The organism is Paractinoplanes tereljensis (assembly GCF_016862435.1).
Classification (GTDB): Bacteria; Actinomycetota; Actinomycetes; order Mycobacteriales; family Micromonosporaceae; genus Actinoplanes; species Actinoplanes tereljensis.
Map to the genome: position 1 here is coordinate 55,373 of NZ_BOMY01000007.1, position 54,631 is coordinate 110,003.

A 54,631-nucleotide genomic window follows, 5' to 3' on the forward strand; every position below is an offset into this window, starting at 1 on the left:
GTGGTCGATCGCGACGAGATCATCATTTGGGCCCGCGTGGCCGCGCCGGACCTCGGCGCCGACGCCACCGATGCCGACCGGGCGGCCGCCCAGGCCGGCCGGATCAACCAGTTCCGCGAGGACACCCGGGAGGACCGGATCCGGGTGGCTCGCCAGGTCGAGCACCGCTATCAGCGCAAGGTCGCCTGGGGCGTGCGCTGCGGCGACACCAATGAATTGTTCACCCATCTCTCTGCTCCCGTGATGACGCGGCTGCGCCAGCCCGAGCGGCAGATTCTGGACACGCTGGTCGATGCCGGCGTGGCCCGCTCCCGGTCGGAGGCGCTGGCCTGGTGCGTGAAGCTGGTCGGGCAGCACACCGAGGAGTGGCTGACCGACCTGCGTGAGGCCATGACGAAGGTCGACGAGCTGCGGCGGCAGGGTCCCGCCACCGCCTGATCTAATGAGCGGCGTGCTACGTCAGGTAACCGCCCTCCGCTATGTCACGCCGCTCCGTGAGGGTGGTTCCCTGCCCGGCGTCGTCGAGGCCGACGACCTGGGGACGTATGTCGTGAAGTTTCGCGGCGCCGGGCAGGGACCGAAGGCGCTGGTCGCCGAGGTGATCTCCGGCGAGCTGGCCCGCCGGCTGGGCCTGCCCGTCCCCGAGCTGGCCGTGGTGCATCTGGACCCGATCGTGGCGCGGGCCGAGCCCGACGAGGAGGTCCAGGAGCTGATCAAGGCCAGCGCCGGGGCCAACCTGGGGATGGACTTCCTGCCCGGGTCTCTCGGGTATGACCCGGTCGCACACCCGGTCGACCCGGTACTGGCGTCGAAGGTGATCGCCTTCGACGCCTTCGTGGAGAACGTGGACCGCAGCTGGCGCAACCCGAACCTCCTGATGTGGCACAACGCGCTGTGGCTGATCGACCACGGCGCCACCCTCTATTTCCACCACAACTGGCCTCGTGCCGAGGCCGTGGTGCACCGCCCTTACAAGTGGGACGACCACGTGCTCAAGCCGTACGCCACGGCGCTGGCGACCGAGGGCCCGGCGCTGGCCGCCCGGCTTACCCCAGAGCTGATCGCCGAGGTGCTGGCCCTCGTGCCCGACGAGTGGCTGGACGACGACGGGGACCGCGACGCATACCTCAACCACCTGACCCGGCGGGCCGAGCAGCCGGAGGCGTGGCTGCCGTGAGAGTCCCCTACGAGTACGCCATCATCCAGGCCGTTCCCCGCATCGAGCGCGGCGAACTGATCAACGTGGGCGTCGTGCTTTACAGCCAGCGCCTCGACTTCCTGGCCGCCCGCACCCACCTGCACGAGGAACGCCTGCGCGCCCTCGACCCGAAGGCCGACGTGCCGGCCATCGCGGCCGCCCTGTCCGCGTGGGAGGCCACCTGCACCGGCGCGGGTGCGGCCGCCGCGATGAAGCAGGGCGAACGTTTCCGCTGGCTGGTGGCCCCCCGCAGTACCATCCTGAGGGCCGGCCCGGTGCACATGGGCCTGGCCGTCGACCCGGCCACCGAACTCGACCGCCTCCTGACCCTCCTCGTCCGCTGAGGCCGCCACCGGCGGTGGTCAGGTGGAACGGCGCAGGTCGACCCGCGACGGTGCACGGTCGGGGGTCGCGCACGTGATGTGGTCGCCCGGGCGCAGGCGCGGGTCGGAGGCGTAGAGGTCGGCCAGCTTGCGCTCGGCGCCTCGGTCGCCCGCGTCGGCCGACTGCAGCAGATCGGCTATCTCGTCGATCACCGCGAGGTCGTCGCCCAGCTGGAGGCTCACGCCGCCCCAGACATCCCAGAGCAGCAGCTCGTCGCCGCGGCGGTGGGCCAGCTCGTAGATGACGTAGTTACGCACGAACGCGGCGCCCCTCAGCTCATCGGGCAGCTCGGGACCGACGCCGAACTTGTCCACGTCGATCTCGCCGCGACGATAGGCCGCCCACACCTGGGCGGCCGGGCGCAGACCACCCGTGCTCAGTCGCACGTCGGGCAGGCCGAGCTGGCTGTCGGTGGCGATCCAGCGGGAGCCGTCCCAATACTCCGTGATCACGTGGTCGAGGTGGAACAGCGGGTCGAAGTAGTCGGCGAAGCCGATTCGGCTGCGCGCCGGCACGCCCTTGTGCCGCAGGGCGGCCACCGTCAGCAGCGTGAAATCGCGGCAGCAACCGACGATGCGTTGCGACTGCGGGCGCGGCTCGGCGAGCGGGGCGGCATAGCGGCCGCGGTCGGCGTCGAGCATGCGGTCGACCCAGCGGCTGTCGATCTCGGTGAGCCGATCGGGTGGGAAGTCGATGCCGGAACCGCGATAGTGCACCACGAGGTTGCGCACGACCTCGCCGATGCCGTCGGGGTCGGCAGGCAGCGGATCGAACAGCGCCGCGTGCTGCCGGGGGTTGGAGAACCGGGTCTGCCGGGTGTAGTCCATGTCGTTCACTCCTCGATGGGTATCGCCACGTGCACGAACGGATCGGTGCCGGCGATCCGGTGCCACTCGTCCAGATAGATCTCGCGCTCGGGACCGATGCGTTGCAGCCCCTGCGTGCTCACGTAGTCGTCGACCGCCTGGTAGGCCCGCATGATGCGCGGGTAGAAGCAGTCGTCGCGGGCCACCGTCGCGTAGGCCTCGCGGTGCGCCGCCTCCAGCCGGATCGTGATCTCGCCGAGCGGTTCGACCACCCCGGTGAACGGGATGCAGACCTCGATGGTCGCCTCGCTCTCCGGCGTGACCGGGCCGTGGAAGATCACCCAGTGCTCGGCGAACTCGGTCTCGACCCAGCCGTGCAGGTGGGAGCGGATCGCCCACTCCAGATCGCGAATGGCCTCGACCAGGCCGTTCTGATCGACCGCGGTGCGGATCGAAGCGATCTTGAAGGCCGGGACGTCGCGGACCCGCACCGTGTAGCTCGCCTCGACGGAACTCGCGCTGTTGACGAGCCGGCCACGCAACCAGCTGAAACTCCCCCGCCTGGCCTGCATCGCCGCCTCTTCCGCGGCCCACCAGCGGTCGAGGCGGAGCACCGCTTCCACGTCGGGCGCGTCGAGGATCTCGGCGGCGATCGCGAGAGGCATCTCGAGCCGGCGGAGCACGCTGAGGCGGCGGGCGCGCTCCAGCTGGTCCGGGTGGTAGCGGCGATAGCTGTTGAGCGGATCGACCGAGGCCGGCCGCAGCAGACCCGACTCGTCGTAAGCACGAAGGACTTTCGTCGTGAGGCCGGCCCGGCGGGCGAACTCACCGATGGAGAGCGTCGCGGTGGTCATGGGGACGAGTCTGGGCCTTCCCCTGGGGGGAAGGTAAAGGCCAATAAACCGAGGGGCTTCCGGATCACCCCGGAAGCGGCAGACTGGGTGCCATGCAGCTGCCGATCAACCCGCCGGTCAAGCCGATGCTCGCCAAGCCCGTGGCGGAGATTCCGCCCGGCCAGATCTACGAGCCGAAGTGGGACGGCTTCCGGTCGATCATCTTCCGGGACGGCCCCGAGGTCGAGATCGGCAGCCGCAACGAGAAACCGATGACGCGATATTTCCCCGAGGTCGTCGCGGCCGTGCTGGCCAACTTCCCGGAGCGGGCGGTGATCGACGGCGAGGTGATCGTGGCCGACACCCAGCGCAACACTCTCGACTTCGAGGCACTGCAGCAGCGCATCCACCCGGCCGCCAGCCGGGTCAAGCTGCTGAGTGAGCAGACCCCGGCCAGCTTCGTGGCGTTCGACCTGCTGGCGATCGGCGACGAAGACCTCAGCGAGCGTCCTTTTGGAGAACGCCGGGCACGCCTGGTAGACGTACTGAAGGATGCGCAGCCGCCGGTACACATCACCCCGGCCACCGACGATCTTCCCACCGCGCAGCGGTGGTTCGCGGAATTCGAGGGAGCCGGGCTGGACGGGTTGATAGCCAAGGCGGCCGACCTCACCTATCAGCCCGACAAGCGGGTGATGGCGAAGATCAAGCACAAGCGGACGGCCGACTGCGTGGTGGCCGGTTACCGGGTGCACAAGTCCGCCGAGGACCGGATCGGGTCGCTGCTGCTCGGGCTCTACGACGAGCGCGGCGTGCTGGCCTCGGTCGGAGTGATCGGGGCGTTCCCGATGGCGGTGCGCGAGGAGTTGTTCCGCGAGCTCCAGCCGCTGGTCACCTCGTTCGAGGGGCACCCCTGGGACTGGGCCGCGCAGATGCAGGGCGAGCGCACCCCGCGCAAGAACGAGTACAGCCGGTGGAACAACGGCAAGGACCTCTCGTTCACCCCGCTGCGGCCGGAGCGGGTGGTCGAGGTGCGGTACGACTACATGGAAGGCGTCCGGTTCCGGCACACCGCCCAGTTCGAGCGCTGGCGGCCCGACCGGGAGCCGCAGACCTGCACCTACGAACAGCTGGAGCGGCCGGTGCAGTTCAACCTGGCCGAGGTCCTGACCAGTCGCTGATCGAGGACCGGCTAGCCTCGACTCCAGCAAGTCCAGCCGTCGAAAGGCCGTAACAGTGCCGCGTCGCTCCCGTCTGGTCGTCGGATTCCTCGCCGCGATGGTGCTCACCCTCGCGGGCTGCACCGTGCCCACGTTCGCACCGGACGGCTCGGGCGAGGACGCTCCGTTCGCCAAGAGCACCTCCGCGGCCCCGGGCACGAGCACCGACTGGCGGTCCTGCGACGACGTTCCGCGCGACCTGGTCGGCCGGGGCGCCACCGGCATGCAGTACGACTGCGCCGACGTCTCCGTCCCGCGCGACTGGAACGATCCGCAGGGCGGCGAGACCTACGGAATCTCGGTGATCCGCATCCGGTCCGCGACGCAGAAGAACCGGATCGGCTCGCTGCTGATCAACCCGGGCGGCCCGGGCGGCTCCGGCGTCGACACCGCGGTCTACCTCTCCTACGGCGAGGCGCTCGGCGGTCTGCCCACCGAGATCACCGACAAGTTCGACATCATCGGCTTCGACCCGCGCGGCGTCGGCCGCTCCGACCCGGTCAAGTGCATCGACAGCACCGACCAGGACGCCAGCTTCGCGGCACCGCCTGACCCGGTCAGCCAGGCCGACTTCGACAGCCTGGTCGCGCTGAACAAGAAGATCGCCAACAGCTGCGGCTCCAAGTACGGCGACCAGCTGGTCACCTTCTCCACCGATCAGGCCGCCAAGGACATGGACTCGATCCGGACCGCGGTCGGCGACCCGAAGCTGACCTACCTGGGCTGGTCCTACGGCACGCTGCTCGGCGCCACCTACGCCCAGCAGTTCCCGACAAGCATCCGGGCGATGGTCCTGGACGGCGCGGTCGACCCGAAGCAGACCTACGTGCAGGGCTCCGAGTCGCAGGCCAAGGGCTTCGAGCGGGCGTTCACCAACTTCACCGCCTGGTGCAAGGCGACCCCGGCGAAGTGCCCGATCGCGCCGGACGCGCGCAAGGCGGTGACCGACGCGATGGCCGCCGCCGCGAAGAACCCGGTCGCCTACTCGGACGGTCGCAAGGCGACCTCGGGCTGGGTCTTCGTCGCGGTGATCTCCTCGCTCTACTCCGAGTCGGGCTGGGCCACGCTCGCGCAGGCGGTGGCCGGCCTCAAGGAGGGCAACGCCAAGGGCATCTTCACCCTGGCCGATCAGTACGCGGAACGAAAGCCGGACGGCAGCTACAGCAACCTGTTCGACGCCAACCTCGCGGTCAACTGCGCCGACACCAAGGACGCGCCAAGCGTCGAGGAGGTCCGCAAGCTGCAGGGCGAGTGGCGCACGAAATACCCGCTGTTCGGGGCGGCCCTCGCGGTCGGCATGCTGCCGTGCACGTTCTGGCCCGGCGAGCGCGACCCCTACCCGGCGAGCACGGCCAACGGCGCCCCGCCGATCGTCGTGGTCGGCACCACCGGCGACCCGGCCACGCCCTACGAGAACACCGCCGACCTGGCCAGCATGCTGGGTGTCGGGCACGTGCTCACCTGGGAGGGCGAGGGCCACACGGCCTACCCCAGCACGAAGTGCATCGTGCAGGCGGTCGACGGTTACCTCATCGGTCTGACGGTGCCGCAGGAGGGCTTGCGCTGTCCGGCAAAATGACGCCCTCCCGCTCGGCCAGCGCCTCCAGCAGCACCTTCACCCGGCGCAGGTTGTGCTTGAGCTCCTCCTGCTCCTCGTGCCGGAAAGCGTCGGTGTCCACGATCAGCTTGCTGGCGAAGTGCGCGGTGATCAGCGGGATGACCAGCAGCACCATGACCGAGATGAGGATCGCGGCCAGCAGCCGGCCCTCCCACGTCGCCGGGGAGATGTCGCCGTAACCGACGGTAGAGGCGGTGACGACGGCCCACCACACCGCGTCACCAACCGAGGCGTCCTCCTCGAAGAAGTGGTAGAGGACGGCGCAGACGACGATGAGCATCGCGTAGGAAAGAATCAGGGTGCGTGGCGAGTTGGCCAGCCAGACGATCGCCCGGTAGACCCGCCGAAATGGCATGAGCAGCACGTGCATGGCCAACATCGTGCCCGAGCCGGGCACCCACGGGGAGGAAGCGATCGATGGAGTTCCGCCTGGCCGAACGGGCAGATGTGCCCACCATCCTGGAGCTTCTCGCCGACGACGAGATCAGCCGGGCGCGCGGTTTCGGCACCGTGCCCGAGGAGGTGGACGCCGCGACCTGGGCCGCGTTCGAGGCGATCGACGCCGACCCGGGCAACGAACTGATCGTCGGGGTGGACGGCGGCGAGGTGCTGGCGACCTGCCAGCTCACCTTCACCCCCGGCCTGAGCCGGGGCGGAGCCTGGCGCATGACGATCGAGGCCGTCCGGGTCCGGGTTGATCGGCGCGGCGGCGGCTCCGGCCGCCAAATGATGGCGTACGCCGTGGAGCGCGCCCGCGAGCGCGGCTGCCGGGTCGTCCAGCTCACCACGGACAAGCGCCGCACCGAGGCCCACCGCTTCTACGAGAAGCTCGGCTTCACCGCCTCCCACGAGGGCATGAAACTGGCCATCTAGTCGGCGGAGGTCCAGTTGGCCTTGTTCATCTTGCTCGGCTGCACCCGGGGCGGCTCGCCCGGCATCTTCGGGTGATCGGGCGGATAGGGCATGTCGCCCTGCCCGGCCTTCTCATCCCGCTCGACCCACTCCAGCAGCGGCGTGATGTCGTGCGCCACGTCGTCGATGCCCGCGTGCGGGTCGCCGATCTTGGCGAACCGGGCCGGCACGGTGCGCAGGTCGAAGTCGTCCGGTTCCACCTCGGTCAGCTCGTCCCAGGTCACCGGGGTGGAGACGGTGGCACGCGCGGTCGCCCGCAGTGAATAGGCGCAGGCGATCGTGCGGTCGCGGGCCATCTGGTTGAAGTCGAGGAACACCTTCTCGCCCCGCTCCTCCTTCCACCAGGCGGTGGTGATCCGGTCGGGGCTGCGCCGTTCCACCTCCCGGGCCAGCGCGATCGCGGCCCGCCGCACCTGCACGAACGACCACTGCGGCGCGATCCGCACGTAGACGTGCACGCCCCGGCCGCCGGACGTCTTCGGATAGCCGGTGAAGCCCAGCTCGGCGAGCACCTCGCGGATCACCCCGGCCGTCGCAACCACGTCGCCGAAGCCGGTGCCGGCGTGCGGGTCGAGGTCGATGCGCAGCTCGTCGGGGTTGTCCGCGGCGGCCGCTCGCACCGGCCACGGGTGGAAGACGATCGTGCCCATCTGCGCGGCCCAGGCCACGTGGGCCAGGTCGGCAGGGCAGAGTTCGTCCGCCGTACGCCCGCTTGGGAAATTGATCTTTGCCGTTTGCACCCAGGGCGGCACCCCGCGGGTGGGGATGCGTTTCTGGAAGAACATCTCCCCGTCGATGCCGTCGGGGAAGCGCTGCAGCGTGGTGGGCCGGTCGCGCAGGGCGCGCAGGATGCCGTCGCCGACGGCCAAGTAGTAATCGAAGACGTCGCGCTTCGTGTAGCCCCGGCTCGGGAAGCAGATCTTGTCGGGACTGCTCAGCCGGACGGTGTGGCCGGCGATCTCGTGCTCTTCCGCTGCGGCTTTCGGCATGCACCTGACCCTATGCCGGAGGTGCGACAAAAACCGGAGGCCGTCCGGCTTCGAGCCGGACGGCCTCCTGAATACTGCGTCCGCTATAGGCGGATAAATCGGACCGGAGCACCGTCAGGCGCTACGGCGCCGCCGGGTGTAGAAGACGGAGGCGACGCCGCCGGCGACCAGCAGGGCGCCGAGCGAGACGATCGCGCCCATCGGCGCACCGGTCACCGGAAGTTCGCCGGCGCTGACGCCACCGCCGGTGCTGGTCGTGGGCGTGGGGGTGCCGGTGTCCTGCACGCCGGGCGGCGTGGTCGGCGGCACGGTGTCGACGTTGCCGGACGGCGTGGTCGCGCTCGGGGTCGGCGTAGCGGTCGGGCTGGTGCTGCCGTAGCCGGCGTGGCCACGGGTGGGCCCACCGGTCGCGGGAGCCTCCCCGGCCGGGGTGTTGTAGTCACACTTGGTGCGGTCATCTTCGGCACACGGCGTAGCGGTGACGGCCGGGCGGGCCGCCAGATCCGCGATGGCCAGGGCCGGCGAGGCGGAAAAGGCCAGAGCCGCAGCGACGGCCACTGAGGGCAGTCCGGCGGCGAAAATTCGACGAGTTGCACTCATGAGGAGTTTTCCGTTCTGTTGCGGTATTTCCAGGTCCGGACGTGAGCTTACGGCATTTGCCCGATTTACCCGTAAACGCCCCCCGGAGGGTCATCATCCCGGAAGACCACCGAAACGGTGACTACGCCATATATGGGACAAAGCGAACATTTTTGCCTCGAAACGAGGGTCGGCGGCGAACAGGCCGCCGCTGTACGGCGCTTGCAGCTGCACGCTCGCGCCGGAATCCAGATAGACCGAAACCACCGTCCGACCGCCCCGGCGCTCGGCCCGCATGTCCACCACCCGGCTCCACGGCGCCAGCCCGCCGGCGAACACCGACCGCGTCCGGATGCCACCCGCGCCCAGCTCAGTGCCGGTGAACCGGCGGCTCAGGATCGCCACCACCGCGCCCACGCCGGGCGGGCCGAAAGCCAGCGCCGGCCAGATCCACGGCGGCAGTCCCACCCAGGCGAACGCCAGAGCAATGGTGATTCCCACCACGCCGATGAGGGCGCCGAGATACAGACCACGGCCAAGGGCCTGGTGCCAAGTGGGACGGAACGATGCATCTTCCATGCTGGTCCAACGGATGCGGTTACGGCGTCGGCCGCACTTGCGGTGCGTCGGACGTACCGTTGGCACATGGCACCGAACGAGACCACCCTGCCCACCACCGAGGACGAGTGGCGGGTCCGGCTCAGCCCGGATGAGTTCCGGGTCCTGCGCCAGGCCGGCACCGAAGCCCCCTGGTCCGGGGAGTATGTAGAGACCAAGACCGAGGGTACGTACGACTGCCGCGCCTGCGGCGCCGAGCTGTACCCCAGTGACTACAAGTTCGACTCGCACTGCGGCTGGCCGTCGTTCGACGACGCCATCCCCGGCGCGGTCAAGGAGATCGAGGACCGCAGCCTCGGCATGCTGCGGGTCGAGATCCGGTGCGCCCGGTGCGACTCGCACCTGGGCCACGTCTTCCGCGGCGAGCACTTCACCGACAAGAACACCCGGCACTGCGTGAACAGCCTTTCGATCCGCCTGGACCCGAAGGCCTGACGAAACGATGCAGCCCGGCGACAATTGCGCCGGGCTGCTGGCGTACGCGCATCAAACCGCCCGTTCCAGCTCCTCCACGACGTAGCGCAGCCCGTTGGACGCCGTCTGCCACCCCGAGTCGGACTTCAGCACCCAGCTGTCGCCCAGGGCCGGCGCCCGGGTGTCCCCGGCCACCTCGAGATCGATGCGGGTGCGCACCACGTGCGTGGCGATCGGCAGAAAAGCCTCGTAGACCGCCGCGCCCCCCATCACCCAGACGTCCCCGCTGAGATCGACGGCATGCACCGCGTGGGCCACGTCCGCCCCGGGCGCCGCCCACTGCGGGTCACGGGTCAGCACGACGTTCCGGCGGCCCGGCAGCGGCCGCACCCGTTCCGGCAGCGAATCCCAGGTGGCCCGGCCCATGACCACGGCCGCGCCCATCGTCCGCTCCTTGAACAGGGCCTGCTCCCCCGGCAGATGCCACGGGATGCCCCCCTCGGAGCCGATCACCCGATCCTGGGCCTCGGCCCAGATCATGTGGACGGTCACACCGCCACCGGTGCCCGCAGGGCCGGGTGGTGCTGGTAGTTGACCAGCGAGAAGTCTTCGTACTTGTAGTCGAAGAGCGAGCCGGCCGGGGCGATCTCCAGCTCGGGAAATTCGAACGCCGAACGGGACAGCTGCTCGTTCACCTGCTCGACGTGGTTCGAGTAGATGTGGCAGTCGCCGCCCACCCAGATGAAGTCGCCGGGCACGAGCCCGACCTGCGCCGCCACCATCCGGGTGAGCAGCGCGTAGCTGGCGATGTTGAACGGCACGCCGAGGAAGAGGTCGGCACTGCGCTGGTACAGCTGGCAGCTGAGCTTGCCGTCGGCCACGTAGAACTGGAACAACGCGTGGCACGGCGCGAGCGCCATCGACGGCAGGTCGGCCACGTTCCAGGCCGAGACGAGCATGCGGCGCGAGTCGGGGTCCTTGCGGAGCGTCTCGAGCACCGAGGTGATCTGGTCGACGTGCCCACCGTCCGGAGTCGGCCACGAGCGCCACTGCACGCCGTAGACCGGGCCGAGCTCACCCTGCGCGTCGGCCCACTCGTCCCAGATGGAGACGCCCTGGTCCTTCAGCCAGCTCACGTTGCTGTCGCCGCGCAGGAACCAGAGCAGCTCGACGGCCACCGACTTGAAGTGCACCCGCTTCGTGGTGACCAGCGGGAAGCCCTTCGACAGGTCGTAGCGCAGTCGCTCACCGAACAGGCTCACCGTGCCCGTCCCGGTGCGGTCACTCTTCGGGGTTCCGGTGGTGAGGACGCGGCGCAGCAGGTCCTCGTACTGGGTGTCGACAGACATGCCAGCAAAAGTACAGCTCCGCCGGCGCCGCCCCGGTGGCAGAGGGGGCGACGGCGGCGGAGGGCTTGATCACCCTGCCCAGGCCTCGGCCATCTGCGGGATCTGCTGATTCATCGCGTTCAGCTCCTGCTGCTGCCCGGCGGCCGCGGCGGCCTGGACAGCGATGGTGAACCCGAGCTCGGCGCCGATGTGCTGCCAGCGCTCGTAGAGCACCTGATCGGTCAGGACGGTCCGAATGTCCTGATGCGCCGCCCGTAGTTCATCCACCGCCGACTCGTACCGCGCCACCCGCTTGTGCAGCTCCGAGGTCTCGTACATGGTCATGCTGCCAGATTAGCCATAAATGAGACTTTTTCCGGCTTTTTCGTTTTAGAGGTGGAGAGCGCGGCCCTGCTCGTCGTCGAGCCACACGCCGTCGCTCGCCAGGTACCGGAACTCGTAGTGGCCCGCCGCCAGCGGCACGCTCACCGTGCGGGTGCCGTCCCGGCGGGGCTTGAGCTCGTGCGTGCCCGGTTCCCAGTCGTTGAACGTGCCCACCACACTCACCCGGCCCGCCGGCACGTCGTTCGGCAGGCAGAAGGTCACCCGCGTCTTGTTGCCGAAGAGCTTGCTCTTCTTGATCATGCATCCATCCGTACAACGCCTGGCCGCGATACGCGCGACGGCGCGCCGCATACGATGCGGGACATGCACGATGACCTTCACTCCGCCTCGTTCGGCGAGCTGGACACCAGCACGCTCTACGGCATCCTCAAGCTCCGCACCGACGTGTTCGTGGTCGAGCAGGAATGTGCGTACCCCGAACTGGACGGCCGGGACACCGAGCCCGGCACGCGGCACCTGTGGTTCGAGCACGACGGGGAGATCCAGGCCTATCTGCGGATCCTGAACGACGGCGAGACGTCTCGGATCGGCCGGGTGGTGACCGCCCCCAAGTCTCGGGGTGCCGGGCTGGCCGCCGGGCTGATCGCCGAGGCGCTGACCGTCATCGGCGACCACCCGACCGTCCTGCACGCGCAGGCCTATCTGGCGAATTTCTACGCCAAGTTCGGCTTCGTACAAACCGGCCCGGAGTACGTCGAGGACGGCATTCCACACATCCCGATGCGCCGACCGGCCCCTTAGGGCAGGGCGGCGACCAGTTCGGTGATCGAGCGACGGCGGCCGGTGTAGAACGGGACCTCCTCGCGGACGTGCCGGCGGGCGGTGGAGGCGCGCAGCTCGCGCATCAGGTCGACGATGCGGTGCAGCTCGTCGGCCTCGAACGCCAGCATCCACTCGTAGTCGCCCAGGGCGAACGACGCGACCGTGTTAGCGCGCACGTCCGGGAACCCGCGGGCCTGCCGGCCATGCTCGGCCAGCATGTGCCGGCGCTCCTCGTCGGGCAGCAAATACCACTCGTAGGAGCGGACAAACGGATAGACGCAGATGTACGGCCTGGCCTCCTCGCCGGCCAGGAAGGCCGGCAGGTGGCTCTTGTTGAACTCGGCCGGCCGGTGCAGGGCCATCTGCGACCAGACCGGAGCGAGGTGCCGGCCGAAGGCGGTCTTGCGGAACAGGCTGTACGCGTCCTGCAGGGCGTCCGAGGAGCTGGAGTGCCACCAGATCAACACGTCGGCGTCGGCGCGCAGCCCGGACAAGTCGTACGTGCCGCGGATCGTCACGTCCTTGCCGGACAGCTGCTCGAACAGGCTGTCGACCTCGTTCGACAGGTCCTCGCGCAGGGCCGGCAGCGGGGTCTCCGCCCGGAAGACCGACCACATCGTGTAGCGGATCGTGGCGTTCAGCTCGTTGATCCGGGCCGCGTTCGACTGGGACTCGTCGCTCATCTATTCCTCCAGGGACTTACTGACGTCTTCGGCGGCCCGCTCGCCGCTGACCACGCAGGCCGGGATGCCCACGCCGTCGAAGGCGGCGCCGGCCAGCGCCAGGCCGGCGGGCAACTGCTGCCGGGCGAAGGCCACCCGGTCGTGGTGGCCGGGGGTGTATTGCGGTAGGCCACCGCCCCACCGCTGGATCCAGGATGCGACCGGCGGCGGCAACTCGCCGCCGATGAGGTCGCCGAGCTCGCGGCGGGCCCGCAGCAGCAGGTCTTCGTCGGCGAGCTGAAGGCGGTCTTCCTCGCCGTGCCGGCCCAGCGACGCCCGCACGATCACCGCGCCGGACTCGCCGCCCAGGTGCGGCCACTTGCGGGTGACGAACGTGGCCGCCTTGACCAGGGTGCCCTCGCTCGGCGGCACCAGGAAGCCGGAGAGCTCCGGCAGCGGTGTGCCGGGCGGCAGGGCGATCGCGGCCAGGGCCACGCTCGCGTAGTCGAGCCGGCCGATCACCTCGGCGGCCTCGGCCGAGATGCCGGCCAGCAGCCGGGACGCGGGTTTGGCCGGCACGGCCAGCACCACCGCGTCGACGTCGTCGGTCTGCGGAGCCGGCACCGGGCCGAGCAGCAGCCGCCAGCCGTGCGCGGTGCGGGACAGGTCGCGCACCGGCAGGCCCAGACTGATCCGGGCCCCGCTCGCGGCGGCGGCCGCGGCCACCAGCCGGCTCATGCCGCCGTCCACGGCGGTGAAGATCGGACCGGCCGCGCGGGTGCGGGCGGCCTGGGCGGCCCGCACGGCGGCCTGCAGGGTGTGCTCGACCCGGGCGGTCGCGGCCAGCTGCGGCATGGTGACCTCGAGGGACAACCGGTCGGCCCGGCCCGCGTAGACCCCGCCGAGCATCGGGTCGACGAGCCGGTCGACGACCTCGTCGCCGTAGCGGGCCCGGACCAGCTCGCCCACCGCGATGTCGTCACCGGCGGCCAGCAGCGGGTGGCCCTCGTCGCGGTCGGCACCGGCCACGTGCGCCACGTCGCCGAGCTTGGTGAGGTCGCCGGGCACGCCGACCAGCGTGCCGCCGGGCACCGGGGTCAACCGGCCACCGATCGCCAGCGCGGCCGGCACGGCGGCCGGATGCACCAGCGCGTCGCCGAGGCCCAGATGCCTGGCCAGGGTCACGACGGCGGACTCGGCGCCGTCGGGGCCCGCGGTCAGGAAGGACTCGGCGCCGCGCTCGACCGGCCGGCCACCCAGCTCGCCGGTGCGCAACTTGCCACCTAGGACGCCGCCCTGCTCGTACACAATGATCTCGGTGCCCGGTGGGGTCAGATCACCCAGGCGCACCGCGGCGGCGAGGCCGGCGATGCCGCCACCGATGACCGCAACCCGCTTACGCACGCTGTCAACCCTCCCAGGTCGCGCGCCACCGCGACCACCGGGGTCGGTTGTCGCGCGGCTCACGGCAACCCACCCTGCACCCCCTCATCCCTCTCGGGGAGGGCCGAAAGTCCCGGTCAGCGCGCGGAGACCGAGTGGACCAGCTCGACCAGCCGGGTGAGCATGTCGGGATTGGTGTCCGGCAGCACGCCGTGGCCCAGGTTGAAGACGTGCCCCGGGGTCCGGCGACCCTCGGCCAGCACCCGGCGGGCCTCCCGCTCGACGACGTCCCAGGTGGCGAAGAGCACCGCCGGGTCGAGGTTGCCCTGCACCGACCGCTCCGGGCCGATCAGCGTGGTGGCCTGGTCGAGCGGGGTGCGCCAGTCGACGCCGACCACGTCGGCACCGGCCTCGCCCATCGCACCGAGCAGGATCGACGTGCCCACGCCGAAGTGGATGCGCGGCACCCCGGCGTCGGCCAGGCCGCCCAGCACCCGGGCCGAGTGCGGCAGTACGAACTCGCGGTAGTCGGCCTCGCTGAGCGCGCCGGCCCACGAGTCGAAGAGCTGGACCGCGCTGACTCCGGCGTCGATCTGGGTGCGCAGGAACACCGACGTGATCTGGGCGAGCCGGGACAGCAGCGCGTGCCAGAGCTGCGGATCGCCGTACATCATCGCCTTGGTCTTGGTGTAGGTCCTCGACGGACCGCCCTCGATCAGGTAGCTGGCCAGGGTGAACGGCGCTCCGGCGAAGCCGATCAAGGGGGTGGCGCCGAGCTCGCCGACCAGCAGGCGGACCGACTCGGCGACGAACGAGACGTCGTCCGCGGTGAGCGGGCGCAGCCGCTCGAGATCGCCGGCCGTGCGGATCGGTTCGGCCACCACCGGGCCGGTGCCGGCCACGATGTCCAGATCGATCCCGGCCGCCGCGATCGGCACCACGATGTCGCTGAACAGGATGGCCGCGTCGACGTTGTGCCGGCGGACCGGCTGCAGGGTGATCTCGGTGACCAGATCCGGTCGCCGGCAGGACTCGAGCATCCCGACGCCCTCGCGGATCTTGCGGTACTCCGGCAGCGACCGCCCGGCCTGCCGCATGAACCAGACCGGGGTGTGCGGCACGTCTTGCCCGCGGCACGCCCGCACGAAGGCCGAATCGTTCACAGTCACCGCGCAATGGTGCCATGCGTGGTTTCCGGCGCGGCGATCGACGACTGACAACGGTGATCGGCATAGGCTCACCGCATGGCGACCCCCTCCGCTGCACCCGAGGCGTTCACCCGCGCCGTCGCCGGGTTGCGGGCGGCTGCGCCCCGGCCGGAGATCCTCCTCGAGGAGATCGCTGCCCCGCAGCGGCTCGCGCCGTATTCGTTCGCGCTGTCCGCGACGGTGCTGCGGTCCGGCGACGAGGTGGCCGGCGGGCGGCTGATCCTGCTGCACGACCCGGCCGGGCACGACTCGTGGCGCGGCGACGTGCGACTGGTAACCCTGGTCACGGCCGAGCTGGAAGCGGACATGGCGGGCGACCCGATGCTGCCGGCGGTGGCCTGGACGTGGCTGACCGACGCGCTGGAGCAGCACGAGGCCGGCTACACCGCGATCGGCGGCACCATCACGCAGACCGCGTCGACCCGCTTCGGTGACCTGGCCGGCCCGCAGCCCACCGCCGACCTCGAGGTGCGCGCCTCCTGGACGCCGACCTCCACCGACACGGCCGCGCACCTGCTCGGCTGGTGCGCGATGCTCGCCTCGACCGCGGGCCTGCCGCCACCCGGGGTGACGTCCCTCTCGGAACGCCACCGGGTCGGCTGAAACCAGGCAAGGAACTCAGCAGACGGCGAACGTCGTACAGGCCGTCTTGATCGGGATGGCCAGGCCGATGCCCTCGGCGTCCTTGGCCTTCGCGGTAGCGAGGCCGACCACCTGGTTGCTGGAGTTGACCACCGGGCCGCCGGAGTTGCCGGGGTTGATCGGCGCGTCGAACTGGATCGTCGGGCCGTCCGGGTCGGAGGGCCGGTAGGCACTGATCACGCCGGTGGTGACGGTGTCGTCGAGACCGAGCGGCGCGCCCACCACGACCACCTGCTGGCCCGGCTTGACCTGCGCGGTCGCCGTGGCCAGGGCCGGAATCTCCTGGGCGGCCCGCAGCAGCGCGAGGTCCTTGCCCTTGTTGACCTTCACGATGGTCGCGTTGATCTTCGTGGTGCCGCGCTCCAGCGTCACCGCCCGGCCGCCGCCGGTGTAGAGCTCGGCGACCACGTGATAGTTGGTGAACAGGTTCGACTGGCCGTCGGCCGCCTTCGTACCGACCGAGAACGCCGTACCGGTGAAGTCGCCGGCGCGGACCCGGAACACACTCGGCAGCACCTTCGAGGAGACGGCCTCGGGGTCGAAGACCCCGGCCAGTTCCTTCTCCAGCCGGTCGGTACGGTCCTGCTCGGCCGCGAGCACCGAGTGCAGCGAGGCGTTGTCGCTGCTCATCGACTCGATCCGGTACACCTGCCAGCCGGCCACCGCCAGCAGAACCCCGACCAGCGCCACCGCCAGCGGCTTCACCCGGGGGCGGGCCGGCTTGGCCTGCGCAAGCGGCTCCGCCGGCTCCGCGACGGGCGTGCTCTCCGGCCAGCGCGGCTGGTATTGCGGCTCGGGCTGCTGCCAAGAGTGCTGCGGTTCCTGGTACTGCGGCTGCTGATACCCGGTTCCGGACTGCCAGCTCGGCTCGCCGGTCCACTCCTCCGCGCGACGCCGACCACCGTATTGGTACTGGTCGGTGCCGTCAGCAGGGATGAACGGGTCGTACGTGGTCGTCATCCGGCACGGCCTCCCGGGTCTCGGCGCCGTAGCGGCGCTGCGGGAGGTAATACGCAGAGAACGGCTCTGCGGATGAACCGGCTTTCGATCGAGAAACGGCGCGCCGGTACCCGGCTGCACAATGCCGGGGTGGTGCACCCGTACGGTTACGGAGTGACCGACGAAGCACCCCTGCGCCGTCGGGACGAGCCAGAACCGGCAGGGGACGGACGACCGCTCGCCGAGCCGCCCGACCCGACGTCTGGCGGTCCCGACCCCTTACCCGCCTCCGTCCCGCTGACCGCCCCTCGCGAGGGCACCCCCCGCCCTGTCGAGACCGAGACCGAGTTGGCCGAGGTGGTGGCCAAGATGGCGGCCGGCACCGGGCCCGTTGCCGTGGACGCCGAACGGGCTTCCGGCTACCGCTATACCCAGCGCGCCTACCTGGTGCAGCTGCGCCGGACCGGCGCGGGCACGGCCCTGATCGACCCGATGCCGCTTGACGACCTGCGCACCCTCGACGCCGCCCTGGCCGAGAGCGAATGGGTGCTGCATGCCGCCAGCCAGGACCTGGCCTGCCTGGCGGAGCTGGGTCTGAAGCCACGCCGGCTGTTCGACACCGAGCTGGCCGCCCGGCTGGCCGGCTTCGAACGGGTCGGGCTGGCCGCGCTGACCGAGCAGTTGCTGGGCTTCTCCCTGGAGAAACACCACTCGGCCGCGGACTGGTCGACCCGCCCGCTGCCCGAATCCTGGCTGACGTACGCCGCACTGGACGTCGAACTGCTCACCGACCTGCGTGACCTGCTCGCCGCCGAACTGGACCGGCAGGGCAAGACGGCGTGGGCCGCCGAGGAGTTCGCGGCCCTGGTGGCCAGTGCCGACCGGCCACCCCGGGTGCGCCCCGACCCGTGGCGCCGCACCTCCGGCATCCACCGGGTCCGCGGCGCGCGGGCCCAGTCCCGGGTGCGCTCACTCTGGTACGCGCGGGACGGCGTGGCCGCCCGCCGCGACTCGGCTCCCGGCCGGGTGCTGCCCGACTCGGCGATAGTGGCCGCCGCCGAGCAGGACCCGAAGGACGAACGCGCCCTGCTGGCCATCCCCGGATTCGGCGGCCGCTCGGTGCGCCGCCTGGCCCGGGTCTGGCTGGACGCGCTGGACGAGGCTCGCGCCCTGCCGGACGACGCCCTCCCGGTGAACCAGCCGATGGACGGTCCGCCACCACCGCACCGCTGGGCCGAACGTGACCCGGTGGCGGCGGCCCGCCTGGCCCGCTGCCGCCAGGTGGTGGTCGCCACGGCGGAGGCGAACAACCTGCCGCCGGAAAACCTGATCAGCCCCGATTACGTCCGCCGCCTGGCCTGGTCACCGCCCGACGAGGCGACCTCGCAGACGGTGGGCGACACGTTGCGCGGCTTCGGCGCCCGCAACTGGCAGGTAACCCTGCTGGCCGACCAGTTGGCCGAAGCACTCCCCGACCCCACCGCATAGAGGCGCGGCCGGCCGTTGAAGACGGCCGGCCGCTCAGCCCATCGGCCCGGCCCCCCAGTGCACCTTCGACTGGCCGTTGTCCTTACCGCAGCGCGCGCATTGCCGGAATTTCGCTCCGTCGTCGGTCGACCGCCGAACCCACCGGTGCCAGCCCAGACGGCAACTGAATGGCTTCTCCATGAGCCGACGCTATGCCTCCCGAAGATCAGTAGCCTCAGCCGTTCCGGCCGATCGCGGTTTGGTGCGTCAGACGTCGGCGCTCCCGCAGAATGAAGACCCGGTTAACGCGTTTGTGACATTCCTGCGGGGCGGTGGCACTCCTTAGTTACCGACGAGTAGCATCCGTCTCACCGAAATATGCCCGCGAGGAGGCTTCTGTGCCCCGTGAAGTACGTGAGGTCGTCTTCGTCGACGGCGTCCGCACCCCGTTCGGCAAGGCGGGCGGCATGTATGCCGAGACCCGCGCCGATGACCTGGTCATTCGCTGCATCCGTGAGCTGATGCGGCGCAATCCCCAGCTTCCGCCCGAGCGGGTGGACGAGGTGGCGATCGCGGCCACCACCCAGACCGGCGACCAAGGTCTGACCATCGGCCGCACCGCCGCCCTGCTGTCCGGCCTGCCCAAGACCGTGCCGGGTTACGCGATCGACCGCATGTGCGCGGGCGCCATGACCGCGGTGACCAACGTGGCCGGCGGCATCGCGATGGGTGCCTACGACATCGCGATCGCCGGCGGCGTCGAGCACATGGGCCGGCACCCGATGGGTGAGGGCGTCGACCCCAACCCGCGCATCCTGGCCGAGAAGCTGGTCGACCCGTCCGCGCTGGTGATGGGCTCGACGGCGGAGAACCTGCACGACCGCCTGCCGGAGATCACCAAGGAGCGGGTGGACCGCTACGGTCTCAACTCCCAGATCAAGACCGCCAAGGCGTACGCCGATGGCAAGCTTCAGGGCGACCTGGTGCCCGTGGCGCTCCGCAACGCCGAGCAGGGCTGGGGCCTCGCGACCGTTGACGAGGCGCCGCGCGAGACCTCGATGGAGAAGCTGGCCACGCTCAAGACGCCGTTCCGCCCGCATGGCCGGGTGACCGCCGGTAACGCCGCCGGCCTGAACGACGGTGCCACCGCTGCACTGATCGCTGACGAGGCTACCGCGCGGGAGCTCGGTCTGCCCGTCGCGATGCGCATGGTTTCGTTCGGCTTTGTTGGTGTAGAGCCGGAAATCATGGGATACGGGCCAATTCCCTCGACCGAGAAGGCCCTCAAGAAGGCCGGCCTGACGATCGACGACATCGGCCTGTTCGAGCTGAACGAGGCGTTCGCCGTGCAGGTGCTGGCGTTCCTCGACCACTACGGCATCGCCGACGACGACCCCCGGGTCAACCCGTGGGGCGGCGCGATCGCCATCGGTCACCCGCTCGCCTCCTCGGGCGTGCGGCTGATGACCCAGCTCGCGCGGCACTTCGCCGAGCACCCGGAGGTCCGCTACGGCCTCAACGCCATGTGCATCGGCATCGGCATGGGCGGCACTGTCATCTGGGAGAACCCGAACTGGGAAGGCGCCGACAAGTGATCGAGCACCCGAATGAGGTAGTAACCAAGGCTATCGTTCGGTTTGTCCAGATCCCCGGCCTCGCCAAGAAGGCCGCGCTGATCACCCTGGACAACGGGTTCGACTACAAGAAGCCGAACAGCTTCGGCCCGGGCGGCCTGAAGTCGCTCGACGAGGCGATCACCACGGCCACGGAAGCGGCCCCGGCGTTCATCGCGATCACCGGCAAGCCGTACATCTTCTGCGTCGGCGCCGACATCACCGGGATCCCCTTCCTCACCACCCGGGAGCAGGCGCTGGAGCTCGGCGAGCTCGGCCACCGCGTCTTCGCCCGGCTGAAGAACTCGACGATCCCGACCTTCGCCTTCATCAACGGCGCCGCCCTCGGTGGCGGCCTCGAGGTGGCGCTGCACTGCCACTACCGCACGGTCTCGACCGGCGCGGCCGCGCTCGGCCTGCCCGAGGTTGCGATCGGCCTCGTGCCCGGCTGGGGCGGCAGCCAGCTGCTGCCCAACCTGATCGGTGCCCCCGGCGCCGCCCAGGTGATCCTGCAGAACCCGCTCACCCAGAAGGTCCTGCGCCCGAAGCAGGCCCGCGAGCTGGGCGTGGCTGACGAGCTCTTCGAGGCCGCCGACTTCCTGGAGTCGTCGCTCGCCTGGGCCGCCGCGGTGGTCAACGGTGCGAAGACGGTAGACCGGCCCGAGGTCGACAAGGACATGTGGGACGGCGTGCTGTTCTTCGCCAAGCAGCAGCTCGACGAGCGGCTGCACGGCGCGGTCCCGTCCGCCAACAAGGCCCTCGAACTGCTCGCCCTGGCCAAGGAGGCGTCGTTCGAGGACGGCACCGCGGCCGAGACCCAGGCCCTCGCCGACCTGATCATGGGCGACGAGTCCCGGGCCTCGCTGTACGCGTTCGACCTGGTCCAGCGCCGGGCCAAGCGGCCGGTCGGGGTGCCCGACAAGTCGCTCGCCCGCAAGGTCACCAAGGTCGGCATCGTCGGCGCCGGTCTGATGGCCTCCCAGCTCGCGCTGCTGTTCGCCCGCCGTCTGCAGGTGCCGGTCGTGCTGACCGACCTCGACCAGACCCGGGTCGACAAGGGCGTCGGCTACGTGCTGAGCCAGATCGACAAGACCGTGTCGAAGGGGCGGATGGACGAGGGCACCGCGGCCAAGCTGCGCGGCCTGGTGTCCGGCTCGGTCGACAAGTCGGCCTTCGCCGACGCCGACTTCGTGATCGAGGCGGTCTTCGAGAACCTCGACCTGAAGAAGCAGATCTGGGCCGAGCTCGAGAAGATCGTGACGCCGGAGGCGATCCTCGCCACCAACACCTCGTCGCTGTCGGTCACCGAGATGGCCGCCGACCTCGAGCACCCCGAGCGGGTCGTCGGCTTCCACTTCTTCAACCCGGTCGCGGTCCTCCCGCTCCTCGAGATCATCAAGGGCGAGAAGACCGACGACGCGACCCTGGCCACCGCGTTCGCCGTGGGCCGGGAGCTGAAGAAGTCGTCGGTGCTGGTCAAGGACGCGCCGGCGTTCGTGGTCAACCGGGTCCTGACCCGCTTCACCAGCGAGGTCTTCAACGCGGTCGACGCCGGCACCCCGCTGGACGTGGTGGACAGCGCGTTCGACCCGCTGGGCCTGCCGATGCGGCCGATCGCGCTGCTCCAGCTGGTCGGGCCGGCCGTCGCCTACCACGTGGGCGAGACGCTGCACGCGGCGTTCCCGGACCGGTTCACCGACAGCCCCAACCTCAAGAAGATCGTCGACGCCGGCCTGCCCCTGATGGTCGATGACGAGATCAACCCCGAGGTGGCCAAGCTGGTGGCCGGCGGTTCCGCTCCGCTGTCCGCCGATGAGGTACGGGCGAAAGCACTCGAAGCCCTGGCCGAGGAGATCCGCCTCATGCTCGACGAAGGCGTGGTCGCCGAGGCACAGGACATCGACCTGTGCATGGTGCTGGGCGCCGGCTGGCCGTTCCACCTCGGTGGCGTCACGCCGTACCTGGACCGCAGTGGCATCTCCGAGAAGGTGACCGGCAAGCGTTTCCTGCCGAAGGGCGTCGGAAGCCTGCCCGCCTGACAGTCGGATCGACGACGCCCCGCACCGCTACGGTGTGGGGCGTTGTCACGTTCACCAGGGGTTTGTCCGATCGGGTGTGATCGAGTAGCCCGGATAGGGGGGCGACCGCCCTGGCGGAGGGCCGATAGGCTCGCTGCTTAGATTCACCAATCGATGGAGCTCTGATGTCGCAGCCCCCGCAGCCGCCGTACTCCGGTCAGCCCTACCCTGGCCAGCCATCTTCCGGCCAGCCCTACCAGGGCGGCCAGCCTCAGTATGGGCAGCCGCAACACGGCCAGCCGCAGCCGGAGCAGCCGCAATACGGCCAGCCTCAGTACGGGCAACCGCAGCCGGAACAGCCGCAATACGGCCAGCCCCAATACGGGCAGCCGCAGTACGGCCAGCCGCAGTACCCCGGCCAGCCCAACCCCGACGTGCCGACCTCGGTGCCGCCGCAGCCGTCGTACCCGCCGACCACGGCCTACCCGACGTCCGGCCAGCCGGAGTACGGCTCGACCCCGCCTCCGCCGCCCTACGGCCAGCAGCCGCACTACGGCCAGCCGGAGTACGGCCAGCCCCAGTTCGGTCAGCCCGGCTTCCCGCCGCAGCAGCCGCCGAAGAAGAAGTCGAAGGTCCTGCCGATCGTGCTGACCTCGATCGCCATCGTGCTGGTGCTCTGCGTCGGCGGCGTCGCGGCTCTATACATGATCGGCAAGAACAAGGTCGACGACATCAACGACACGGCCGGCGACACCACCCTGCCGACCACGCAGACCACGCAGGAGACGGCCGAACCGACCAAGCCGGCCTCCACCATCAAGATCGTCGAGCCGGCGACGCTGGGCGGTCGCCCCAAGCTGACCGACCCGCAGTTCGCCGACATCGCCAAGGAGCTGAAGGACGGCCTCGCGGCGGTCCCGTCGGCCACCAACTCGGTGGGCTCGCTCTACGGCACGGTGGAAAAGCAAGACATCGTGGTGGTCGCGGCGGCCGAGGCCCCGATCGACGACCCCGACAAGGAACTGAACCAGACGTTCCTGGGTGCCGGCGTCGGCGGCCTGAAGATCACCAACATCACCGAGGCCCCGACCGGCTCGCTCGGCGGCTCCGCCAAGTGCGGCAGCACCTCGACCTCCGGCATCGACATGGCCATCTGCAGCTGGGCCGACGAGGGCAGCCTCGGCATGGTGATCTGGTACTTCAAGTCGGTGAGCAAGGCGAAGACCGAGTTCCCGAAGCTACGAGCCCAGATCGAGAAGCGCTCGTAATCGAGTCAAGTTGACACGCCGATAAAGGCGATCACACATCGACAACGCTCCTGGCACGGACCGATCACGGTTCCGGGCCGGGAGCGTTGTCGTAATCCTCAGCGGTCAGGATGGGGCGGTTCCCGATCAGGCTGAGGAGAGCGATTCCGGTGGTGGTCCTGCAGCACCTGCGACGCGTCCGGTGGGCGGTCCGTGCCACGCTGCTGCTGGGTGTGGCCGCGTCCGTCGTCGCCAACGTCCTGCACGCCCTGGACAACCCGATCAGCCAGGCCATCGCCGCCTGGCCACCGCTGGCCCTGCTGCTCACCGTCGAACTGATCTCCCGTGTGCCGGTGCACCGCCGCTGGCTGGCCGCGGCCCGGCTGATCGCCACCGCGACGATCGCCGGCATCGCCGCCTGGGTTTCCTACTGGCACATGGTCGGCGTGGCCGCCCGCTACGGCGAGACCGGCGCCTCCCCCTACCTGCTGCCGCTGTCGGTCGACGGCCTGATCGTGGTGGCCAGCATCTGCCTGGTCGAACTGGGCGGCCGCATCACGTCTCTGGAGCGAAGCGGCACCGACCTGCCGGCCACCGCCGGCCTCACCCGCCCCACGGCCGCCGGGCCGCCGCCGGTTGACGATCCGGTCATTCCCGGCCTCATCCCGACGCCGTCGATGCGAACGGCCAGGCCTGGCGGCCACGAGGAGACGGCCGGGCGCGCTGCCGCCGGGTCGCCGCTGCACCGCCGCGCGCTGGAGGAGGCGGCCGCCGCTCTCCCCCGCGCCAACGGAGCCGAAGGCACCGGGTTCAGCCCGACCGTGACCCGGCAGGCGCGGCCGGCGGCCGCCGCCGGCCGCGCCGTTCCCGCGCAACGCAGCTCGACCACCGTGAAAGCCGGCGTCACCCGCGACGACGGGACCGATGCTCGCCGTACCGAAAAGAAAGAAAGACCACGACGCAGCCCGGCCGAAACGGTGGCCCTGGCCGATCGGCTGAAAGCCGAACGCCCGGCCCTCACCGACGCCGAGATCGCCGCCGAGCTGGGCATCACAGCGTCGCGCTTGCGCACGGTCCGCCGCGAGGCCCAAGCCGGCGACCACACCCTGGCCGCATGACCCCAGGCTGACCTTCGCGCCGCGAAAGCGGCGGGCCGAGCTACGTCGCTATGCCGAGGTTCTTTCCGCGCGGGACCGACGCTGTCGCGGCCACCACCGGCGTCGCGTCGGCGGTTGGCAGGGAGACGGTGACCTCGAGGCCGCCGCCCGGCTGGGCGACCGCGGAGACCGTGCCGCCGTGGGCGTCGCAGACGGCCCGGACGATCGACAGGCCCAGGCCGGAGCCGCGGGAGCCGGTGCGTTCCCAGCCGCCCCGGCGGAACGGCTCGAACAGCCCCGGCACGTCGCCCGGCTCGACCTCGTAGCCGGTGTTGCCGACCACCAGCCGTGCCTGGCCGTCGGCCATCTCGGTGCGCAGCCACAGCTTGCCCAGCAGGTGGTTGTAGCGGATCGCGTTCTCGATCAGGTTGCCGGCCAGCCGGTCGAGAAGCGACGGGTCGCCCACCACGGGGGCGGGCTGCAGGTCGGTGGTGACCTCGAGCTTGAGGCGTTCGGCCTCGGGCCGCACCGCGGACAGCGCGTTGGTAACGCTCATCGCCAGGTCGGCGGGAACCTTGCGGGCCAGCCGCCGGCCCGACTGGGCTTCCGACCGGGCCAGCACGAGAAGCGCGTCGACCAGCCCGTTGGCCCGCTCGGAGGCGTTGCGGACCACCTTGGCCATCCGGCGGTACTCGGCCACGTCGGCCTCGTCGTCGCTGAGGGTGACGTCGATCTCGGTGCGCATGACGGCGAGCGGGGTGCGCAGCTCGTGCGAGGCGTTCGCGACGAAGCGCTTCTGCGACTCGAACGCGCCGGCCAGCCGGTCGAGCATGGCGTCGAAGGTGCGGGCCAGCTCGGCGACCTCGTCGTCCGCGCCGGAGTAGCGGATGCGCTGGTCGAGGGTCTCCTCGCCGAGGCGGCGGGCGGTCTGGGTGACGGCGTGCAGCGGGCGCAGGGCGCGACCGGCCACGGCGTAGGCCCCGGCGATACCGATGATGCCGATCGCGAACAGCGCGACCAGCCCCTTGACCAGCACCTCGCGGGAGGCCCGGTCGACCAGGCCGGCCTGCCAGGTGAGAGCGTCCTGGGTCTTACCGTTGCGCAGGGTCACGGTGGAGCCGTCGGCGAGGGCGACGACCGGGTGCATCGCGTCGCCGACCAGCAGCCAGGCCAGCAGCACCAGGATGGCGCCCGCCCCGACCAGCAGGATGCCGTTGAGGAGGGTGAGCCGCAGCCGCAACGTCGGGCGCAGGTTGAGGCGGTTGCCGCGCCCCTGGTAGACGGTCACGAGAGGCCGACCGGTTCGGGCACCCGGTAACCGGAGCCGACCACGGTCTCGATCAGTGGCGGGTCGCCGACCTTCTTGCGCAGGGTCATCACGGTCACCCGGACGGTCGTGGTGAACGGGTCGGTGTTGGCGTCCCACACCCGTTCCAGCAGTTCCTCGCTGGACACCACCCCGCCGCGCGCCTTGAGCAGCTCCTCGAGCACGCCGAACTCCTTGTTGGTGAGCTCGATCGGCACACCACCCCGGGTGACCACCCGGCGGGTCTGGTCGAGCACCAGGTCGCCGACGGTGAGCACCGGCGGGGCGGCCGGGGTGGCCCGCCGGCCGAGCGCCTGCACCCGGGCGACAAGCTCCTCGAAGGCGAACGGCTTGGCCAGGTAGTCGTCGGCGCCGAGCTGCAGTCCCTCGACCCGGTCGGCGACCGTGCCGCTGGCGGTGAGCATCAGCACCCGGGTGAGCGCGCCCGATTCGACGAGGGCCGCACAGATCTCGTCGCCGTGCATGCCGGGCAGGTCGCGGTCGAGGACCACCACGTCGTACCGCGTCACGTACGCCATCTCGTGGCCCTGCAGCCCGTCGTAGGCGACGTCGACCGCCATGCCTTTACGCCGGAGCCCGCGCGCGATCGCGTCGCACAGGTTCCGCTCGTCCTCGACCACCAAAACGCGCACCGCTGACCCTCCATCGACCGAGCCCGCTCAGCCTTCCCAAACAGGTGTGAAGAGGCCGTAAGAGAGAGGCTACCCAACGTGCCAGACCGCGACCGAGGCGTCGACCAGGCGGCAGATGAGCACCCCGGTAGCGACCTCGCAGTCGCCGGAGACCCGCTCAACCGTGCCCAGGTAGTCGACGCGGCGGGTGGCCGGGTCGAGCACCCCGTAGAAGCGGTTGTCCTTCATGCCGTAGAGCCGGCCGTCGACCAGACCGAGGCCGCGCCAGTCGCCGAAGTTGCCGAGCGGCTCGCCGTCGGCCGGGTCGATCACCCAGACCTGGTCCTCGCCGGCGCTGCCCAGCAGGTAGGAACCGTACGGCTCGGCCCACGACCACCGCGACGACCGCCACAGCTCCCGACCGGTGGCCGGGTCGAGGGCGGTCATCCCGCGCTGTTGCCGGAACGTACAGATGAGCCGGCCGCAGTCGGTTTCCATCCAGCTCTGCGACAGGTCGACGGTGGTGCTCCAGAGCCGTTCCAGGCCGGGCAGCCGATAGCCGTCGAAACCGTCCCCGGTGTCCACCATGACCAGGTCGCCGACCGGCCAGAGCAGCCCGTTGGCCCGGCCGGGAAGCGCGGGCACGGTGACCGCGGCGAGTCGCCGGCCGGTGTGCGAGTCGTAGGTCTCCAGCCGGCCCGAGTCGGTGGTCAGCACCAGCAGGCGGGGAAAGAGGTCGCCGACCACCGCGATGTATCCGCCGGCCGGGCGCGGCACCCGCCAGCGCAGCGCGCCGGTCCGCACGTCGACGGCGATCATGCCGCTCTCGTCGTCGAGCAGCGCGATCCCGTCGGCCGCCGAGGTGGCGACCAGGCGGGCGTTCCGGCGCCAGGACGCGGTGGCGGCCCCGAGGACCTGCCCCACCACGCCGCTGTCGCCATTGGCGTTGTACTGGTACCCGACCACCAGGACGTCGCCGACCTCCTCGACCCCGACGACCCCACCGGCCACCCGGACGGCGGTGCGGCCGAGCGGCCTCGTCGACGGCAGCTCGTAGGCGGCGACCGCCCCGGCGGCCCCGACGACGAACAGCCGGTTCCCGTCGAGGAAGGTGGCGTCGCCGAGCCGGGCCGGGATGATCGCCGGCGGCCGCGGCAACGGCTGCGGGGCCGAGCCGGCCAGCACGGCCAGCAGCACCAGCGAGAGCACCCCGAGCACCGCCCGATAGGGCACCGGCCGCGGTGTCTCAGGGGGCGCGTCGAGGCTGAGATCGATCACGACCGGTAGGACCAGATCTCCAGGCCGTCGTTGCCCCGGCACATCACGTACGCGTGGTTGGAGCCGCATTCGCTGACCGGCCCATTGCTGGCGCCGAGGATCTGCACCCGGTCGTCGAGCACCACCCCGAACGCGCTGCGCCCGCCGGCCAGCGACTTACGCAGCACGAGCGGCGCACCGACCCCACCGGAGATCTCGGCGTCCCAGCCGGCCAGGTCGACCCGGGTGGCGCCGGTGGCCGGGTCGACGAGCCGGATCGGGGTCCCCTCGCCGGTCACCATCTCGATCACGTAGCCGCCGAGCACGTCCAGGTCGACGGTCGCGGGCGCCCGCCAGCCCACCCGCCCGGTGGCCGGGTCGAGCACGTCGAGGGCGGAACGCGGCCCGGAGCAGAGCACCGCCCCGCAGCTCGGCGGGTCGAGCAGGACCTGCGGTTCCGGGTACTCCCAGAGCCGGGACAGCGTGTCGGGGGCGTAGACGACGTCCTCGGCGGGGGCACCGTCCACCCCGTAGTAGACGACGATCTTGCCGCTGACCAGGGCGCCGCCGATCGGGCGCTTGGTGCCGAGCCGGGGAAGCAGGATGCCGCGCTGGACCCGGCCGGTGTCACCGTCGATGCGTTCCAGCCGGTCGGAGGCCACCACGTAGACCGCCGAGCCGACGGTGAGGACGTTGATCGAGCCGGGCAGGCCGATCGTCCAGCGGGTGTCGCCGGTGGTCAGATCGAGGCCGCGGATCTCGGTGCGGACCGGCGGTTCGACGTGCGGCTGGCCGGTGGACGAGAAATAGAGCAGGCCGGGGTCGCCGGAGTCCTGGTCGTAGACGGTTCCCTCGCGGAACACCTGGTTCTGCACGACGCCGGTGTGCCCGCCGGGCAGCGGCGTGATGCCGACCTCGGACTGGAACCGGCTCCGGCCGGTGTCCGCGTCGACGACGGTGGTGGCCGGCCCGTCGCTGAGCAGCACGGCGTCGCCCGACTGCCGGGCCTCGACCCCGCCGAAGCCGATGTCGTCCGGCCCGATCACCCGTCCGGGGTAGCGGACGGTCCAACGGGCGCGCGGAGGCGACACGCCCAGCTCGAAGGCGGTGGTTACGCGTTCGCCGCCGGAGCCGGCGATGGTGTAGATGCGGTCGCCGACCAGCCGGGTCTGGGTCTCGGCCCCACCGGGCGGTGGCACCGCCCCCAGGTATCGCCACATGGTCGAGCCGGGCGCTGCCGCGCCGCCGAGGGCGATCACCAGCACCACGGCGAGGATCAGGCCGGGGAGCCGGTAGCGGTAGGCGGGTGGCGGCGAGGCGAGCGTCAGGTCGGGCTGGGTGGTCAGGTCCAGCTCGATCAGTGCCAACGCTTTACCCCTCCTGGTACGCCCAGACGACGAGCTCGCCGTACATCGTCCGGCAGATCAACCGGGCCGGAGCGGCCTGGCAGTCGCCGGTGCCGGTGGGCAGCGCAGCAAGCGGTTGCGGTCGCGGGTCGCCCGGGTGAGCGACGGCGACCATGCTACGGGCTCCGTCGTCTACCGAGCGGATGAGCACCAGGCGGCCGTCGGTACCGGTGCCGGTGACGGGTCGCCATCCGTCGAGGTCCACCCGGACAGCCCCGGTGACCGGGTCGATGACCCCGACCGGCTCGGAGCCGTCGCTCTCGCCGTACGCGATGAGCGTCGTGCCGTACTGCTGGATGCTCTGCCAGCCGCGGTGCGACCAGAGCTGGTCCCCGGTGGCCGGGTCGAGCGCCCGCACCTCGTCCGACCCGGACAGGCAGGCAAGCACCCCGCACGCCGTCATCTGATATGAGGTGCCGGCCGGCACGGTCCACACCTGCTTGAGGGTCACCGGGTCGTACGCCGAGATCTCCGGCCCGATGGTGCCGGGATGCCGCAGCAGGATCCGCCCGCCGGCCACGACCGGGTTGTCCGGGTTGTAATCGGCGGCCGGCACCGTGGCCGAGGCCAGCAGGCTTCCGGTGGTCAGGTCGTGCACGGCCATCGTCCGGCCGTCGTGCACGAGCAGCATCCGGGACGCCTCGTCGGCCCGGCCGGGCACCCCGATCAGCACCGCGGTCGACGGCACCTGCACGGTCCACCGGGTGTTGCCGGTGATCGGGTCGACGGCGTCGATCGGTCCCTGCACCCGGCGGCCGGTGCCGGTCAGGCTGCGCACCGATTCGACGGCGAGCAGCGCGGTCGAGCCGGCCACGGTGACCACGGTCCCGGCCCGCTCCCACTGGGCGGCGCCGGTGAAGCTGGAGACGGCGGTGGTGGCCGGCTCGGTGGCGCTGGTGGTCCAGGGCCGCATCAGCACCAGCCCGCCGGACAACCGCAGCCGGTAGGCCGGGGTCGACTGCCCGGCCTGCCACTTCAACTTCCCGGTGTCCAGGTCGTACGACGTGAGCAGGCCGAACGTCTGGGCGAGCAACTGGCCGTCGTCGGTCACCGCGTACGTGTCGGCCGGTCCGATCTGCAGCCGGAAGATCGGGTTCATCGGCGGCTTGGCCGGCCCGGCCGACGCTCCCGCCAGCAACAGCACGAGCGCGGCGAGCAGGGCGGCCGGCGACCAGGACTGAACCGACGAACGGCTCCGTTCCCGGTATTGCAGCGGCTCGCCCCGGTCGTAACCAAGATCGATAACGACGTCCATGGAACCAAAAATAACGACTAGATAACGGAACCGCCCACCGCAGTCCCGTTATCTACCGTTATGCGACTTCTATTGAGGCATCGTCCATTCGGGACACCCACTCGGTGATGTCCCGGGCGATGTCCTGCGCGGTAAGGCCGAGCGAAGCGAGGATCTCCGACCGGCTGCCGTGCGGGTGGAACCCGACCGGCACCCCGAAATCGCGCAGCGGTACTTCCACCGCCGCGTCCCGCAGAGCGCTCGCCACCGCGTCGCCGACCCCGCCGGCCCGCACCCCGTCCTCCAGGGTGACCACCCGGCGGTGCTGCCCGGCCAGGCCGATCAGCTCGATCGGCACCGGCCGCACCCAGCGCGGGTCGACCACGGTGACGCCATAGCCCTGCCCGGCCAGCCGCTCGGCGACCTCGAGGCCGAGCCCGGCGAACGAGCCGACCGCCACCAGCAGCACGTCCTTGCGGTCGTCGTCGCGCAGCACGTCGACCTGGCCGAGCCGGCGCACGGCCGGGGTGTCGGCCGCGACCGAGCCGGTCGGGAACCGCACGATGGTCGGGCCGTCGTCGATCGCGACCGCCTCGCGCAGCTCCTCGCGCAGCGTGGCGGCGTCCCGCGGAGCGGCGATCCGCAGGCCCGGCACCACGCCGAACACACTCATGTCCCAGATGCCGTAGTGACTCGGCCCGTCCGGCCCGGTGATGCCGGCCCGGTCCAGCACGAAGGTCACCGGCAGCTCGTGCATCGCGACGTCCAGCAGCACCTGGTCGAACGCCCGGTTGAGGAAGGTGGCGTAGACCGCGACCACCGGGTGCAGCCCGCCCATCGCCAGGCCGGCCGCGCTGGTGGCGGCGTGCTGCTCGGCGATGCCGACGTCGTACGCCCGATCCGGATATTTCGCGGCAAGCTGGGCTATGCCGGTGGGCTCGGCCATGGCCGCCGTGATGCCCACCACGTCGATCCGCTCATCGGCGATCTTCACCAGCTCGTCGGCGAAGACATGCGTCCACTTGAGCGACGGCGCCGCCAGCAGCTTGCCGGTCTCGGCGTCGAAGCTGCCGGGGCCGTGGAACCGGTCGGCCTCGTCCTGCTCGGCCGGGCGGTAGCCGAAGCCCTTGCGGGTCACCGCGTGCACGATGACCGGCGCGTTGTAGCCCTTGGCCCGGCGCAGCGCCGACTCCATCGCGACGATGTCGTGGCCGTCGATCGGGCCGATGTATTTGATGCCGAGGTCCTCGAACATCGGCTGCGGGCTGACCGCGTCCTTGATGCCCTTCTTGACCGCGTGCAGCACCTCGAAGGCCGGTTTGCCCACCACCGGGGTCGAGCCGAGCGCGTTCTTCACCAGGTCGAGCACCCGCTCGTAACCCGGGTTGAGCCGCAGCGTGGACAGGTGGTCGGCCAGGCCGCCGATCGTCGGCGCATAGGACCGGCCGTTGTCGTTCACGACAATGACCAGGCGGTTCTTCGCGGCGGCGATGTTGTTGAGCGCCTCCCAGCACATGCCGCCGGTGAGCGCGCCGTCGCCGACCACGGCCACCGTGTGCCGGTCTTCTCCGCGCAGCGCGAACGCCTTGGAGATGCCGTCGGCGTAGGACAGCGCGGTGGACGCGTGCGAGTTCTCGATGAGGTCGTGCTCGCTCTCGGCCCGCGAGGGGTAGCCGGAGAGCCCGCCACGCTGGCGCAGCCGGTCGAAGCCGTCCTGCCGGCCGGTCACGATCTTGTGAACGTAGGCCTGGTGGCCGGTGTCGAACAGGACCCGGTCGCGCGGCGACTCGAAGACCCGGTGCAGGGCCAGGGTGGTCTCGACCACACCGAGGTTGGGGCCGAGGTGGCCGCCGGTGCGGGAAACCTTGGCCACGAGGAAGTCACGGATCTCGGCGGCCAGCTGGGTCAGCTGCTCGGTGGTGAGGCGTTTGAGGTCACCGGGACAGGTGATGGACGCCAGCAGGGCTTCGCTCATGAGCGTGAAGTCTATCGGCGACACACCATGCCGCACGCCACGCGAACGGCCAGTGCGACGTCCTACACACAACCTGCACAGAGCTGAGACCGGATCGTAAGGCAAGCTTGCTGGCATGACCGCCCGTCTTCTTCCCGGCGCTCCGGTCGCCGAGGCCGTGCTCGCCGACGTGACCGCCCGCGCCGCCCGTCTCCGCGAGGCCGGCGTAGTGCCCAGCCTCGCCACCATCCTGGTCGGCGACGACGACGCCAGCGCCGGCTACATCCGGATCAAGCAGCGGCAGGCCGCCGAGCTCGGCTTCGAGTCACCGCACCGGCACCTGCCCGCCGACGCGACCCAGGCCGAGTTGCACGAGGTCATCGCCGGTTTCAACACCGACAAGACCGTGCACGGCGTGCTGATCCAATACCCGATCCCCGGCCACCTCGACTACGACGCCGCGCTGCAGACGCTCGACCCCGACAAGGACGTCGACGGCATGCACCCGCTCAACATGGGCCGGCTCGCGGTCGGTCTGCCCGGCCCGCTCCCCTGCACCCCCGCGGGCATCGAGGCGCTGCTGGCCCACCACGAGATCCCGGTGGCCGGTCGGGAGGTGGTCATCCTGGGCCGAGGCGCCACGCTGGGCCGCCCGCTGGCCATGCTGCTGGCCCAGAAACGCCCCACGGCCAATGCCGCGGTAACCGTCGTACACACCGGCGTAGCGGACTGGCCGCGCTACACCCAGCGCGCCGAGATCCTGATCGCCGCGGCCGGCGTCCCCGGCATCATCCAGCCCGAACACGTCAAACCGGGCGCCGTCGTGATCGGCGCGGGCGTCCGCTACGAGGGCCGCCGCCTGCTCCCCGACGTCGACGAGGCCTGCGCCGAGGTAGCCGGCGCGATCACCCCGCGCGTCGGCGGGGTAGGCCCCACCACCGTCGCGATGCTTTTCCGAAACGCCATCCAGGCGGCCGAGCGAACGCTTCTTTAAAAGTACGGCCACCGCAGAGTCCCAGATCCACCGCGCCGGCCAGGCGCGCCACCCAGGCCGCCACGCGCCTTTCGCGCGTGGCGGTCCGCCGGGCTCAAACCCACTAGTAAGGCTGCCTGCTTAACAGTTAGCCTACCTAGCATGGTGGTGTCCCGCCCGTGGTTGCACGGGTTCCTCGATCTGTGCCTGCTCGCGATGCTGCGGGAGAAACCCGACTACGGCTACGGCCTGGCCCAGCGCCTGGCCGCGGCCGGCGTCGCCGACGTGCCCGGCGGCACCCTCTACCCGGCCCTGTTGCGGCTGGAGCAGCAGGGCCTGGCCGAGCCGAGCTGGGGCCCGTCCGAGTCCGGCCCCCGCCGCAAGTACTACGCGGTAACCCCGGCCGGTCGCGCCGAACTCGACACCCAGGTCAGCGAGTGGCAGCGCTTCCGCACCGGTATCGACGCCCTGATCGTGGCCGGGGCGGAGAACCCACGGTGACCGGCTGGGATTCCCGGTTCGAGACCGAGCTGCTCCGGCTCGGCGTGCAGCCCGGCCGGGCCCGGCAGCTCGCCGAGGAGACGGCCCAGCAGGCCGCCGAGTGCGCGGCCGCGCCGGACAGCCTGTTCGGGCCGGCCCACCTCTACGCCCGGCACCTGCTGTCCGAGCTCAAGACCGCGGCCGTGCCGCTCGGCGGCGCGAAGGGCCCGGTCCGGCTACGGCTCACCGGCGTCGGCAAGCGCTACCGGCGCCGCACGGTCCTCGACGGGGTAAACCTGACCGTCCGGGCCGGCGAGGTCGCCGCCATCGTCGGCGCCAACGGCTGCGGCAAGTCCACCCTGCTGCGCATCTGCGCCGGCCTCACCCGGCCCACCAGCGGCAGCGTGCAGCGCACGCGCCGGGTCGGTTTCGTCCCGCAGGACGCCGGCACGGCCGACTGGCTCACCGCCGACGAGCACTTCACCCTGTTCGGCGCGGCCGCCGGGATGGCTCCGCGCCGAGCCCGCTCGACGGGCGAGCACCTGGCCGCCCGGCTGGCCTGGCGCCCGACGAAGTCGCAGCCCACCCAGCACCTGTCCGGCGGCACCCGGCAGAAGCTCAACCTGGTGCTGGGCGAGTTGCACGCCCCCGACCTGCTCCTGCTGGACGAGCCCTACCAGGGCTTCGACCAGGGCACCTACCTGGACTTCTGGCAGCAGGTGCACAGCTGGCGAGACGCCGGCCGCGCGGTAGTGGTGGTAACCCACCTGCTGCACGACCTCCAGCACGTAGACCACGTGCACGACCTGGGAGCGGCCCAATGACCGCGCTGGTGGTGGCGGCCCTGTCCGCCCGCGAGGTGAGCCGCCGGCGCACCGCGCTGCTGCTGGTGATCACCCTGCCGCTCTGGTTCTACCTGGTCCGCCGCGACCAGACCGGCCAGTCGGTGCGGATGCTGACGCTCGGCATCGGCTGGGCGGTCTCCACCCTCACCCTGTTCGTGGTGAACGCCTCCCGCGGCGTCGACCCCCGCCTGCGGCTGAGCGGCGCCTCGACGGCCGCGGTGATCGGCGGCCGGCTGCTCGCGATGACCGGCGGCGGGGTGATCCTGGCCCTCGGCTACTGGGTGCTGACGGCGCTGGATCAAGACCTGGACCGCCCGGCCGCGGTGGCCCTGATCATGGTCCTGGCCGCGGTCCTGGCGGCGCCGCTGGGCGGTCTGGTCGCCGCGCTCCTGCCCCGCGAGCTGGAGGGCGCCCTGGCCCTGCTCAGCATCTGCGCGGTCCAGATGCTCGCCGACCCGGCCGGCCTGGTCGCCAAGCTGATGCCGTTCTGGTCGGCCCGCGAGATCGGCACCTACGCGATCGACGCGACCGCCCCCGACTACCTCTGGCGAGGTCTGGCCCACGCCGCCGTGACCTGGCTGATCTGCGCCGGCGGCACCTGGGCGATCTTCGCCTGGCGCCTGCGCCTCCCCCGCTACCCCGAGCCCTAGGCGGGCTCGAAGAGGGCCACGCACTCGATGTGCTGGGTCATCGGGAAGCAGTCGAAGGCGCGCAGCGTGGTGAGCTGCCAGCCCAGGTCGCGGAAGGTGGCGACGTCGCGGGCCAGCGCCGCGGGGTCGCACGCCACGTAGGCGACCGCGCGCGGCCGCGCCTCGGCGATGCCGCGGACCACCCGGGCCCCCGCTCCGGCCCGCGGCGGGTCGAGGACGACCAGGTCGACCGGGCCGGTGACCCGGCGGCGCTGCAGGGCGGTCTCCACCCGGGCCTCGACGACCTCGATGGTGGGCAGGTCGGTGAGGTTGGCGCGGGCCGCGGCGCAGCCCAGCGGGGAGGACTCGACCACGGTGGTGCGGGCCCCGGTGCGCGCGGCCACGGCCGCGGCGAACAGGCCGGCCCCGCCGTACAGGTCCCAGGCCGTCTCGCCGGCGGCCGGCCGGAGAAGTTCGACGACGGTCGCGGTGAGCGTCTCGGCGGCGGCCGGGTGGACCTGCCAGAAACCCTCCGGCGGTACGCCCCACTCGCGCCCGCCCGCCACCTCGGTCACCTCGGCCGGGCCGGACACCCGGACCCGGCCACCGTGCGCGGCCGCGTCGGTCGGGTCGTCGACCGGCAGGGCACCCTCGCCGGCCGGGCGGACCAGCACGGCCACGTCGCCGCCGGTCGACGCGGTCGCCTCGATCGCGTCGGCGTCCGGCCAGTCGTGGGTGAGCACGTCGAGGTCCTGGATCGCGGCGTGCGCGATCCGGCAGCGATCGACCGGCACCACCTGGTGCGACCGGTGCTGCAGGAGCCCGGGACGACCCGCCGCGTCCACCGCGTACCGGACCCGGCTGCGCCAGCCGAGCAGCCGATCCGGCTCGGACCCGGTGGGACGGGACGGCGATGCGGCTTCTGGCAACGGCTCCACGCGTACCGAAAAATCGGGCAGACCGGCCAACCGCCGGAGCTGTTCCCGGACGACGTCGCCCTTCCACCGCAGCTGCGCGTCGCTTGCGACGTGCTGCAGGTCACACCCGCCGCAACCGCCGGGATGAGCGTAGGGGCACGGGGGTTTCACCCGATCGGGCGACGGCTCGAGGATCTCGACCGCGTCGGCCCGCAGATAGCCCTTGTGCCGCTCGGTGATCTCGGCGGTGACCCGTTCGCCGGGAAGCGCGTGCCGGACGAAGAAGACCCGGTTGTCCCGTCGCGCTACGCAATGGCCGCCGTGCGCGGGCGCACCCACGGTGAGCTCGACGCGGTCACCCTCGACGAGGTCGAGGCTGGGATCGGAGATCATGTGCGGGCTTCCTCGTCCTCGATCGGCGGCTGTTCGACTTCCGCGCGGATCCGCGGACCGCGCTTGGGCGCCCGGCTGAGGGTGCGGTCGAGGCGGTCGAGGTCGCGGTCCTGACTCGAGCGCAGCTGCCACGGCACGCTCGTCACCATCACGCCCGGCTCGAAGAGCAGGCGGCCCTTGATCCGCAGCGCGCTCTGGTTGTGCAGCAGGTTCTCCCACCAGCGGCCGACCACGTACTCCGGCACGAAGACGGTGACCACGTCGCGCGGGGAGCCGCGGCGGATGCCCTTGACGAAGTCGATGATCGGCCGGGTGATCTCCCGGTAGGGCGAGTCGACGACGGTGAGCGGCACCGGGATCTGCCGGCGCTCCCACTCGTCCTGGATCCGCCGGGTGTCCTTGTCGTCGACGTTGACGGTGACCGCGGTGAGCGTGTCCGGCCGGGTCGCCTGGGCGTAGGCCACCGCCCGCAGGGTGGGCAGGTGCACCTTGCTGACCAGCACGACCGCGTGGTTGCGGCTGGGCAGCACCGGCCGCTCGTCGGTCGGCTCCAGCTCCTGCGCCACCCGGGTGTAGTGCTTGCGGATGCCCAGCATCAGCACGTAGAGGAACACCATCGCGGCGATCGCGATCCACGCGCCGAGCAGGAACTTCGTCACCAGCACGACGATCAGCACGGCACCGGTGAGGCCCATACCGAACGCGTTGATCGCCCGGGAGCGTTTCATCCGGCTACGGCGGGACGGGTCACGCTGGGTGCGCAACAGCCGGTTCCAATGTCGGATCATGCCGCCCTGGGACAGCGTGAACGACACGAAAACGCCCACGATGTAGAGCTGGATGAGCCGGGTGGTCTCCGCCTGGAACGCCACCACCAGCACGATCGCGGCCACCGCCAGCAGCACGATGCCGTTGGAGAAGGCCAGCCGGTCGCCCCGGGTGTGCAGCTGGCGGGGCAGGTACCGGTCCTGGGCGAGGATCGAGCCGAGCACCGGGAAGCCGTTGAAGGCGGTGTTCGCGGCCAGGAACAGGATCAGGGCGGTGACCGCGCCGGTCGCGTAGAGCAGGAACGAGCCCGCCCCGAAGACCGTCTCGGCCAGCTGCGCGGTGACCGTCTTCTGGTCGTACCCGGGCGGGCCGGAGATGATCTGGGTGGCCTGGTCCTCGACGTACTGCAGGTGGGTCAGCCGGGCCAGCACCACGATGCCGACCAGCATGACGATCGCGATGCCGCCCAGCAGCATCAGCGTGGTGGCGGCGTTCTTGCTCTTCGGCGGCTTGAAGGCGGGCACGCCGTTGGAGATGGCCTCGACGCCGGTCAGCGCCGCACAGCCCGAGGAGAACGTCCGTAACAGCAGGTAGGCGAACCCGAAGCTGGTCAGATGGTCGTCCTCGGCGGTGATCACCAGGCCCGCGCTGGGTGCCTGCAGATCCTGGCCGAGGATGAACTCCCGGAACATCCCGGTCAAGATCATTAAGAGAATCAGAGCGATGAACGCGTACGTCGGGATGGCGAACGCGGTGCCCGATTCCCGCAGGCCGCGCAGGTTGAGCGCGGTCAGGATGGCGATCGCGGCGATCGCGAACGGCACCTTGTGCTCGGCCACGAACGGCACCACCGAGCCGAGGTTGTTCACCCCGGACGAGGTCGACACGGCCACCGTGAGGATGTAGTCGACAAGCAGCGCGCTGCCTACCCCCAGCCCGGCCCGCGGACCGAGGTTGACCGTGGCCACCTCGTAGTCACCGCCACCGGACGGGTAGGCGTGCACGTTCTGCCGATAGCTCGCCACCACCGTGATCATCACGACCGCGACGGCCAGGGTGATCCACGGCGAGATGATGAAGGCACCGGCGCCGGCGATCGAAAGGGTCAGCAGGATCTCGTCGGGCGCGTAGGCCACGCTCGACAGCGCGTCGCTGGCGAACACGGGCAGGGCGATCCGCTTGGGCAGCAAAGTGTGCTGCAACTTGTCGGAGCGGAACGGTCTGCCCAGTAGCAGCCGCTTGGCGAGGGAGGTCGAACTGGCCACGAGTGCCAAGGGTACGGGCGTGCACGTCACGATGTATCCCGCCCCGGGCGCCGTCCATCGCACGCGCATGGCACGCTCATCGTCGTGAGCATTGATCCGGAAGGGCGCAACACGTGCACGTGGTGATCATGGGGTGTGGCCGGCTCGGCTCCACGCTCGCCCAGAAGCTCGAGGAACGGGGCCACTCGGTCGCGGTCATCGATCAGAATTCGGACGCCTTCCGCCGTCTCGGCTCCGATTTCGGCGGCACCACGGTGACCGGCATCGGCTTCGACCGGGACGTGCTTCGCTCGGCCGGCATCGAGCGGGCCGACGCCTTCGCGGCCGTGTCCAGCGGCGACAACTCCAACATCATCTCGGCCCGGCTGGCCCGCGAGACGTTCGGCGTCTCCCGGGTGGTGGCCCGCATCTACGACGCCCGCCGCGCCCAGGTCTACGAGCGGCTCGGCATCCCCACGGTGGCCACCATCCGGTGGGCCGCCGACCGGATGTTCCGGCACCTGGTGCCCGAGGGCACCGTCGAGGTGTTCCGCGACCCGACAAGCGTGGTCTCCATCGTCGAGGTCCAGTTGCACCGCGACTGGGTTGGCCGCACGCTCAAGTCGCTGGAGGACGAGACCGGCGCCCGGGTGGCCTACCTGATGCGCTTCGGGATGGGCACGCTGGGCACCCCGTCGACCGTCATCCAGGACGGTGACCAGGTCTTCATGCTGGTCACCGACGACACCGTCGCCGACGTACTGGATCTGGCCGCGGGCTCGCAAAGAGAAGGGCACTGACCATGCGGATCGCCATCGCCGGGGCCGGCAACGTAGGTCGGTCGATCGCGCAGGAGCTGATCGGCAACGGCCACCGGGTCATGCTGATCGAGCGGCAGCCCCGCCAGCTGAAGCCGGAGCGGGTGCCGGAGGCCGAGTGGGTGCTGGCCGACGCCTGCGAGCTGTCCAGCCTCGAGGAGGCCGACGTGGCCGGCTGCGACGTCGTGGTGGCCGCCACCGGCGACGACAAGGCCAACCTGGTGGTGTCGCTGCTCGCCAAGACCGAGTTCGCGGTGCCGCGGGTGGTGGCCCGGGTCAACCGGGCCGAGAACGAGTGGCTGTTCACCGAGCAGTGGGGTGTCGACGTCTCGGTCAGCAAGCCGCGCCTGATGGCCGCCCTGGTCGAGGAGGCGGTCACGGTCGGCGACCTGGTCCGGCTGATGACGTTCCGGCAGGGCGAGGCCAACCTGGTCGAGATCACCCTGCCCCGGCACGCGCCGTACGAGGGGAAGCCGGTGCGCAGTGTGCCGCTGCCCCGGGACGCGGCCCTGGTGGCGATCCTGCGCGGCAAGCGCGTGCTGGTGCCGACGCCCGACGACCCGCTGGAGGCCGGCGACGAGCTGATCTTCGTCTGCACCAGCGAGGTGGAGGATCAGATCCGCGCGGTCGTGCTGGGCAGCGAGAGCCGCGAGCTAGGCGACTGACGAGGTCTTCTGCTCGGTGGTGATCCGGTGGATCACCCAGGCGGTGAAGGCGAACGTGGCGGCGTAGATCGGCCAGCTGATCAGGATGCGGACGATGCCGAGTGCGTTCGCCTCGTCCTGCGCGTACAGGTAGTACTGAATTCCGGCGCGCAGGCTCAGCGAGACCACCCAGACCAGGGTGAGCCACTGGAACGCGCGGAACAGCCGGGCGTTGCCGAACCAGTCCTGATGCCCCTTGTTGGCCATGATCCCCCAGGCGTAACCGATCAGGGGTTTCCGGACGACCACCGAGAGCAGCAGCACCGCGGCCTGCCCGAAGGTCAGCAGGATGCCGGGCAGGTAGAAATTCTTGGCGTCGCCGGTGCGCCAGGCCAGGTAGGCACCGACCGCGATGCCGAACAGGCCGTTGATCGCGTGCCGGACCGGCTCCTTGTTGATCAGCCGGTAGACGCCGATCCCGACCGCGGACAACACCGAGCCGGCGATCGCCCAGTACAGCGCGGTCTTCTTGTCGAGGCCGGCGACGGCGTCCCCGAGCAGGACGTTGAGCAGGACGAACGCCAGAACGGGAAGGCTCGACTCGATGAGTCCGCGGACGCCGCCCAGCTGCTCGGCGATCTGTTCGCTCATCGAGGGAAGCGGTTCCTCGACCTCCTGGAGATCGAGTTCCTCGATGACCTCCTCGGCGAGCCGTTCTTCCACGGTTTCGTGCGCGGCGTGACGCGGCTCGTTGCCGGGTGTCACCGGGGCGCCTCCAGCTCGTAGTACGGGTTGTAGATGACCTTACGGTCGTCCCGGATGGCAATCCGGCCACGCGCCATGAGCTGCCGCCCCGGTTCGATGCCGGCGATCGACCGGCGGCCCAGGAAGACCAACGTGACCACGTCGCTGCCGTCGTAGAGGTCGGCCTCCAGCGTCGGCAGGTTGGTTCGAGGAGTGTACGCCACCGTGCGCAGTCGCCCGGACACCGAGACAACCTGGCCGCGACTGCACTCGCCGGCCGGCTTCGCGCCGCACTTGGCGCTCTCCCGCTGCAGGTGCTCGGCGTCGAGCTCGGAATCGGTGGCGGTCAGCTGCTTGAAGAATCGGCGCAGACCAGTGCGCTCGTCGGTCGACATGACCCTCTCCTCGACCCGCCGTGGGGATGGACGGCACAGTTTGCGCATGTGCCGTCCATCCACGGTACGCCGGAATCGCTGCCGGTGACCTCCGTCACCGGCCCGGAGTTACTGCGGCGCTCCGTTGGCCCCGGGTGGTCCCGCCTGCGCGGCCTCGGCCTGAGCCTGCTCGGTCATCTCCTTGGGCAGCTGCAGCGGCAGCGCCTCACGGACCGGACGAGCCTCCTGGTCACGAACCACGACCAGACCGGAGAGCACCTCGGCGAGCGCGCCCTCCCGGCCCGGGTCGGCCGCGGCCGCGCCCTGGTACAGGGCGCGGACCATCCAGCGCGGGCCGTCCACCCCGACGAACCGGACGTCGGCCGGCCCGTCCGGGGTGTTGACCCGGGCGATCAGCTCGATTCCGTACGGTCCGGTGGTCTCGCGGGCGGCCACCCCGTCGGCCGTCATGGCCTCGGCGATCTCGGCGCGCACCTCGTCCCAGATGCCTTCGCTCTTCGGCGCCGCGAAGACGCCGAGCTGCAGCGCGCTCTCGCCGTCGACGAGCACGATCTGCTCGACGCCGCCCTCCGGGTTGGCCTGGACCCGGACCTCGACGCCCTCGATCGCGGGGATCTGCAGGCTGCCCAGGTCGAGCCGCTGCACGCCGTCCGGGGCGTGCCGGGAGTCCCACGGGCCTTGGTCGGGGGCCGGCGGTTCGTCGTCGGCCGCGAGGCTGCGCTCAAGCGCCTCCGACGGGGGTGCGTCGGTCGCACGCACGTGCTTCGGACCGCCGCGCTTACGGGAGAACATCCTTGCCACCTTCCGAACTCAAAGACTGGTGCCCGCCGGTCGACCCGGTGCCGCCGATGCCGCGTGCGGTGTCGTCGAGGGAGTCGACCACGTGGAAAACAGCTCGCTCCACCCGCTGGACGACCAGCTGGGCGATGCGGTCGCCGCGAGAGATCTTCACTGTCGTCGCCCGATCGTGATTGACCAGGATCACCAGAATTTCGCCGCGGTAGCCGGCGTCGACCGTACCGGGCGCGTTGAGGACGGTCACACCCAGCCGAGCGGCCAGCCCGGAGCGCGGGTGCACGAGCCCGACGTAGCCGTCCGGGATGGCCACGGCGATGCCGGTGCGCACCGCCGCACGGCCGCCCGGAACGAGCTCGGCGTCCTCGGCCGCGACCAGATCGGCGCCCGCGTCGCCGGGGTGCGAGTAGGCCGGCAGCGGCAGGTCAGGGTCGAGTCGGCGGATCGGAATGACTACATCGGTCAAGACAAGCTTCCTCACTGATGCATCGGCGGGGCGGGAACCAACCCTGCCATCCTGCCGTGCCCGGCCACGGAGGCGCGCCGTACCCTTCCCAGGGTGACACCGGAGTCCCCCGCGCGCACCACGACACCGGCCGCTTACACCGAACGGCTACGGCTGACCTGGCCGGCCTGGGTGGGCGCGCTGGTGGTCGACCTGATCGTCGGCTTCGAGCTGCTGATCGGCTTCGAAGGCATGCCCGCGTGGCAGCCGTTCGCCGTGCTGCTGCCGCTCACCGCGGCCGGGCTGCTCTGGGTGAGCCGGATCCGGGTGGTGGTGACGGCCGACGAACTGCTTGTCGACGACGCCCGCCTGCCGCTGTCGGTGATCTCGGACGTGGTGGCGCTCGACGCGGCCGGCAAGCGGGAGGCGCTCGGTGTGGGCGCGCACCCGCTCGCCTTCATCATTCAGCGGCCGTGGATCGGGCCGGCCGTGCAGGTGCTGCTGGACGACCCGGCCGACCCCACGCCGTTCTGGGTGATCAGCACCCGCCGCCCGGTGGAGCTGGCGACCGCGCTGCTGAACGCCGCTAACCTTCGATGATCTTGGGGCGCGCGCGCCTCAGGTCCTTCCGCACGTGCTCGCCCAGCGAGTGGGTCGCCCGCCGGTTCAGGAAGCCGGCCACCGCCGCACCGGTCAGCAGCGGCCCCAGCGTGCTCAGGCTGCGCCCGAACCGGCGCAGCAGGGTCTTCTGCAGGTCGCGGCGCGCGGCCGTGCCCAGCACCGCTCCGACGCCGACCCCGGGCAGCAGCGGGTTGACGCCCCGCTGACCGGACCAGGCCTGGATCAGGGACAGCGCGCGCTGCCCCGGGCTGCCCACGACCGGCCGTCCGTAGACCTCGTGCAGCTCGCCCAGCAGCTTCAGCTCGATCGCGACCACCGCCACCGTCTCGGCGGCCAGCAGGATGGGCGCGGACAGCAGGGTGGGCGGAGCGACCCACTCGACGGCGGCAACACCGCCGCCGACCGCGCCGACCCCGGCCGTGGCCCGGGCCGCGTTCCGGATCAGGCGCTCGGCCAGATCGTCCTCGTCGAGGCCCGGAAAATGCCGGTGCAGGGTGGCTTTGTCCCGAATCGGGACGTGTGGAGCCACGTCGGTGACCACGTCGGCCATCCAGCGCAGCGCGGCCCGCGGCCGGAACAGCTGGCCCAGCCCACGCCGGCGGATGTCACCCACCAGTCGCCCGAGTAGCTCCCGGCGGCCGGCCGGCTCCAGGTCGTCGGCGGTCAGCGCGGCAACCGTACGGCTCAGCTCGGTGTCGTTCGGTTCCGGCGGCTCGCCCCCGGCGCCGTTGGCCTCGAGGTGGTCCGGGTGGCTCATCGTCGTCCTCCCGTCGTGCGTCGCATCGGCTCGGGTGCCTGATGCCCGATGGTGTCCCCTTCTCAAACTAGGGAACGCCCGCACGCCCGACCGCTCCGCGGCGGCCGGGTGGTGGCGCGCCTGCGCGCGAGTGCCCGATCAGGCACACTCGCGGCAGATCAGCTCCCCGTTGCGCTCCGCGGCCAGCTGGCTGCGGTGGTGCACCAGGAAACAGCGGGCACAGCGGAACTCGTCGGACTGCATGGGCAGAACCTTGACGGTCAGTTCCTCGTCGGCCAGGTCGGCGCCGGGCAGCTCGAAGCTCTCCGCCACCTCGACCTCGTCGACGTCCACTGAGCCCGACTGCGAGTCAGCTCGACGGGCTTTGAGCTCCTCGAGGCTGTCCTCGCCGAGGTCGACCTCATCGCGACGCGGGGCGTCGTAGTCGGTGGCCATCGGTTTTCACTCTCCTGTATCGATGTGTCACTTGGCGTTAGTAACGCCTGTGACGAGGTTTCGGTTCCCGCATCCGCCGGACGATTTCTGACACTTGTGCTGACCTGACGAAACTGCCCCGGTGAGCGCGGAACCATACCGCCGTAGCGGCATGCTTGTACGCGTACAGGCGGCCCATTGTTCCCGATGTGACCGAGGCGACATCAAGGTAGGGGCACAACGCTCTGGATCATCGTCGGCGCGCCGGAACGATTCCCTGTTTCCGCACGCCTGGCGCACAGACGCTAACCTCTCGACAGATCCCGCCACCCGATCTGGAGCCAGCCCCATGAGTTTTGCCCGCGTCCGAGCGCTCGTCGTCGTCGGCGTGCTCGCCGTGGCCGCGGTCGTCTTCGTGATCACGGCCCTGGTCCGCGACACCCAGGGTGGTGCGGCGGCCGGTGAGGACTGCCCGGCGGGCGCCCCGCTCGCCGACGTTACCCTCCCGGACGATCCGGCCGAGGTCACCGTGAAGGTATACAACGGCACGAACACCGCCGGGTTGGCCGACAGCGTCACCAACGAGTTCAAAAACCGGCGCTTCACCGTGCAGAAGCCGGCCGAGAGCAAGACGAAGTTCAAGGGCGTCGCGCTCATCCGGTTCGGTCCGGACAGCGTCGGCCGCGCCCAGCTGCTCCGGGCGTACTTCCTGGCCCAGTCGAAGATGGAATACAACGCCAAGCGCAAGGGCACCCTCATCGACATCGTCATCGGCAGCCAGTTCCGGCAGCTCGCGACGACCACCGAGGTCAACCAGTCGCTGGTCGAGGTCGGCGAGCCGACCCTGCCGCCGGGTTCCTGCCTCAAGCCGGCCAAGAAGAGCGACGACTCCTAGGCGCCACCGGAGGCGTCCAGTTCGACCAGGAGGTCGTGCAGGGGGCCGAACAGGGCCGGTGGGGCCGCCACGACCATGTCGAGCCCGGGCGGGGCCCCCTGGAGGCCGGCTACCGTCGCGCCCGCCTCGGTCGCGATCAGGCCGCCGGCCGCGTGGTCCCACGGATTGAGACCCTTCTCGAAGTACGCGTCGAGCAGTCCCTCGCCGACCGCACACAGATCCAGGGCGGCCGCCCCGAATCGCCGGATGTCACGCACCTGGGTGATCAACTGGGCCAGCACGGCACCCTGGTGAGCGCGCCGCTTGGCGTCGTAGCCGAAGCCGGTGCCGACCAGCGACTGGGCCAGGTCGGTGGCGTCCGAGCAGCGCAGCCGCCGGCCGTCGCGCCAGGCGCCGCCGCCCCGGGTCGCGGTCCACTCGTCGCCGGTCGCCGCGTTGATCACCACGCCGGCCTGCACCACGCCGTCGACCTCGGCGGCCAGCGAGACCGCGTACTGCGGGAGGCCGTAGAGGTAGTTCACCGTTCCGTCGATCGGGTCGAGGATCCAGCGCACCGGCGATCCGGGCTCGGAAGCCGTGTCGCCGTACTCCTCGCCGAGCACGCCGTCACCCGGGCGCGCCGAACGCAACGCGTTGATCACTTGGCGTTCGACGGCTCGATCGGCCGCCGTCACGACATCGGTGCGGGTGCTCTTGGTCTGGACGTCGGTGATCGCCTCGGCCCGCATCCGGCGCGCGGTTTCCGCGGCCGTACGCGCTATCGGCAGCGCTATCTCCAGCAACTCGCCCGCCGTCGATGCCGCCCGAATCTCACTCACTTGTCCGCCCTTTCGCCGTTACCATCATCGCGCCGGGCGTCTCCGGCGAGGTCGGCGACCCCCTTGCGGCGTGCTGCGGCGGGAGGATCTGATCGGACGGCGCTACAATTCACCCCTGCCCACGTTTTCGCGAACGTCCGAAGCTCCGATCGTCCGCGTCCCGGGGGCTCCCCACACCAACACCGGCCAGCCTCTTCGCCGTGCGCTGTGCTGGGCTCATGGCCGTGCACAACCTCATCGCCTCCGGAAGGTCATTCGTGACAGAAGCCCACCAGAACGGTGCCGACGTTCGTTCTCTCACCGAGGCCCTGATCGCCCATGCACAGGGCGCGGGCGGGCAGCTCACGTCGGCTGAGGTCGCTCGCACGCTCGAGTCCGCCCAGGTGAACCCGGCACAGGCGAAGAAGATCCTGCGCGGTCTCGTCGACGCCGACATCACCGTGGTCGTGGACGGGTCGGCCAGCACCCGCCGTCCCAAGGTCTCGGCGGCCCGTGCCGCCACGCCCGCATCGAAGGCCACCACCGCCAAGGCCGCACCGGCCAAGAAGGCGGCCCCGCCCAAGCAGGTCACCGCGGAGGGCGAGGCGACAGCGGCCAAGGCCGCCGCGCCGGCGAAGCGGACGGCTCCGGCCAAGAAAGCCGCGGCCGGTCCGGCCAAGAAGGCGGCCCCGGGCAAGCCCGGCGAGGGCCCGGAGGACGGCGAGATCTCCCCCGAGGAGCTCGCCGCCGAGATCGAGGACGTCGTCGTCGAGGAGCCGGCCGCCATGGTGGCCGCCGCCGCGACCGACGCCGCGAGTTCCGCGACCGACGGCGACTTCGAGTGGGACGACGAGGAGTCGGAAGCACTCAAGCAGGCCCGGCGGGACGCCGAGCTGACCGCCTCGGCCGACTCGGTCCGCGCCTACCTCAAGCAGATCGGCAAGGTCCCGCTGCTCAACGCCGAGCAGGAGGTCGAGCTGGCCAAGCGCATCGAGGCCGGGCTCTACGCGGCCGAGCGGCTGCGCGCCTCCGAGGAGGGCGAGGAGAAGCTCGAGCGGACGATGGAGCGCGACCTGCGCTGGATCGGCCGCGACGGCGAGCGGGCCAAGAACCACCTGCTCGAGGCCAACCTGCGTCTGGTGGTGTCGCTGGCCAAGCGCTACACCGGCCGTGGCATGGCCTTCCTCGACCTCATCCAAGAGGGCAACCTCGGCCTGATCCGCGCGGTCGAGAAGTTCGACTACACCAAGGGCTACAAGTTCTCCACGTACGCGACGTGGTGGATCCGCCAGGCCATCACCCGGGCCATGGCCGACCAGGCCCGCACCATCCGCATCCCGGTGCACATGGTGGAAGTGATCAACAAACTGGGCCGCATACAGCGTGAGCTGCTCCAGGACCTGGGTCGCGAGCCCACTCCGGAAGAGCTGGCCAAGGAGATGGACATCACTCCGGAGAAGGTTCTGGAGATCCAGCAGTACGCTCGCGAGCCGATCTCGCTCGACCAGACGATCGGCGACGAGGGCGACAGCCAGCTGGGCGACTTCATCGAGGACTCCGAGGCGGTCGTCGCCGTCGACGCGGTCTCTTTCTCGCTTCTGCAGGACCAGCTGCAGCAGGTGCTGCAGACGCTCTCCGAGCGCGAGGCCGGCGTGGTCCGGCTGCGCTTCGGCCTTACCGACGGCCAGCCGCGCACGCTGGACGAGATCGGTCAGGTCTACGGGGTCACCCGGGAGCGCATCCGGCAGATCGAGTCGAAGACCATGTCGAAATTGCGACACCCGTCGCGGTCTCAGGTCCTTCGCGACTACCTGGATTAAGTCGTTCAGTCAACACAACGTGTCTGTTTGGTCACCACTCGTACATCGTCGGGTGGTGATCAGACCGTTGTGTAGAAGTGATCGTTGACGTGGCACCCTTGGATCACGGCACACTAGTCGGAACACGTGTGACCTCGGTCCCCCCGGGGCACTGTGGGAAGGCTGCAACGGTGCAGGGTGTTGCACGATGTGTGAGCAGTAGCCGAGGAACATGTTCATCGGTGACGAACAGAGGAGGAAGGCGATGACCCCGACCCTCACGCCGCCGGCGGGAAGTCTGGCCGGCACAGCAGCCGATGAACGGTGCGACCGCTGCAATGCAGCCGGAAAGCTCCGTTTGACTCTGGCTGGTGGAAGTGAGCTGGTGTTCTGCGGACACCACGCCAACCGGTATGCCGAAGACCTGGTGAAGATCGCAGTGCAGTACGCGGCGGATCCGGAGTTCACGTGGCGCGGCGCGGACATGATGTCTAACTCCAACTAGATCCCCCGAAGTAGACGTACGAAAGGGGCGCCCCGGGTGTGGGGGCGCCCCTTTCATGTCTCCGTTCCCCAGAGGTCCTCGACGCTGACCCCGAGTGCCCGGGCCACCTTGATGGCCAGGTAGACCGAGGGTGCGTAATCGCCGGTCTCCATCGCGATGATGGTCTGCCGGCTGACCGCCACCGCCGCCGACAGGCCCTGCTGGGTGAGGCCGGCCTCCTTGCGGGCGGCCCGGATGCGCGTCCCCGCCGCACCGTCGGTCTCCGCGGCCCGCACCGGGCCGGACGGTGGCGCCATCAGTCCTCGTCCCCGGCCAGCGCCTCGAGCCGGTTGCGCCGCCGGATCTTGACGTTGGTGATCACCACCGTGCAGACGGCGCCGACGACCCCGCCCACGATCGCGCCGATCCAGGTCTCGCCGTCGGGGTCCCACGCATACATCGCGCCGACCACGAAGCCCAGGTACGGCACGGTGGTCAGCACGAGCAGCACGACGCGCTTGGCGCCCCACCCGCGCGGGGTGGTGTCGACCTTGCGGCGCAACACGTACAGCTGGCTGAGCATCAACGGCACCCAGTAAAGCGCCATGACGACCGCGAGCGGCACCACTGAAGGCTTACCCAGCGACCACACCATGATCGCCGCCGCCCACGGGATGAGCAGGGTCTGCAGCGAGGAAGCCGCGGTGATCCCCTCATACCACCGGAGACGCTCCCGCTCGTCGCCGTACAGGTCGCCGTCGAGATCCAGATTCCACCGCACCACGCGGTCGAGCACGTCCGTCGTCATGCGTCCATCCTGACGTCAAGAGTTCTTGACGTCAAGAGGACTTAACATTGCGAGCTCAGAGGGTCTGGATCGTCGCGATCCGCTCCTCGAGCTGCTCGATGGTGGCCTGGGCACTGGGCGGGCCGCCGCAGAGCCGGCGGAGTTCCGCGTGGATCTTGCCGTGCGGCAGGTTGGTGCGGTGGTGGTGCGCGGCGACAAGGGTGTTCAGCTGGCGCCGGAGGCTGTTACGACGCTCCCCGGCGGACATCGGCACGACTTCCGGTTTTCGGGGCTCCGGGACCGGCTCAGCGGCTTTCTGCCGCTTCTGAGCGGTGAGCTGCTCGGTCTGCCGGCGGTTGAGCAGCATGGTCACCTCGTCCGGCGTCAGCAGGCCGGGCAGCCCGAGGTAGGCCGCCTCCTCGGCGGTGCCGCTGAGCGCACCGGTGCCGAACGAGGTGCCGTCGTAGATGACCTGGTCCAGCTCGGCGCTCGCGGACAGCGCCTCGAACTGCTTCTCCAGGTCGCCGGACGCGTCCTCCGCACGCTGCGCCTTCTCGAGCAGGTCGTCGTCCAGCCCGTCCTTCTCCTTGGGGGCGCCGAGGATGTGGTCGCGCTGCGCCTCCATCTCGCTGGCCAGCCCGAGCAGGTGCGGCACGCTGGGCAGGAACACGGTGGCCGTCTCGCCGGGCAGCCGGGACCGCACGAAGCGGCCGATCGCCTGGGCGAAGTACAGCGGGGTCGAGGCACTGGTGGCGTAGACGCCGACGGACAGGCGCGGGATGTCGACGCCCTCGGACACCATCCGGACGGCCACCATCCAGCGCTGGTCCGACTCGGCGAACGAGGCGATCCGGCCGGAGGAGCCGTCGTCGTCGGAGAGCACCACCACGGCCGGCTCGCCGGTGATCTCGTGCAGCAGTTTCGCGTACGCCCGGGCGGTTTGCTGGTCGCTCGCGATCACCAGGCCGCCGGCATCGGCGATGCCGGCCGACCGCAGCTTGGACAGCCGGGCGTCGGCGGCCCGCAGCACCTGCGGCATCCAGCCGCCGCGGTGATCCAGCGCGGTGCGCCAGGCCTGGGCGATCAGGTCCTTGGTCATCGGCTCGCCGAGCCGGGCCGCGAGCTCGTCGCCGGCGTTGGTGCGCCAGCGGGTCTCCCCCGAGTACGCCATGAAGAGCACCGGCCGCACGACCCCGTCGCGCAGCGCGTCGGAGTAGCCGTAGACCGAGTCGGCCCGGGACCGCTGCAGCCCGTCGTTGCCGCGCTCGTAGGTGACGAACGGGATCGGGTTGTCGTCCGAGCGGAACGGGGTGCCGGTGAGCATCAGCCGCCGCTCGGCCTCGTCGAACGCCGACTTGACCCCGTCACCCCAGGTGCGCGAGTCGCCGGCGTGGTGGATCTCGTCGAGGATGACGAAGGTGGACCGGGTCATCGTGCGCCGGCGGTGCACCTGCGGGGCCATGCCGACCTGGGCGTAGGTGAGCACGGCACCGTGGAAGTCGCGGGACGAGTGCACGTCCGAGTTGCGGAACATCGGGTCGAGCTGGATGCCGACCCGGGCCGCGGCGTTCGCCCACTGGGTCTTCAGGTGCTCGGTGGGGCAGACCACGGTGACCGCCTCGACGGTGCCGTGCGCGAGCAGCTCGGCCGCGATGCGCAGGGCGAACGTGGTCTTGCCGGCACCCGGCGTGGCCACGGCCATGAAGTCCTGACCGGGTCGGCGAAGGTAGGTCACCAGAGCCTTGCGCTGCCAGTCACGCAGCGCCGGAAAGGTATCGAGGTTAGGTAAAGGCGGGCTCACGCGCGGAAAGGTCCCCTTCAACAAAATCGCCCCCGACGGGCGGGGGCGCGAACCAGCATAGCCACCCCGCGGTCAGGGCACCGCGATCGGCGCGGACCACCGCCGGTACAGCGCGAGCAGCCGCAAACCGGTGATGAGCACGGCTCCGAGCGCCATCGGGCCGGGCCCGGACAGGCCGATCTCGCGCATGATGGTGACAAGAATCGCTCCGCCGAGGGCGACGATCGCGTAGATGTCACGCTGCAGGACGACCGGGATCTCGCCGGTCAGCAGGTCCCGGGCCAGGCCGCCGCCGATGGCGGTAAGCATGCCGATGAGGCAGGCGCCGACCGGTGGCACGCCTGCGTCGAGGGCCTTGAGGGTGCCGGTGACGGTGAACAGCCCGAGTCCGGCCGCATCCAGCAGCAGCACCGTCCGGCGCAGCCGGTTGAGCTGGGGATGCAGCCAGAACACGGCGATCGAGGCGAGCACCGCGGTGACCGCGTACCGCCAGTCGGCGAAGGCGAGCGGCGGCACCGCGCCGATCACGAGATCGCGCAGGATGCCGCCGCCGAGCGCCGCGACGAAACCGACCAATGCCACACCGAACAGGTCGAGCCGCTTGGCGACCGCCGCCGACGCCCCCGAGGCGGCGAAAACCGCGACGCCGACCAGATCACCGACGAGTAGGAAGTTCAGTGCTTCATCGACTCGTAGATCTCCTTGCACTGCGGACAGACCGGGGCGCCCTTCTTCGGCGTCTTGGTCACCGGGAACTTCTCCCCGCACAGCGCTACGACGTAGGTGCCCATGACCGCGCTCTCGGCGATCTTCTCCTTCTTGACGTAATGGAACATCTCCGGCCCGGTGTCCGCGTCCTTGGTCTCCGGGCGCTCCAGGATCTGCGTGGTCACGACATCAGCCCTTCAGAAAAGAAACCGCCGGCGCCCCCAGCGCGGCGGACGGTATGCACGCTCCGACCAGCAAGTCTGACACCTCACGCCGAAGCGGTCCAACGTCGGCGGCCGGGGCGGGCGCCGTAACGTAGGTGTCGTGACTGACTTCGCGATTCAATACGGCGAGCACGTGACCCGTGCCCGCCGGGACGGCCGGCCGGTGGTCGCGCTGGAGAGCACGATCATCTCCCACGGTCTCCCCCACCCGGACAACCTGCGGGTGGCGCGCGAGATCGAGCAGACCGTCCGGGACAACGGCGCCGTGCCCGCCACCATCGGCATGATCGGCGGCAAGCTTGTCGTCGGCCTCGACGACAGCCAGATCGAGCACCTGGCGCTGGCCGAGGGGGTGGCCAAGCTCAGCGTCCGCGACCTGGCGGTGGCCGCCGCCAAGCGGGCCGACGGCGCCACCACGGTTGCCGCCACCAGCGCGGTCGCCGCGGCCGCCGAGATCGGCGTGTTCGCCACCGGCGGCCTGGGCGGGGTGCACCGGGAGGCGAGCGTCACCTTCGACGAGTCGGCCGACCTGGTCACGCTGGCCCGCACGCCGATCGTGGTGGTCTGTGCCGGGGTGAAATCAATCCTCGACGTGGGCGCCACCCTGGAGCGGCTGGAGACGCTCGGCGTCGCGGTGGCCGGTTACCGCACCAGGCGTTTCCCCGGCTTCTTCATCACCGACGGCGGCTTCGACGTGGACTGGGAGCTCGACTCGGCCGACCAGGTCGCCGACGTCATGCGGGCCCGCACCGACCAGGGCGTCGGGGCCGGTGCGCTGATCCTGGCCAACCCGCTGCCGATCGGCGAGCAACTCGACCCGGTGCTGCACGACCGCACCCTGGCCGAGGGCCTCGACCTGCTGGCCAGCCACCACATCACCGGCAAGGCGGTCACCCCGTTCCTGCTGTCGCACTTCCACTCCAGCACCGAGGGGCAGAGCCTCGCGGTCAACGTGCGGATCATCCTGCGTAACGCGGCGCTGGCCGCGCAGATCGCGGCGGCGCACACCCCCGCACCGGCACCGGTGGGCTTCAGCGCGTGATCGTGGTCGGCGACCTGGTCACCGACGTCCTGGTGGAGCACTCCGGCCCGATCCAGATCGGGTCGGACACCAACGCGTCCATCACGGTGCGCGGCGGTGGTCAGGCCGCGAACACGGCGGCCTGGCTGGCCCACGCCGGGGTGCCGGTGACGCTGGTCGCCGCGGTCGGCGACGATCCGGCCGGGCGGGACCGGGTAGCCGAGCTGGTGGCGGCCGGGGTGCGGTGCGCGGTGCGCGCGCACGTCGGCGCGCCGACCGGCAGTGTGGTGGTGCTGGCCGGGCCGGACGAACGCACGATGATCACCGACCGAGGTGCGTCGCTGTTGCTCGAGCCGGCCGACGTGGTCGCCGCCATCACCGCGTCGACCGCCCGCCACCTGCATCTTTCCGGATATCCGCTGCTGCATGACGGGTCCCGGGCGGCCGGCCTCGCCGCCCTGGCGGCGGCCTCAGACCGAGGAATGACCACGAGCGTCGACGCGGCCTCGGCGGCCCCCTTGCGGTCGGTGGGGGCCGAGGCTTTCCTGACCTGGGTACGCGGTACCGACCTGCTCCTGTGCAACGCCGACGAGGCCGACGTGCTGGCCGGGCCCGGTTCCGCCGCGGCGCAGGCCGACCGGCTCGCCGCCACGGTGCGGAACGTGGTGGTGAAACAGGGAGCGGCCGGGGCCTGCTGGGCCGGGGACGGTCAGATCTGGCGGGGGCGCTCCACCCGCGTACCGATGAAGGATCCGACCGGGGCCGGAGATGCCTTCGCGGCCGGCCTGATCGCCAGCTGGTGTTCCGGCGGCACGCCGCAGGCCGCGCTCGCGGCCGGCGCCGCCCTCGGCGCCGAAGCCGTCGCGAAGGTCGGAGCCCGCCCCTAGCGCGGGTGGCGCTCCGGCTCGGTCCAGTGCTCGCCGTCGATCGTCAGATATTCCACCTCGTCAACGGGCTGCTGGGCCAGGGCGGCCTGCTGCTGTTGCTCCCGTTCCAGGGCCGAGGCGGCCCGCTCGGCCTTGGACTTGGCCGGCCGGTCGTTCGCGATCAGGACGGCCGCCCAGGGCAGGAAGACCATGCCGGCGGCGCAGAGGACGAGCCAGAGCCCCAGCCACGGCGGGCGGAAACTGATCAGGACGGCACCCAGGATGAGACAGGCGGCCCGCACGCTCATCATCGACACGTAACGGATCTGCCGGCTCCGGAACTGATCGTTCTGGCTGCGGGCGGCATCGGTGATCAGGACCGGCTGCTTCTTCACGGTGGGGTCCTCCGATCGACCCCTCATCCTTGCACCGTTCCGGCGGTCATGTGCAAATCAGGGTCGGTCGGCCCTTTCCTCCAGGCGCTCGACCACCTCTTCGGCGGTCGCCTGGAGAAAGAGGAGGTCGTCGCGGCTGAACGCGCGTGGCTGGACGTCCAGGCCGCAGAGCCCGCCGAGCACGTGACCGGACTGCGACACCAGCGGCGCACCCGCGTAGGCCCGCACGCCGCCGACCGTGACCAGCGGGTTGTCGTGGAACATCGGATCGATGGCGAGATCGGTGACGCTGCGTGGCGCCCGCTCGGTGACCAGCGGCTGGCAGAACGCCCATTCCAGCGGCGTGCCGCCGGATTCCTGGATGAACTCCGGAACCGGGCCGTGCCCGGCCAGGAACACCTGGGCGTCGTTGAGCAGCACGTCGATCATCACGAACGGGGTGTCCAGGCGCTGCACCACCCGGTCCACGAGTTCGCGCAGGAAGGGGCGTTCCGCCTCGCGGTCGAGGCCGAGCCGGGCGACGTCGATCAGCCGGTCCACCGTACGGATCGCCGGGTAGTGGTCGATCACGACGAAACCGTCCGGCTCAGCGCCTCGTAGGTGATCACGCGCACCTTCGTCGAGCGGCCGGCCACCCGGAGCAGGTCACCCACGGTCATCAGGTGCTCGGCGACCCGGCGCAGGTCGTTGGGTTCGGTCAGCGGGCGGCGCAGGCCGAGCTCGCGTGCGGACAGGTCCCAGATGCCCTCGGCGAGCCGGTGCCCGACCAACTCGGCCAGCGCCTCCAGGGCGTCCCCTTCGGTAGGACATTCCTGCCCGTACTCGTTCTTCGGCGTCATTG

The 54,631-nt window shown here is 70.7% G+C and carries 63 protein-coding genes (1 of these 63 only partly in view); 26 read left to right on the forward strand and 37 right to left on the reverse strand.

Going from position 1 to position 54,631, the window contains the following annotated elements; genetic code table 11:
- The 3 genes in view from abmR to Ate02nite_RS05305 are tightly spaced (at most 4 nt apart) and all read left to right on the forward strand, a layout consistent with a single transcriptional unit that may run on beyond the window.
- On the forward strand, positions 1-438 hold the 3' portion of the coding sequence (abmR, locus tag Ate02nite_RS05295; RefSeq protein ID WP_203799685.1) for an ATP-binding transcription factor AbmR. The gene continues 117 nt to the left of window position 1, outside the view; the window shows 438 of its 555 coding nt (coding positions 118-555); the start codon falls outside the window, past its left edge; its stop codon occupies positions 436-438.
- 4 nt (positions 439-442) lie between these two features.
- Entirely contained in the window at positions 443-1,177 is a 735-nt protein-coding gene (locus Ate02nite_RS05300; protein WP_239147134.1) for a HipA family kinase, read from the forward strand.
- Entirely contained in the window at positions 1,174-1,542 is a 369-nt protein-coding gene (locus Ate02nite_RS05305) for a DUF3037 domain-containing protein (protein WP_203799704.1), read from the forward strand. The genes Ate02nite_RS05300 and Ate02nite_RS05305 overlap by 4 nt, the downstream gene beginning before the upstream one ends.
- 18 nt (positions 1,543-1,560) lie before the next feature.
- Here the strand turns inward: Ate02nite_RS05305 and Ate02nite_RS05310 are convergent, their stop codons facing one another.
- The gene (locus Ate02nite_RS05310; RefSeq protein WP_203799707.1) at positions 1,561-2,409 is read right to left on the reverse strand and encodes a transglutaminase-like domain-containing protein; all 849 of its coding nucleotides are present in this window, start codon (positions 2,407-2,409) and stop codon (positions 1,561-1,563) included.
- 5 nt (positions 2,410-2,414) lie between these two features.
- The gene (locus Ate02nite_RS05315; protein WP_203799710.1) at positions 2,415-3,242 is read right to left on the reverse strand and encodes a MerR family transcriptional regulator; all 828 of its coding nucleotides are present in this window, start codon (positions 3,240-3,242) and stop codon (positions 2,415-2,417) included.
- Between the two features lie 92 nt (positions 3,243-3,334).
- Here Ate02nite_RS05315 and Ate02nite_RS05320 point away from each other — a divergent pair, with 92 nt between their 5' ends.
- Positions 3,335-4,402 carry an ATP-dependent DNA ligase gene (locus Ate02nite_RS05320; protein ID WP_203799724.1) on the forward strand — a complete coding sequence of 356 codons (1,068 nt, stop codon included), beginning with the start codon at positions 3,335-3,337 and terminating at the stop codon, positions 4,400-4,402.
- Between the two features lie 97 nt (positions 4,403-4,499).
- Positions 4,500-6,020 carry an alpha/beta hydrolase gene (locus Ate02nite_RS05325; protein ID WP_203799958.1) on the forward strand — a complete coding sequence of 507 codons (1,521 nt, stop codon included), beginning with the start codon at positions 4,500-4,502 and terminating at the stop codon, positions 6,018-6,020.
- Here the strand turns inward: Ate02nite_RS05325 and Ate02nite_RS05330 are convergent.
- A complete protein-coding gene (locus Ate02nite_RS05330) occupies positions 5,971-6,429 on the reverse strand; it encodes a potassium channel family protein (RefSeq protein WP_203799727.1) in 459 nt (152 codons plus the stop codon). The genes Ate02nite_RS05325 and Ate02nite_RS05330 overlap by 50 nt on opposite strands.
- A 47-nt stretch (positions 6,430-6,476) precedes the next feature.
- Between Ate02nite_RS05330 and Ate02nite_RS05335 the strand changes: the two genes are divergently transcribed.
- Positions 6,477-6,932 (forward strand): GNAT family N-acetyltransferase, encoded by a 456-nt coding sequence (locus Ate02nite_RS05335; RefSeq protein ID WP_203799730.1) that lies wholly within the window; start codon positions 6,477-6,479, stop codon positions 6,930-6,932.
- Here Ate02nite_RS05335 and ligD read toward each other — a convergent pair.
- The 3 genes from ligD to Ate02nite_RS05350 form a co-directional block, all read right to left on the reverse strand.
- A complete protein-coding gene (gene ligD, locus Ate02nite_RS05340) occupies positions 6,929-7,960 on the reverse strand; it encodes a non-homologous end-joining DNA ligase (RefSeq protein WP_203799733.1) in 1,032 nt (343 codons plus the stop codon). The genes Ate02nite_RS05335 and ligD overlap by 4 nt on opposite strands.
- Positions 7,961-8,074: 114 nt before the next feature.
- On the reverse strand, positions 8,075-8,560 hold the full coding sequence (locus Ate02nite_RS05345) for an LPXTG cell wall anchor domain-containing protein (RefSeq protein WP_203799736.1): 486 nt from the start codon (positions 8,558-8,560) through the stop codon (positions 8,075-8,077).
- Between the two features lie 93 nt (positions 8,561-8,653).
- Positions 8,654-9,118, reverse strand: a complete 465-nt coding sequence (locus Ate02nite_RS05350; protein WP_203799738.1) for a hypothetical protein — start codon at positions 9,116-9,118, stop codon at positions 8,654-8,656.
- Positions 9,119-9,184: 66 nt separating this feature from the next.
- On the opposite strand from Ate02nite_RS05350, the gene msrB reads away from it, so the two are divergent.
- Positions 9,185-9,592, forward strand: coding sequence for a peptide-methionine (R)-S-oxide reductase MsrB (msrB, locus tag Ate02nite_RS05355; RefSeq protein WP_203799741.1), 408 nt, complete (start codon positions 9,185-9,187; stop codon positions 9,590-9,592).
- A 51-nt stretch (positions 9,593-9,643) separates the two neighbouring features.
- Here the strand turns inward: msrB and Ate02nite_RS05360 are convergent, their stop codons facing one another.
- The 4 genes from Ate02nite_RS05360 to Ate02nite_RS05375 form a co-directional block, all read right to left on the reverse strand.
- On the reverse strand, positions 9,644-10,123 hold the full coding sequence (locus tag Ate02nite_RS05360) for a dihydrofolate reductase (RefSeq protein ID WP_239147135.1): 480 nt from the start codon (positions 10,121-10,123) through the stop codon (positions 9,644-9,646).
- Entirely contained in the window at positions 10,120-10,920 is an 801-nt protein-coding gene (locus tag Ate02nite_RS05365; RefSeq protein ID WP_203799743.1) for a thymidylate synthase, read from the reverse strand. The genes Ate02nite_RS05360 and Ate02nite_RS05365 overlap by 4 nt, the downstream gene beginning before the upstream one ends.
- 69 nt (positions 10,921-10,989) lie before the next feature.
- Positions 10,990-11,244 (reverse strand): hypothetical protein, encoded by a 255-nt coding sequence (locus Ate02nite_RS05370; protein ID WP_203799745.1) that lies wholly within the window; start codon positions 11,242-11,244, stop codon positions 10,990-10,992.
- A gap of 45 nt (positions 11,245-11,289) precedes the next feature.
- Entirely contained in the window at positions 11,290-11,544 is a 255-nt protein-coding gene (locus Ate02nite_RS05375; protein WP_203799748.1) for an isoamylase early set domain-containing protein, read from the reverse strand.
- Between the two features lie 63 nt (positions 11,545-11,607).
- Between Ate02nite_RS05375 and Ate02nite_RS05380 the strand changes: the two genes are divergently transcribed.
- A complete protein-coding gene (locus Ate02nite_RS05380) occupies positions 11,608-12,045 on the forward strand; it encodes a GNAT family N-acetyltransferase (protein WP_203799761.1) in 438 nt (145 codons plus the stop codon).
- Here Ate02nite_RS05380 and hemQ read toward each other — a convergent pair.
- From hemQ to hemE, 3 genes are all read right to left on the reverse strand, one after another.
- On the reverse strand, positions 12,042-12,749 hold the full coding sequence (gene hemQ / locus Ate02nite_RS05385) for a hydrogen peroxide-dependent heme synthase (protein WP_203799764.1): 708 nt from the start codon (positions 12,747-12,749) through the stop codon (positions 12,042-12,044). The genes Ate02nite_RS05380 and hemQ overlap by 4 nt on opposite strands.
- The gene (hemG, locus tag Ate02nite_RS05390) at positions 12,750-14,132 is read right to left on the reverse strand and encodes a protoporphyrinogen oxidase (RefSeq protein WP_203799778.1); all 1,383 of its coding nucleotides are present in this window, start codon (positions 14,130-14,132) and stop codon (positions 12,750-12,752) included.
- Between the two features lie 116 nt (positions 14,133-14,248).
- Complete coding sequence (hemE, locus tag Ate02nite_RS05395) at positions 14,249-15,280, reverse strand: uroporphyrinogen decarboxylase (RefSeq protein WP_239147136.1); 1,032 nt, start codon at positions 15,278-15,280, stop codon at positions 14,249-14,251.
- A 75-nt stretch (positions 15,281-15,355) separates the two neighbouring features.
- On the opposite strand from hemE, the gene Ate02nite_RS05400 reads away from it, so the two are divergent.
- Positions 15,356-15,922 (forward strand): DUF3000 domain-containing protein, encoded by a 567-nt coding sequence (locus Ate02nite_RS05400; RefSeq protein ID WP_203799784.1) that lies wholly within the window; start codon positions 15,356-15,358, stop codon positions 15,920-15,922.
- Between the two features lie 15 nt (positions 15,923-15,937).
- On the opposite strand, the gene Ate02nite_RS05405 is transcribed toward Ate02nite_RS05400, so the two are convergent.
- Positions 15,938-16,921 (reverse strand): S1C family serine protease, encoded by a 984-nt coding sequence (locus Ate02nite_RS05405; protein ID WP_203799787.1) that lies wholly within the window; start codon positions 16,919-16,921, stop codon positions 15,938-15,940.
- Positions 16,922-17,074: 153 nt separating this feature from the next.
- On the opposite strand from Ate02nite_RS05405, the gene Ate02nite_RS05410 reads away from it, so the two are divergent.
- From Ate02nite_RS05410 to Ate02nite_RS48620, 5 genes are all read left to right on the forward strand, one after another.
- Positions 17,075-18,388 (forward strand): ribonuclease D, encoded by a 1,314-nt coding sequence (locus Ate02nite_RS05410; RefSeq protein WP_438871156.1) that lies wholly within the window; start codon positions 17,075-17,077, stop codon positions 18,386-18,388.
- A gap of 377 nt (positions 18,389-18,765) precedes the next feature.
- On the forward strand, positions 18,766-19,962 hold the full coding sequence (locus Ate02nite_RS05415; RefSeq protein ID WP_203799800.1) for a thiolase family protein: 1,197 nt from the start codon (positions 18,766-18,768) through the stop codon (positions 19,960-19,962).
- A complete protein-coding gene (locus tag Ate02nite_RS05420) occupies positions 19,959-22,019 on the forward strand; it encodes a 3-hydroxyacyl-CoA dehydrogenase NAD-binding domain-containing protein (RefSeq protein ID WP_203799803.1) in 2,061 nt (686 codons plus the stop codon). The genes Ate02nite_RS05415 and Ate02nite_RS05420 overlap by 4 nt, the downstream gene beginning before the upstream one ends.
- A gap of 164 nt (positions 22,020-22,183) precedes the next feature.
- A complete protein-coding gene (locus Ate02nite_RS05425) occupies positions 22,184-23,266 on the forward strand; it encodes a hypothetical protein (protein WP_203799806.1) in 1,083 nt (360 codons plus the stop codon).
- Positions 23,267-23,415: 149 nt separating this feature from the next.
- Entirely contained in the window at positions 23,416-24,363 is a 948-nt protein-coding gene (locus tag Ate02nite_RS48620) for a DUF2637 domain-containing protein (RefSeq protein WP_438871154.1), read from the forward strand.
- A gap of 40 nt (positions 24,364-24,403) precedes the next feature.
- Here Ate02nite_RS48620 and Ate02nite_RS05435 read toward each other — a convergent pair whose 3' ends face one another.
- From Ate02nite_RS05435 to dxs, 6 genes are all read right to left on the reverse strand, one after another.
- Complete coding sequence (locus Ate02nite_RS05435) at positions 24,404-25,630, reverse strand: sensor histidine kinase (protein ID WP_203799809.1); 1,227 nt, start codon at positions 25,628-25,630, stop codon at positions 24,404-24,406.
- Positions 25,627-26,301, reverse strand: coding sequence for a response regulator transcription factor (locus tag Ate02nite_RS05440; protein ID WP_203799812.1), 675 nt, complete (start codon positions 26,299-26,301; stop codon positions 25,627-25,629). The genes Ate02nite_RS05435 and Ate02nite_RS05440 overlap by 4 nt, the downstream gene beginning before the upstream one ends.
- A 69-nt stretch (positions 26,302-26,370) precedes the next feature.
- Entirely contained in the window at positions 26,371-27,558 is a 1,188-nt protein-coding gene (locus Ate02nite_RS05445) for a PQQ-binding-like beta-propeller repeat protein (RefSeq protein ID WP_203799814.1), read from the reverse strand.
- A complete protein-coding gene (locus Ate02nite_RS05450; RefSeq protein ID WP_203799817.1) occupies positions 27,555-28,904 on the reverse strand; it encodes a PQQ-binding-like beta-propeller repeat protein in 1,350 nt (449 codons plus the stop codon). The genes Ate02nite_RS05445 and Ate02nite_RS05450 overlap by 4 nt, the downstream gene beginning before the upstream one ends.
- Before the next feature lie 4 nt (positions 28,905-28,908).
- The gene (locus Ate02nite_RS05455; protein ID WP_203799820.1) at positions 28,909-30,198 is read right to left on the reverse strand and encodes an outer membrane protein assembly factor BamB family protein; all 1,290 of its coding nucleotides are present in this window, start codon (positions 30,196-30,198) and stop codon (positions 28,909-28,911) included.
- A 58-nt stretch (positions 30,199-30,256) separates the two neighbouring features.
- Positions 30,257-32,152 (reverse strand): 1-deoxy-D-xylulose-5-phosphate synthase, encoded by a 1,896-nt coding sequence (gene dxs, locus Ate02nite_RS05460; RefSeq protein WP_203799822.1) that lies wholly within the window; start codon positions 32,150-32,152, stop codon positions 30,257-30,259.
- 115 nt (positions 32,153-32,267) lie between these two features.
- On the opposite strand from dxs, the gene Ate02nite_RS05465 reads away from it, so the two are divergent.
- The 4 genes from Ate02nite_RS05465 (at position 32,268) to Ate02nite_RS05480 (ending at position 35,079) form a co-directional block, all read left to right on the forward strand.
- On the forward strand, positions 32,268-33,125 hold the full coding sequence (locus tag Ate02nite_RS05465; RefSeq protein WP_203799824.1) for a bifunctional 5,10-methylenetetrahydrofolate dehydrogenase/5,10-methenyltetrahydrofolate cyclohydrolase: 858 nt from the start codon (positions 32,268-32,270) through the stop codon (positions 33,123-33,125).
- Positions 33,126-33,266: 141 nt separating this feature from the next.
- Positions 33,267-33,605, forward strand: a complete 339-nt coding sequence (locus Ate02nite_RS05470; RefSeq protein ID WP_203799831.1) for a PadR family transcriptional regulator — start codon at positions 33,267-33,269, stop codon at positions 33,603-33,605.
- Positions 33,602-34,408, forward strand: a complete 807-nt coding sequence (locus Ate02nite_RS05475) for an ABC transporter ATP-binding protein (protein ID WP_239147138.1) — start codon at positions 33,602-33,604, stop codon at positions 34,406-34,408. The genes Ate02nite_RS05470 and Ate02nite_RS05475 overlap by 4 nt, the downstream gene beginning before the upstream one ends.
- The gene (locus tag Ate02nite_RS05480) at positions 34,405-35,079 is read left to right on the forward strand and encodes a hypothetical protein (RefSeq protein ID WP_203799834.1); all 675 of its coding nucleotides are present in this window, start codon (positions 34,405-34,407) and stop codon (positions 35,077-35,079) included. Before Ate02nite_RS05475 ends, Ate02nite_RS05480 begins: the two co-directional genes overlap by 4 nt.
- Here Ate02nite_RS05480 and Ate02nite_RS05485 read toward each other — a convergent pair.
- Both Ate02nite_RS05485 and Ate02nite_RS05490 read right to left on the reverse strand, forming a co-directional pair.
- The gene (locus Ate02nite_RS05485; protein WP_203799837.1) at positions 35,076-36,368 is read right to left on the reverse strand and encodes a class I SAM-dependent RNA methyltransferase; all 1,293 of its coding nucleotides are present in this window, start codon (positions 36,366-36,368) and stop codon (positions 35,076-35,078) included. The two genes, Ate02nite_RS05480 and Ate02nite_RS05485, sit on opposite strands and share 4 nt — an antisense overlap.
- Positions 36,365-38,401, reverse strand: a complete 2,037-nt coding sequence (locus Ate02nite_RS05490) for an APC family permease (RefSeq protein WP_239147139.1) — start codon at positions 38,399-38,401, stop codon at positions 36,365-36,367. Before Ate02nite_RS05490 ends, Ate02nite_RS05485 begins: the two co-directional genes overlap by 4 nt.
- A gap of 113 nt (positions 38,402-38,514) precedes the next feature.
- Here Ate02nite_RS05490 and Ate02nite_RS05495 point away from each other — a divergent pair, with 113 nt between their 5' ends.
- Complete coding sequence (locus Ate02nite_RS05495; RefSeq protein ID WP_203799843.1) at positions 38,515-39,180, forward strand: potassium channel family protein; 666 nt, start codon at positions 38,515-38,517, stop codon at positions 39,178-39,180.
- On the forward strand, positions 39,177-39,863 hold the full coding sequence (locus Ate02nite_RS05500) for a potassium channel family protein (RefSeq protein ID WP_203799970.1): 687 nt from the start codon (positions 39,177-39,179) through the stop codon (positions 39,861-39,863). Before Ate02nite_RS05495 ends, Ate02nite_RS05500 begins: the two co-directional genes overlap by 4 nt.
- Here the strand turns inward: Ate02nite_RS05500 and Ate02nite_RS05505 are convergent.
- From Ate02nite_RS05505 to dut, 4 genes are all read right to left on the reverse strand, one after another.
- Positions 39,852-40,607, reverse strand: a complete 756-nt coding sequence (locus Ate02nite_RS05505; RefSeq protein WP_203799845.1) for a DUF3159 domain-containing protein — start codon at positions 40,605-40,607, stop codon at positions 39,852-39,854. The two genes, Ate02nite_RS05500 and Ate02nite_RS05505, sit on opposite strands and share 12 nt — an antisense overlap.
- Positions 40,604-40,981, reverse strand: a complete 378-nt coding sequence (locus tag Ate02nite_RS05510) for an OB-fold nucleic acid binding domain-containing protein (protein WP_203799848.1) — start codon at positions 40,979-40,981, stop codon at positions 40,604-40,606. The genes Ate02nite_RS05505 and Ate02nite_RS05510 overlap by 4 nt, the downstream gene beginning before the upstream one ends.
- 108 nt (positions 40,982-41,089) lie before the next feature.
- Positions 41,090-41,773: a DUF3710 domain-containing protein gene (locus Ate02nite_RS05515; protein WP_203799850.1), complete on the reverse strand. Its 684-nt coding sequence runs from the start codon at positions 41,771-41,773 to the stop codon at positions 41,090-41,092.
- Positions 41,760-42,242, reverse strand: coding sequence for a dUTP diphosphatase (gene dut, locus Ate02nite_RS05520; RefSeq protein ID WP_203799851.1), 483 nt, complete (start codon positions 42,240-42,242; stop codon positions 41,760-41,762). Before dut ends, Ate02nite_RS05515 begins: the two co-directional genes overlap by 14 nt.
- 93 nt (positions 42,243-42,335) lie before the next feature.
- Between dut and Ate02nite_RS05525 the strand changes: the two genes are divergently transcribed.
- The gene (locus Ate02nite_RS05525) at positions 42,336-42,821 is read left to right on the forward strand and encodes a DUF3093 domain-containing protein (RefSeq protein ID WP_203799853.1); all 486 of its coding nucleotides are present in this window, start codon (positions 42,336-42,338) and stop codon (positions 42,819-42,821) included.
- On the opposite strand, the gene Ate02nite_RS05530 is transcribed toward Ate02nite_RS05525, so the two are convergent.
- Both Ate02nite_RS05530 and Ate02nite_RS05535 read right to left on the reverse strand, forming a co-directional pair.
- Positions 42,808-43,599 carry a hypothetical protein gene (locus Ate02nite_RS05530; RefSeq protein ID WP_239147140.1) on the reverse strand — a complete coding sequence of 264 codons (792 nt, stop codon included), beginning with the start codon at positions 43,597-43,599 and terminating at the stop codon, positions 42,808-42,810. The two genes, Ate02nite_RS05525 and Ate02nite_RS05530, sit on opposite strands and share 14 nt — an antisense overlap.
- A gap of 138 nt (positions 43,600-43,737) precedes the next feature.
- Positions 43,738-44,034 carry a DUF4193 domain-containing protein gene (locus tag Ate02nite_RS05535; RefSeq protein WP_030434033.1) on the reverse strand — a complete coding sequence of 99 codons (297 nt, stop codon included), beginning with the start codon at positions 44,032-44,034 and terminating at the stop codon, positions 43,738-43,740.
- Between the two features lie 328 nt (positions 44,035-44,362).
- Here Ate02nite_RS05535 and Ate02nite_RS05540 point away from each other — a divergent pair, with 328 nt between their 5' ends.
- Entirely contained in the window at positions 44,363-44,908 is a 546-nt protein-coding gene (locus Ate02nite_RS05540; protein ID WP_203799855.1) for a LytR C-terminal domain-containing protein, read from the forward strand.
- Here the strand turns inward: Ate02nite_RS05540 and Ate02nite_RS05545 are convergent.
- Positions 44,905-45,726, reverse strand: a complete 822-nt coding sequence (locus Ate02nite_RS05545; RefSeq protein ID WP_203799857.1) for an inositol monophosphatase family protein — start codon at positions 45,724-45,726, stop codon at positions 44,905-44,907. The two genes, Ate02nite_RS05540 and Ate02nite_RS05545, sit on opposite strands and share 4 nt — an antisense overlap.
- Before the next feature lie 257 nt (positions 45,727-45,983).
- Here Ate02nite_RS05545 and Ate02nite_RS05550 point away from each other — a divergent pair, with 257 nt between their 5' ends.
- On the forward strand, positions 45,984-47,525 hold the full coding sequence (locus Ate02nite_RS05550; RefSeq protein ID WP_203799859.1) for an RNA polymerase sigma factor: 1,542 nt from the start codon (positions 45,984-45,986) through the stop codon (positions 47,523-47,525).
- Between the two features lie 244 nt (positions 47,526-47,769).
- Positions 47,770-48,009 (forward strand): DUF7455 domain-containing protein, encoded by a 240-nt coding sequence (locus Ate02nite_RS05555; protein ID WP_203799863.1) that lies wholly within the window; start codon positions 47,770-47,772, stop codon positions 48,007-48,009.
- Positions 48,010-48,062: 53 nt separating this feature from the next.
- On the opposite strand, the gene Ate02nite_RS05560 is transcribed toward Ate02nite_RS05555, so the two are convergent.
- The 5 genes from Ate02nite_RS05560 to Ate02nite_RS05580 form a co-directional block, all read right to left on the reverse strand.
- Positions 48,063-48,305, reverse strand: coding sequence for a helix-turn-helix transcriptional regulator (locus Ate02nite_RS05560; protein WP_203799866.1), 243 nt, complete (start codon positions 48,303-48,305; stop codon positions 48,063-48,065).
- Positions 48,305-48,796 (reverse strand): hypothetical protein, encoded by a 492-nt coding sequence (locus tag Ate02nite_RS05565; protein ID WP_203799869.1) that lies wholly within the window; start codon positions 48,794-48,796, stop codon positions 48,305-48,307. Before Ate02nite_RS05565 ends, Ate02nite_RS05560 begins: the two co-directional genes overlap by 1 nt.
- Positions 48,797-48,851: 55 nt before the next feature.
- Complete coding sequence (locus tag Ate02nite_RS05570) at positions 48,852-50,576, reverse strand: DEAD/DEAH box helicase (RefSeq protein ID WP_203799872.1); 1,725 nt, start codon at positions 50,574-50,576, stop codon at positions 48,852-48,854.
- 72 nt (positions 50,577-50,648) lie between these two features.
- Complete coding sequence (locus Ate02nite_RS05575) at positions 50,649-51,284, reverse strand: trimeric intracellular cation channel family protein (protein WP_203799875.1); 636 nt, start codon at positions 51,282-51,284, stop codon at positions 50,649-50,651.
- Positions 51,251-51,469, reverse strand: coding sequence for a DUF3039 domain-containing protein (locus tag Ate02nite_RS05580; protein WP_203799877.1), 219 nt, complete (start codon positions 51,467-51,469; stop codon positions 51,251-51,253). The genes Ate02nite_RS05575 and Ate02nite_RS05580 overlap by 34 nt, the downstream gene beginning before the upstream one ends.
- 139 nt (positions 51,470-51,608) lie before the next feature.
- Here Ate02nite_RS05580 and Ate02nite_RS05585 point away from each other — a divergent pair, with 139 nt between their 5' ends.
- Positions 51,609-52,550: a pseudouridine-5'-phosphate glycosidase gene (locus tag Ate02nite_RS05585; RefSeq protein WP_203799879.1), complete on the forward strand. Its 942-nt coding sequence runs from the start codon at positions 51,609-51,611 to the stop codon at positions 52,548-52,550.
- Positions 52,547-53,416: a carbohydrate kinase family protein gene (locus Ate02nite_RS05590; protein WP_203799881.1), complete on the forward strand. Its 870-nt coding sequence runs from the start codon at positions 52,547-52,549 to the stop codon at positions 53,414-53,416. The genes Ate02nite_RS05585 and Ate02nite_RS05590 overlap by 4 nt, the downstream gene beginning before the upstream one ends.
- Here Ate02nite_RS05590 and Ate02nite_RS05595 read toward each other — a convergent pair.
- The 3 genes from Ate02nite_RS05595 to Ate02nite_RS05605 are packed head-to-tail and all read right to left on the reverse strand — an operon-like array spanning position 53,413 to position 54,629.
- Complete coding sequence (locus Ate02nite_RS05595; RefSeq protein WP_438871155.1) at positions 53,413-53,817, reverse strand: DUF3099 domain-containing protein; 405 nt, start codon at positions 53,815-53,817, stop codon at positions 53,413-53,415. The genes Ate02nite_RS05590 and Ate02nite_RS05595 overlap by 4 nt on opposite strands.
- A gap of 30 nt (positions 53,818-53,847) precedes the next feature.
- On the reverse strand, positions 53,848-54,360 hold the full coding sequence (locus Ate02nite_RS05600) for a GAF domain-containing protein (RefSeq protein ID WP_239147142.1): 513 nt from the start codon (positions 54,358-54,360) through the stop codon (positions 53,848-53,850).
- Positions 54,357-54,629: a hypothetical protein gene (locus Ate02nite_RS05605; RefSeq protein ID WP_203799883.1), complete on the reverse strand. Its 273-nt coding sequence runs from the start codon at positions 54,627-54,629 to the stop codon at positions 54,357-54,359. Before Ate02nite_RS05605 ends, Ate02nite_RS05600 begins: the two co-directional genes overlap by 4 nt.
- Positions 54,630-54,631: the final 2 nt, after the last annotated feature.

Coding starts and splice junctions, on each gene's coding strand:
- Ate02nite_RS05515 (WP_203799850.1), bottom strand. CDS start 41,773: ATGTTCTCCCGTAAGCGCGGCGGTCCGAAGCACGTGCGTGCGACCGAC.
- Ate02nite_RS05560 (WP_203799866.1), bottom strand. CDS start 48,305: ATGGCGCCACCGTCCGGCCCGGTGCGGGCCGCGGAGACCGACGGTGCG.
- Ate02nite_RS05365 (WP_203799743.1), bottom strand. CDS start 10,920: ATGTCTGTCGACACCCAGTACGAGGACCTGCTGCGCCGCGTCCTCACC.
- Ate02nite_RS05370 (WP_203799745.1), bottom strand. CDS start 11,244: ATGACCATGTACGAGACCTCGGAGCTGCACAAGCGGGTGGCGCGGTAC.
- ligD (WP_203799733.1), bottom strand. CDS start 7,960: ATGCCGAAAGCCGCAGCGGAAGAGCACGAGATCGCCGGCCACACCGTC.
- Ate02nite_RS05320 (WP_203799724.1), top strand. CDS start 3,335: ATGCAGCTGCCGATCAACCCGCCGGTCAAGCCGATGCTCGCCAAGCCC.
- Ate02nite_RS05400 (WP_203799784.1), top strand. CDS start 15,356: ATGGCGACCCCCTCCGCTGCACCCGAGGCGTTCACCCGCGCCGTCGCC.
- Ate02nite_RS05335 (WP_203799730.1), top strand. CDS start 6,477: ATGGAGTTCCGCCTGGCCGAACGGGCAGATGTGCCCACCATCCTGGAG.
- Ate02nite_RS05540 (WP_203799855.1), top strand. CDS start 44,363: ATGAGTTTTGCCCGCGTCCGAGCGCTCGTCGTCGTCGGCGTGCTCGCC.
- Ate02nite_RS05530 (WP_239147140.1), bottom strand. CDS start 43,599: ATGAGCCACCCGGACCACCTCGAGGCCAACGGCGCCGGGGGCGAGCCG.
- Ate02nite_RS05480 (WP_203799834.1), top strand. CDS start 34,405: ATGACCGCGCTGGTGGTGGCGGCCCTGTCCGCCCGCGAGGTGAGCCGC.
- Ate02nite_RS05595 (WP_438871155.1), bottom strand. CDS start 53,817: ATGAGGGGTCGATCGGAGGACCCCACCGTGAAGAAGCAGCCGGTCCTG.
- Ate02nite_RS05325 (WP_203799958.1), top strand. CDS start 4,500: ATGGTGCTCACCCTCGCGGGCTGCACCGTGCCCACGTTCGCACCGGAC.
- Ate02nite_RS05510 (WP_203799848.1), bottom strand. CDS start 40,981: ATGTCGACCGACGAGCGCACTGGTCTGCGCCGATTCTTCAAGCAGCTG.
- Ate02nite_RS05565 (WP_203799869.1), bottom strand. CDS start 48,796: ATGACGACGGACGTGCTCGACCGCGTGGTGCGGTGGAATCTGGATCTC.
- Ate02nite_RS05300 (WP_239147134.1), top strand. CDS start 443: ATGAGCGGCGTGCTACGTCAGGTAACCGCCCTCCGCTATGTCACGCCG.
- Ate02nite_RS05605 (WP_203799883.1), bottom strand. CDS start 54,629: ATGACGCCGAAGAACGAGTACGGGCAGGAATGTCCTACCGAAGGGGAC.
- Ate02nite_RS05425 (WP_203799806.1), top strand. CDS start 22,184: ATGTCGCAGCCCCCGCAGCCGCCGTACTCCGGTCAGCCCTACCCTGGC.
- Ate02nite_RS05350 (WP_203799738.1), bottom strand. CDS start 9,118: ATGGAAGATGCATCGTTCCGTCCCACTTGGCACCAGGCCCTTGGCCGT.
- Ate02nite_RS05405 (WP_203799787.1), bottom strand. CDS start 16,921: ATGACGACCACGTACGACCCGTTCATCCCTGCTGACGGCACCGACCAG.
- Ate02nite_RS05535 (WP_030434033.1), bottom strand. CDS start 44,034: ATGGCCACCGACTACGACGCCCCGCGTCGCGATGAGGTCGACCTCGGC.
- Ate02nite_RS05310 (WP_203799707.1), bottom strand. CDS start 2,409: ATGGACTACACCCGGCAGACCCGGTTCTCCAACCCCCGGCAGCACGCG.
- Ate02nite_RS05375 (WP_203799748.1), bottom strand. CDS start 11,544: ATGATCAAGAAGAGCAAGCTCTTCGGCAACAAGACGCGGGTGACCTTC.
- Ate02nite_RS05345 (WP_203799736.1), bottom strand. CDS start 8,560: ATGAGTGCAACTCGTCGAATTTTCGCCGCCGGACTGCCCTCAGTGGCC.
- hemQ (WP_203799764.1), bottom strand. CDS start 12,749: ATGAGCGACGAGTCCCAGTCGAACGCGGCCCGGATCAACGAGCTGAAC.
- dxs (WP_203799822.1), bottom strand. CDS start 32,152: ATGAGCGAAGCCCTGCTGGCGTCCATCACCTGTCCCGGTGACCTCAAA.
- Ate02nite_RS05315 (WP_203799710.1), bottom strand. CDS start 3,242: ATGACCACCGCGACGCTCTCCATCGGTGAGTTCGCCCGCCGGGCCGGC.
- msrB (WP_203799741.1), top strand. CDS start 9,185: ATGGCACCGAACGAGACCACCCTGCCCACCACCGAGGACGAGTGGCGG.
- Ate02nite_RS05485 (WP_203799837.1), bottom strand. CDS start 36,368: ATGATCTCCGATCCCAGCCTCGACCTCGTCGAGGGTGACCGCGTCGAG.
- Ate02nite_RS05380 (WP_203799761.1), top strand. CDS start 11,608: ATGCACGATGACCTTCACTCCGCCTCGTTCGGCGAGCTGGACACCAGC.
- Ate02nite_RS05330 (WP_203799727.1), bottom strand. CDS start 6,429: ATGCACGTGCTGCTCATGCCATTTCGGCGGGTCTACCGGGCGATCGTC.
- Ate02nite_RS05470 (WP_203799831.1), top strand. CDS start 33,267: ATGGTGGTGTCCCGCCCGTGGTTGCACGGGTTCCTCGATCTGTGCCTG.
- Ate02nite_RS05455 (WP_203799820.1), bottom strand. CDS start 30,198: ATGGACGTCGTTATCGATCTTGGTTACGACCGGGGCGAGCCGCTGCAA.
- Ate02nite_RS05555 (WP_203799863.1), top strand. CDS start 47,770: ATGACCCCGACCCTCACGCCGCCGGCGGGAAGTCTGGCCGGCACAGCA.
- Ate02nite_RS05465 (WP_203799824.1), top strand. CDS start 32,268: ATGACCGCCCGTCTTCTTCCCGGCGCTCCGGTCGCCGAGGCCGTGCTC.